A 57671-nucleotide genomic window follows, 5' to 3' on the forward strand; every position below is an offset into this window, starting at 1 on the left:
CGTCGTCGCAGTTCGTGACCCGCGGAATCCGGCACCCGGTGTGCCTCGGTGGCGAATGCAGGACCCTCGCCCTCGACATGGCGGACAGGTGCCCCGTGCGCCCGTTACGCCCTACAGTTGTGCGCGTGCGTTTTCTCAACACCCCCGTCACGGATCTGACCTACAACGACGTGTTCCTGGTGCCGTCGTCCTCGCGCATCACCTCGCGCTTCGACGTCGACCTGCGCACGGCCGACCCAACGGGTGCGACCACTCCGTTGGTGGCGGCGAACATGACCGCCGTGACAGGTAAGCGCATGGTCGAGACCATGGCTCGACGCGGAGCGTTGGGCGTTCTGCCGCAGGACATCCCGGCGGACGTGGTGGCGCGGGAAACGGCCTGGGTCAAGAGCCGGTCACCCCACTTCGAGTCCGTGCGCTCCATGCGGCCGCACGACACCGTTCACGATGCCCTGGCCAAGTTGCGTCGGCATGCTCACGCGTCGATCGTGGTCACCGACGACGACGGCCGGTTCCAGGGCCTGGTGCTGGAGGGCGACTGCCAGCAGGTCGACCGGTTCACGCAGCTGCACGTGGTCATGCGCACGGATGTCCCCGTGTTCACGGTTGACGAGTTGACCGCGGGGAAGACGAGCGACTCCGGTGCACCGTCCACCGGCGCCGCCGGGCTCTACGAGGCGATGGCCCAGGCCAGCACCCGCTTGGAACGCGCCCGCGTGCACGTGGCTCCGGTGGTCGACGGCGAGCGGGTGGTCGGGGTGATCAGCCGTCAGGGTGCGGTTCGCTCCACGATCTACACGCCCAACCTCGATGCCAACGGTGCGCTCAAGGTCGGCGCGGCCGTTGGCATCAACGGGGACGTCGCGGACAAGACCCGACAGTTGGTCGACGCCGGAGTGGACGTCCTGGTCGTGGACACCGCCCATGGACACCAGCGGAAGATGGTGGAAGCCCTCTCGATCGTGCGCGAAACCGCCCCGGACCACCCGATCGTCGCTGGCAACGTGGTGACCGCCGACGGCGTGCGGGACCTGGTGGACGCCGGTGCCGACATCGTGAAGGTCGGCGTGGGGCCGGGGGCGATGTGCACGACGCGCATGATGACCGCCGTCGGGCGCCCGCAGTTCTCGGCAGTGCTCGAATGCTCCGCGGCTGCGGCTGAACTCGGTGCCCACGTCTGGGCCGACGGTGGGGTCAAGTACCCGCGAGACGTGGCGCTGGCCTTGGCCGCGGGGGCCAGCCAGGTCATGATCGGGTCCTGGTTCGCCGGGACCTGGGAGGGGCCGGGGGAGCTCAACCAAGACGCTGACGGTCGCTACTACAAGGAGAGCTTCGGAATGGCCTCAACCCGTGCCGTTCTCAATCGGACGCAGGGCCAGGAGGCCTTCGAGCGTGCCCGGAAGGCCATCTTCGAAGAAGGCATCTCGAGCTCCAAGATGTACCTGGACCCGCGACGCCCTGGCGTGGAGGACCTGGTCGATCACATCACCGCCGGGATCCGCAGCTCGATGACCTACGCCGGTGCGACCAACCCGCGCCAGTTCGCCGACCGCGCCGTCGTGGGGGTGCAGAACCTCTCCGGTTACGAGGAGGGTCAGGCTCGCCGCGAGAGCTGGGGCTGACGCCGCCCCTCTGTTCGCAGGAGGGTCTGCTACGATCCCAGCGCACATGAAAATCATTATCAAGTAGACGCACCGACGCGCTGCTTGATGCACCGCGGCCCCGGGCCGCTTAGAAATGGACAGACTCTTGCGTCTCCGAAACAACACCCCACGTCAGTCCACGAAGCCCAGGCGCGGTTCACCCTCGGGTAGCAGCACCCGCCGCGGCGTGGCCGCCTTGGTGGGCATCGGGTCGCTGGCGCTCGCCGGTTGCTCGGGAGGGCAAGGGCAGTCCGATGACGACGTGATCACCGTGGTGACCACGACGGCGACCTACGCGGATGTGGTGGAGCAGGTGGCGGGTGACCGTATCGGCTCCGGCGTTGAGGTCATTCCGGTGATTGATTCACCCACCCAGGACCCCCATTCCTACGAGGCGACTCCGCAGGACAAACTCACGGTGCGTGACGCCGACCTGGTGGTGCTCAACGGTGGCGGGTACGACGCCTTCATGGAGGACCTGGCCGCGGAAACGGACGCACCGGTCGTCGACGCCGTCGAGGTGTCGGGACTGGAGGAGGCTACCGACTCCGCTGGCGGACACGGCGATGAGCACGACGACGAACACGCAGACGAACATTCCGAGGAGCATTCCGACGAGCATTCCGACGAGCACGGTGCGTCGAGCGGACACGACCACGGTTCGTTCAACGAACACGTCTGGTACGACTTGGACGCCATGGGGTCGCTGGCCGGGGCGGTGGCCGGGGAACTCGGCGCTCTGGACGCCGGGCACGCCGAGGACTACACGGGCAACGCGGAGGATTTCCGGGGTTCGGCCGAGGAACTGCACCACCGCGTGACCGAACTGGGGCTCTCCGGTGACTACCTGGCGACCGAACCCGTGGCCGACTACCTCCTGGAGGACGCGGGGCTGCACAACGTGACACCGACGGCCTTCGCCGTGGCTGTCGAGGACGGCACCGATGCCTCGCCGTTGGTCTACGAGGACGTTCGCACGATGATCACGGGAGACGGTGGGGGATCCGACCTGGCACTGCTGGCCTACAACGAACAAACGTCCACCGGGCAAAGTGACGATCTACGGGCCGAAGCGGAGGGCGCCGACCTGCCCGTGCTGGCGTACAGCGAGTCCGTTCCCGATGACCAGGACTACCTGAGCTGGATGAGCGAGAACGTGGATCACCTGGAGCGAACGTTGGGCAAGGGCACCGCCCCTACGGACCACCCCGCTTCGACGGAAGCGAGTGGATCCTGATGAGCGCACAGTCGCAGGCCGTGCAGCCGGTGGCCTCCTTCCACGACGCTGCCCTCTCCTTCGGTCACCGCTCGCTGTGGAAGGGCTTGAACCTGGACATCCAGCCTGGTGAGCACATCGCCGTGCTGGGCGGGAACGGGACCGGAAAGACCTCCCTGCTGCGCGTCCTGCTCGGCCTGCAGCGGCTCAGCCACGGCTCCGTGCAGGTGGCCGGACACCCCGCCCGGCGGGGTTGCACGGACATCGGGTACGTCCCCCAACAGCGGGCTTTCGACGACCGGACCCCGTTGCGGGGGCGCGACCTGGTGGGCATGGGACTGGACGGTCACCGGTGGGGTCTGAGGGTCCTGGGCCGACGGGCTCACCGTGCCAAGGTCGAGTCCCTCCTAGAGCGCGTGGGGGCGCTCGACTACGCGGACGCCCCGGTGGGCGAGCTCTCCGGGGGTGAACAACAGCGACTCCGGGTGGCGCAGGCACTGGCCACGGACCCGGGCCTGCTCCTCTTCGACGAGGCCCTGCTTTCCCTGGACCTTCGTCGGCAACAGCAACTTGCGAGTCTGGTGGCGGAACAGCGTGACCGTACGGGTGCCGCTGTGTTGTTCGTGACCCACGACGTCAACCCGATCATCGACGACGTCGACCGCGTGCTCTACCTGGCCAACGGGTCCTTCCGCATCGGCACGCCGTCGGAGGTGCTACGTTCCGAGGTCCTTTCCGACCTCTACGGAACGCGCGTCGAGGTCATGAACGTGGCGGGCCGTGTTCTGGTGGTCGGTACCGAGGTCCTGGACCACTGCCATGCACCCGAACGACCGGAAGGGGTGGTCCTGTGAACTGGGACGTCACCTGGGAGAACCTGGTGGGCTCCGTGTTCGTCTTCGAGCGCTACGGGGAACTGCTGGTTCTGCTGCAGAACTCGATCTGGGCCGGTGCACTCATCGGGTTGGTGGGGGGGATGATCGGCACGTTCGTGATGATGCGTGACATGGCATTCTCCGTCCACGGGATCGCCGAACTGTCCTTCGCGGGTGGGGCGATTGCACTGCTGGTGGGCGCGGACATCGTCACAGGGTCGCTCCTGGGCTCGATCCTTGCTGCCGTGATCATGGGGGTCGTGGGGGCGCAGTCCCGGGAATCCAACTCCGTGGTCGGCGTACTGATGCCGTTCGGACTGGGCGTGGGAATCCTGGCGCTGGCCCTCTACCAGGGGCGCAGTGCCAATCGGTTCGCGCTGCTCACGGGGCAGATCGTGTCCGTGGACGACGTCCAGTTGGTGTCCATGGCCGTTCTCTCCGCCGTGGTGATCGGCGGGCTGCTGTTGGTCTGGCGCCCCCTGACGTTTGCCAGCACGGACCCGTTCGTGGCGCAAGCACGGGGGCTGCCCATGCGTGGCCTGTCGATCCTCTTCATGCTGCTGCTCGGGGTTGCGGTCGCGCTGTCCGTGCAGATCGTCGGTGCCCTGTTGGTGCTGGCGCTGCTGATTTCGCCCGCGGCGGCGGCCATGAACCTGTCCGCCTCGCCCGTCAAGATCGTGATCCTGTCCGTGGTGTTCGCGGAGACGGCCATGGTGGGAGGCATCCTCCTGGCCCTGGGCGGCGCACTGCCGATCAGCCCCTACGTGACCACCATTTCATTCCTGATCTGGGTCGGCTCCTGGGCCCTCCGGAAGATCAGGACCTCCAGCGGTGGCCGCACGGGGACCGACGACGCCCACGGTCACGTCACCGGCGACGACGGCTACAGCAACACCGGGACGGCGCCGGGCACTCCGTCAACGGTCACGGGTAGCTCGCCCAGCGGCTCGCCGTCGGCATAAACCACGTGTTGGCCGGTGATGCGCACGTGACTCACCGGTGTGATCTCAACCTGGCGGACGCTGACGTGGTCACCCGTGTAGATCGACGGGAACAGCCGTAGGAACCGCAGCCTGGTCAGCGGGTCCACCACGAACAGATGGAGGCGCCCGTCGGTGGGGTCTGCCTCCGGGACAATGCGCAGACCGCCACCGATCGACGACGTGTTGGCCACGTTGACCATGAGCGCCTCCCTGCACTGCAGGGAGGACGACCCGGTGCGTTCCGGTGTCGGCGCGGACAGATCACGCGGAGACTCTGAGGGCTCCGGGGTCGGTGTGACGGCGAGGCCGTAGATGTGCGGCGGGTGTCGCACCACCTCCACGGCCAGGGCGAACAGGTACTTGAGGGAACCCGCCGGTCGCTTCCACCGATTGGCCCGCTGGTTGACGGCAGCGTCGATCCCTGCGCACAGTGCGGTGGCGAACCAGGCCGTCGACCCGTCGTCGAACCGGACCCGCCCCAGATCCATGGGCACGGGCCCGAGGTCCAGGCGCCTGAGGATGCGCCCGGCAGCGGCCTCTGGGTCGTCGTGAGGAGTACCCCAGTGCCGCGCAAGATCATTGCCGGAACCGCACGGAACCAGCCCGAAGGGGATTCTCGTACCCCGCTCGGCGGCGCGGTCGAGCAGCACGTTGAGCACCAGGTGGGCCATGCCGTCTCCACCCACGGCCACGACGGCGCACGGAGCCTCCGCCAGGTCGGTCAAGGCGTGCCGCAGGGAAGCGCTCCAGGTGGCCATGGTCCCGGGCTCACCCTCGGGTGGCTGCGTGCCGAGGATCTGGGTGCTGTACCCGTTGGCCCGGAACACGGCCGCCGCTGTACGGGCGGCGCGAGCAATCCGACCGTTCTTGGCCGTGAGATCTCCGACCAGCAGAATCAGCCGCGCGTCGACGGGTCCGGAGGCCTGCACAGTGTTCACGGGCCGCCTCACCCTCGGTCGTCCGAGTTGGCCGTGCGACCGGTGTCCGCGCGGCACTGCCGGCACAGACCGACGATCTCGAGCGTGTGGTCCAGGTCCGTGTAACCGTGCGCACTGGCCGTGCGTTCCGCCCAGGCCTCCACGGCCGGAGCTTCCAGCTCCACGGTCGCTCCGCACGCGCGGCAGACCAGATGGTGGTGGTGGTGTTCTGCTTCGCAGCGACGGTAGATCGCCTCGCCGTCGTCGTTGCGGAGGACGTCCACCTCCCCGGCTTCCGCAAGGGACTGGAGCACGCGGTAGGTGGTGGCCAGGGAGACGCGCTCGCCGCGGTCGCGGAGACGGCTGTGCAACTCCTGGGTCGAGATGAAATCCGTGCGGGAGTTCAGGGCGGCGCGCACGGCGCGGCGCTGCTTGGTGTTGCGGGCCTGACCGGTGGTGGGCTCTGCCTGCCCCGTGGGGGGTGGTGCGGAGTCTGCCGAACTCACGAATTCTCTCCTGAAGACGCTGGATCCTGCGGGCCGATACGGCGCTGGGGGTTCCTCCAGGGTATCCGGCGACGCGACGGTCGCGCTGGGGGGGCGCGTGCGACGCTCGCTAGGCTGGTGGCGGACCAACCGGAGCCCAGACCTGTGCAGGAGGTCGCCATGGAACTGACCAAGTTCACCCACTCGTGTGTGCGCATCCAGGAGGGCGACACCACGCTGGTGATCGACCCGGGGAACTTCTCCGAGGTCGAGGACGCCATGACCGGTGCCGACCACGTGCTCATCACCCACACGCACCCCGATCATCTGGATCCCGAGCGGGTTCCCGAGCGGCTCCGGCAGGACCGCGACGTCCACGTCTGGGCGCCGGGATCCGTTGCCGCGGACCTGCGGGAGACGTTGGGGGAGGCGGCTGCCGACCCCTCCGGCAACGAACGGATCCACGACGTCGACGCCGAGACCGAACTGCAGCTGGGCGGGGTCAAGGTCAACACCTTCGGCGGCCAGCACGCCCTGATCCACCCGTTGATCCGCACAGTGGACAACGTGGGTTACCTGCTCAACGACCGGCTCTACCACCCGGGCGACAGCCTGGTGGTCCCGCACGACATCGAACCCAGCACTGTCCTGGTGCCGCTGCACGCGCCGTGGTCCAAGATGTCAGAGGTGATCGACTTCCTCATCGCCGTGGGTGCGGAGCAGGCCTACCAGATCCACGACGCGCTGCTCTCCGACAACGGCTTCGGCATCGTGGAGAAGCAGGTCACCGCCTTCGCCGCCAAGTACGGCACGACCTACACCCACCTGGCGACCGGGACCACGGTCCAGGTCTGACCCAGGTCCGCAGTGCCCCGCAGCCCCGCCGCGCGTCAACCCGCCGAGCGTCAACCCGAGGAGAGACTCATGAGCACCATCTTCACCAAGATCATCGACGGCGAGATCCCGGGCCGGTTCGTCTGGCAGGACGAACGCTGCGTGGCGTTCCTGTCGATCGCACCGCTGGCCCAGGGACACACGTTGGTGGTCCCGCGCGAAGAGGTCGATCACTGGCTGGACCTGGAGCCCGAGCTGGCCGCGCATCTCATGAAGGTCTCCCAGGTCATCGGACAGGCGCAGGACCAGGTCTGGTCGCCCAAGCGGGTGGGGCAGATGATCCAGGGCTTCGAGGTCCCGCACTGCCACATCCACGTGTGGCCCACGAACTCCATCGAGGAGTTCGACTTCGCCAACGTCGATCAGAACCCTGATCCGGAACTCATGGAGCAGTCCGCGGAGCGCATCCGCCAGGCCCTTCGCAGCGCGGGACACGAACAGCAGGTCCCGCAGAGCTGACCGAAGCGCAGCGACCGTAGGACTTTGCGCACGGAATTCTGCCGATCACCCCCTCGGATTGGCAGAATTCCGTGCGCGAAGTTCCTCCGGGCCTCCGTGGGGCGTGGATCAGCTGCGGGTGGCGTCTCGCAAGGCCTTGCGGATGCGCTTGGCGGACACCGTGTGGGCCGTTCCCAGCTCCTGGGCGAAGAAGGACACCCGCAGTTCCTGCAGTTCCCACTCGACGGCGGCCAAGGCGGCCGGGACGGGAAGCCCGGCGGGTACAGCGTTGACGGCAGCGTCCAGCTCGTCCTCGAGCGACTGTACTTCAAGCATGTTGGTGGTGTCCCGTTGGATCGCGGAGGCCCCCACCAGCTTGTCCACCCGGACCTGCATGGCCTTGACGTAACGCGGGAGATGTTGCAGATTCGCCCACCCAGTGCGGGTCACGAACTCCGGATCGACCAACCGGTCCAACTGCTCGCGCAGATCGGCGAACGCGTTGACCGCGGCCATGGACGACGGCCGCTTGATGAGCTTGCGCACCGTGTTGGCGTCGGTCAGGACCTGAGCCACCAGGGCGGTGACCTGGAAGACCGTGTCGATCAGGTTGGCCCGCACGAGGTCGAAGAGTGCGTCGAACTCCGCACGTGTCCACGGCGGCTCGGCCGGAACCAGCTTGTCGACGGCGGCGCGGGTGCAGTCCGTGATGAGTGCCTCCACGGACCCGTGCGGGTTTTGGGTGAACACGAGCTTCTCGCGGTTGTTCAGGTGGTCGGAGACGTAGCGCTGGGTCGAGGGCAGACGCCGCAGCAGCAGGGCGATGGTGCCGCGGCGTTGGGCAGCGCGCTGGTCCTCCGCCGTGGTGAAGACCCGAACCTGTGCCGTGGGCCCGTCCGCCGACCCGTCCTTCGAGCGGGCGGGCTCCTTACCCGTGGAGCGGGTTGCACCGGGGGAGGGTGTGGCGTCCAGGGCCGGCCAGCCCGTGATGCGCTGCCCGGCAACGACGGTGTTGACCTTCCTGGGCAGGTCCTCGGACGGCCACTCGGTCACTCCGTCGCGTTCGAGCGCGTTCGGAGAACCTTGGTTCGCATCCGCGGACCCGCCGCCACGGGAGCCCTTCGAGCGCGAACCGGCCTCGGAGTCCTGGCCACGGCCGCCGTTGCGCGTGGAGGCTGCTTTCGCGCGGGCCGGGCTGGGCGCGTCCGGAAGAGCGTCCGCGGTGGTTCCCAGAGATTGTGCGAGGGCCTGACGCACCTGGTCCCTGAGTTGGATCTGCAGGGTGTCCAGGTCCTCGCCCTCACCCAGGACACGGTTGCGGGAATCGCGCACCTCGAAGTGCATCCGGAGGTGCTCGGGCACCCGCGACCAGTCCCAGGACCCGGGCTCGACGACCACACCGCGCAGACGGCGCAGCGCCAACTCCACAGCGGATTCCAGGTCGTCCGTGGCCGGATCCGCTTCCGCTGCCAGGAGCTCGACGACCTGCCGTGCGACGTCGGGAGCGGGAACCACGTTCTTCCGCACCGCCTTGGGCAGGGACTTGATGAGCGCGGTGACCAGTTCGGTCCGCAGCCCCGGGATCTGCCACTTGAAGGGTTCGGGGGACAACTGGTTGAGGAACAGCACGGGGACGCGGACCGTCACACCGTCCGCACGGCGTGACTGCGAACCGGCCGAGTTCGAGCCCGGGGCCGACGGCGCGAACGTGTAGTCCAGGTCCAGGGTCAGCTGACCGCCCTCCGTGGCCTGCACCCACTGGCGGGGGAAGGCGGCGTCGTCCCAGTCCGCGGCGTCGTCGTCGATCAACGCGTCGGGATCGAAGTCCAGGAGGTGCTCGTGGTCCTGGCGGGCCTTCTTCCACCACGTGTCGAAGTGGCGTTGGGACACGACCTCGGAGGGGACACGGGCGTCGAAGAACTCGAACAGTGCCTGGTCGTCGGCCTTCAGATCCTTCCGCCGCAGCCGGTTCTCGAGTTCCTCGACTTCCGCGAGCTTGGCGCGGTTGCGCGCCACGAAGCGGTGCCGGGTCTCCCAGTCACCTTCCACCAGCGCGTGCCGGATGAACAACTCGCGCGAAGTCTCCGGGTCCACCCGCCAGTACCCGACGGGGCGGTCCGTGACCAGGGGAACCCCGTAGAGCGTGACCCGTTCCTTGGCCATGACCGCTCCGCGGGAACGGGACCAGTGCGGTTCGGCGTAACTGCGTTTGACCAGGTCACCGGCCACTTCCTCGATCCAGGAGGGTTCGACGGCGGCGTTGGTCCTGGCCCAGAGCCGACTGGTTTCCACCAGCTCCGCGGAGACCACGAAGTCGGGTCGCTTCTTGAACAGGTCTGAGCCCGGGAAGATCGAGAACCTGGTTCCGCGGGCCCCCTGGTAGTCACGGGTGCGTTCGTCCCGCACCCCGACGTGGCTCAGGAGGCCGGCGAGCAGGGACTTGTGAACGCTCTCCGTGGCGCCGGCCGGGTCGATCTCCCGGGACCGGCCCACGTCGATGCCCACCGTCCTGCCCATCTGACGCAGCTGTGCGTAGAGGTCCTGCCACTCCCGGATGCGGAGGTAGTTCAGGAACTCCCGCCGGCACATGCGACGGAATGCGGAACTCGACAGCTCGTCCTGCTGCTCCTGCAGGTGCTGCCACAACAGCAGGTATCCAGAGAAGTCGGAGGTCTTGTCCCGGAACCGGGAGTGGAACTCGTCGGCCACCTGGCGCTTGTCCTGGGGACGCTCGCGGGGGTCCTGCACGGTCAGGGCCGCCGCAAGGATCATCACTTCACGGGCACAGCCACGGCTTTGGCCTTCCACGATCATCCTGCCTAGCCGTGGGTCCACGGGCAGCGCGGCCAAGGCCCGGCCGGTCGCGGTCAGGGGTGAGTTGGTCGCCGGTCGTCCGCGGCCCCCACGACGACGGCGTCCTCCCCGGCCCGCCGAGCCGTGCTCGCCGTCGTCGGGACGCCCGCGGCCGGAGCCCGCGGAGGTCCGCAGCGCACCGAGTTCCCGGAGCAACGCCACGCCGTCCTTGACCGCCCGCGACTCCGGCGGTTCCACGAACGGGAAGCGCGCGATGTCGTCGGGGCCGGCGACCACGCCCGCTGCCGTCATCTGGAGGATGACCGAGGCCAGGTTGGTGCGCAGGATCTCCGGGTCCGTGAACTCGGGGCGGGACTCGAAGTCTTCCTGCGAGTACAGGCGGATGCAGATTCCGTCCGACACGCGCCCCGACCGCCCGGCCCGCTGGTTGGCCGAGGCCTGCGAGATCCGTTCGATCGGCAACCGCTGCACCTTGGTGCGCGTCGAGTAGCGGGAGATGCGCGCGGTCCCGGGGTCGATCACGTACTTGATCCCTGGAACGGTCAAAGAGGTCTCGGCCACGTTGGTGGCCAGGACGATCCGGCGCGTCCCCACACCGCCCTGGGGGGAGGTGAACACCCTGTGCTGTTCGGCCATCGTCAAGCGGCCGAACAGCGGCAGGATCTCGGTTCCGCCCAACCTCGGGTGGCCCTTGACCAGGCCCTCGAGGGCCTCTTGGGCGTCGCGGATCTCACGCTCACCGGGGAAGAACACCAGGATGTCGCCCGGCTCCTCCCGCGCGAGTTCTTCGACGGCTTCCAGGACGGCGTCGATCGGGTCCCGGTCCTCCTCGTAGATCCGGGCGCTGCCCGCGCGCGGACCGCTGCGGTCGGTGGCGGGGGAACCGGCGTCGGCACCGGTCGGGGAGTCGCCCTCCGCGACGTCGTCGAAGGAGGAGGCCTCGGCGGTCAGCGGACGGTACCTGATCTCCACCGGGTAGGTGCGGCCCGAGACCTCGATCACGGGGGCCGGTTCAGGTTCTGTGCCCTCGGCGGCACCCGAAGGCAGCGGTTGGTGGAAGTGCTTGGCGAAGCGCTCCGGGTCGATCGTGGCCGAGGTGATGATGACCTTGAGGTCCGGGCGCTGCGGAAGGACGTTCTTCAGGTAGCCCAGCAGGAAATCGATGTTCAGGGACCGCTCGTGGGCTTCGTCCACGATGATCGTGGAGTACTTCTGCAGCAGGCGGTCGTGCTGGATCTCGGCCAGCAGGATGCCGTCCGTCATGAGCTTGATCTTGGAATCCTGGCCCACCTCGGAGGTGAACCGCACCTGGTACCCGACGGTTTGGCCGACCTTCTGTCCCAGTTCCTCCGCGATCCGGTCCGCGACCGAGCGCGCCGCGATCCGTCGTGGCTGGGTGTGCCCGATCAGGCCGCGTTCGGCCAGGCCCATCTCCAGGCACATCTTGGGGATCTGCGTGGTCTTGCCGGACCCCGTTTCACCGGCGATCACGACCACCTGGTGCTCACGGATGGCGGCCTGGATGTCCTCCCGACGCGCGGAGACGGGCAGGTTCTGGGGATAGACGATCGTGGGCGGAGCGGACGGGGCGGTGGGCTCCGGGGACGTGCCGGGGGAGGTGTTGGTCATTGCCGCACCATTTTACGGCGCGGCACGAGGGATCGGGATGGTTCAGCGGTCAGCGTGCGCCCTTAGGATGGTCGGGCCGGGACCCGGTGCGGTAGCCCCTCGCACCTCACCGCCTGACCGTACATCCCTGGAACACCATCTCTGGAGCCGATCCGCCATGACCCGAACGCCCGACCAACGCCGTCGGCGGCAGGCCGTCGGAGGCACGATGTTCGGCGTCGGCATCGTCCTGTTGTTCATGGCCACGTGGATGTTCCCGGAGGGACTGATCCACGTGGCACGGGCCACCGCGGAGATCGATCCGGTTCCGATGACGGGACGTGGGTGGTTCACCGCGATCTTCGGGTCCATCGCCCTGGTGGTCAGCGGCGTCCTGATCTTCTGGGGTTTCTGGCTTCGACAGGCCAACACCGATGCCGTGACAGACGAGGACCGTGCCCTGGACGAGGCCTGGGGCGAGGAGGCGTTCACGGACTACGACCTGGAAAGCTTCCACCCCACGCGGTTCAGTCCGGAGGACGACGGCGGAGCGGGCAGCCGCTTCCGCTGAGGGCAGGCGCCGAGTCGGGGGCAAGAGGGCATGAAAAGTGCCCGAGATAGGATTCGAACCTACGACTTCTTGCTCCGGAGGCAAGCGCTCTATCCACTGAGCTACTCGGGCATGACCGTCGCGGGATCACCGTGACGGACCCCAAGACTGTATCACCGGTCAGACGGTGTCACTGACCCAGCGGGGGCGCGACACCTTCCGGATACACTGTCCCGGTGACCCCCGAAGAACTGAGTGCCGCCGTATCCGCATGCCTGGGCGAGAGTGTTGCCCAGGGAGAACTTTCCCTGGCCGAGGGCCAGGAACTGCCTCCCGTGAAGGTCGAACGTCCCAAGAACCGGGACCACGGCGACTGGGCCACCAACATCGCCATGCAGCTGACCAAGAAGGTCGGTCGTCCGCCGCGTGAGGTGGCCGAGATCCTCAAGGGCCGTCTGGAGGCGCTCGACGGCGTCGCTTCCGTGGACATCGCCGGGCCCGGCTTCCTGAACATCACGTTGGACGCCGCCGCTGCCGGGGAGCTCGCCCGCACGGTCATGGACCAGGGCCACGCCTACGGTCGTTCGGACTCGATGGCCGGGCAGGCCATCAACCTCGAATTCGTCTCCGCCAACCCGACCGGCCCCATTCACCTGGGCGGCACGCGGTGGGCGGCAGTGGGGGACTCCCTGGCCCGGGTCTTCGAATCCCAGGGCGCGGCGGTCACCCGCGAGTACTACTTCAACGACCACGGTGCCCAGATCGACCGGTTCGCCGAGTCGCTGCTGGCCGCCGCCCGCAACGAACCCGCCCCCGAGGACGGTTACGGCGGTGCCTACATCGCCGAGATCGCGGACCGGATCCTGGCCCAGAACCCGGAGGCACTCGACTCCGAGGACCCGCAGGAGGCCTTCCGCGCCGCGGGCGTGGACTTCATGTTCGGCGACATCAAGGAGTCCCTGCGGGAGTTCGGCGTGGAGTTCGACGTCTGGTTCCACGAGAACTCGCTGTTCGAGGACGGCGCGGTGGACACGTTGCTCGAACAGCTCAAGGAGCAGGACTCCCTCTACTTCAAGGACGGCGCCTGGTGGCTGCGCTCCACCGACCACGGGGACGACAAGGACCGAGTGGTCATCAAGTCCGACGGTGCCGCGGCCTACATCGCCGGGGACATCGCGTACTTCAAGAACAAGCGTGACCGCGGGGCCGACCTGTGCATCTACATGCTCGGTGCGGACCACCACGGCTACGTCGCCCGCCTCAAGGCGGTGGCCGCGAGCCTGGGGGACGACCCCGCCAAGGTCGAGGTCATGATCGGCCAGATGGTCAACCTGGTGAAGGACGGCGTGGCCGTCCGGATGTCCAAGCGCGCGGGCACCGTGGTGACCATGGAGGACCTGGTCGGAGCCGTCGGAGTGGACGCCGCTCGCTACTCGCTGACCCGCTACTCGGTGGACTCCAACATCGACATCGACCTGGACCTGCTGGCCAAGCGCTCCAACGAGAACCCCGTGTTCTACGTCCAGTACGCGCACGCCCGGACCTGCGCCGTCGACCGCAATGCCGAAGCCGCCGGGGTGACCCGGGAGGCCTTCGACGCCGCGCTGCTCACCCACGAGACCGAAGGTGAACTGCTCGCCGCGCTGGGTGCCTACCCGTCGGTCGTGGCGGAGGCCGCAGCCCTGCGGGAACCGCACCGGGTGGCCCGCCACCTGGAGGCCCTCGCGGGCGCCTACCACCGCTGGTACGGTGCCTGCCGTGTGACCCCGCAGGCGGAGGAAACGGTCACGGACACCCACCGCACCCGCCTGTGGCTCAACGACGCCACCCGGCAGGTCCTGGCCAACGGCCTGGAACTGCTGGGTGTGTCGGCGCCCGAAAGGATGTGACGGTGAGCAATTTCGAGGAATTCGACCAGTACGACGACGAGAACGACGTCGTCACCACGGGCTTCCGGCTGCGTCCCGTTCCCGTGGTCGAACCCGTAGCGGAGGACACCTGGCAGACCGGGGCCAATCACCTGGCTCCCGAATGGCTCTCCGTCCCGGGTGCCTGGGACGACCTCGACCGCACCATCTGGCCGGAGGCCTTCGGGCGGGCCGACACGGGCGAACTGACCGTTTCGGGAATCAGTGCGACGTCCCTGGCCGAGACCTACGGAACCCCGCTCTACGTGGTCTCCGAGGACACCTTCCGCGAACGTGCCCGCGGCTTCCGCGAGGCCTTCGAGGAGGCCTTCGCCGGGATCGGTGCCGAGGTCTCCGTGTACTTCGCGGGCAAGTCCCTCCTGACCCCGGAGGTCGCCCGGTGGGTCCGCGAAGAGGGCTTGTGCCTGGACACGGCCTCCGGCGGGGAAATGGCCTGCGGCCTGCGCGGTGGCATGGACCCCGCGCGCATGGCGCTGCACGGCAACAACAAGTCGGCCGCGGAGATCACCCGCGCCCTGGATGCGGGCATCGGCCGGATCGTCGTCGACTCCCTCCCGGAGATCGAACTCGTGGGCCGACTGGCCCGCACACTGGGTGTCACGGCCTCCGTGATGCTCAGGGTCACCCCGGGAATCCACGCCGAGACCCACGAATTCATCGCGACCGCCCACGAGGACCAGAAGTTCGGACTGTCACTTGCCGCTGCCGAAACCCCGGAAGACGCCGGCGGACCGGAACGGGACGCGGCCGGGACCGAAGCGTCCCCAGCCATGCGCGCGGTGAGCGCCTGCGTTGCCCACCCGAACATCGACCTGCAGGGAATCCACTGCCACATCGGTTCCCAGATCTTCTCCGCGGAGGGGTTCGCGCAGGCCGCCGAGCGCGTGCTGAGCTTCATGGCGGAGGTCAAGGACAAGTTCGGTGTCAGCCTGCCCCAGGTGGATCTGGGCGGTGGGTACGGCATCGCGTACACGGAGGCGGACACGCCGCGTTCCGCCCGCGACGTCGCCCAGGCCCTGGCCGAGTCCGTGGGGGAGACCTGTCGGCGCCTGGACCTGCCCGTCCCGCATCTGTCGGTCGAACCCGGCCGTGCGATCGCCGGGCCCTCCGGGGTGACGCTCTACACGGTGGGAACGCTCAAGGGTGTGACCGTGGAACCCGGCCGTCAGCGCCGCTACGTCTCCGTGGACGGTGGCATGTCCGACAATCCCCGGCCCGTGCTCTACGGCGCCGACTACTCCGTCGTCGTCGCCGACGAACGGGCGGGGGAGAACCACTCGGAACCCGTGTTCTCCCGCGTGGTCGGCAAGCACTGCGAATCCGGAGACATCGTGGTCAACTCGACCTACCTTCCCGCCGATCTCGCCCCCGGCGACCTGTTGGCGGTGCCCGCAACCGGTGCGTACTGCTGGGCGTTGTCGAGCAACTACAACTGGTTGCCGCGCCCCACGGTGGTGGCCGTCCGAACCGTGGACGGCGTGCCGGAAGCCCGGGTCATCGTCCGCGGTGAAACGGAACAGGACCTGTTCGCCCGCATGAGCTAACCCGCTCGCCGCCGGAACCACCCGACGTCGATCCCTCGACCCACGCCCGCTGTGCCCCGCTAGACCTCTGGAGCCCCACGTGTCCCGACCGGATTCCGAAACCTCGCCCGCGCCCCACACTGCAGAATCGACATCTGCCGTCCGCGGGGCCGATCTACCCGTCGTCAGGGTCGCCCTGCTGGGGGCCGGGAACGTGGGGGCCGAGGTCGCCCGCATTCTGCTCGAGGACTCCGAGGAGCTCGGCGACCGGATCGGAGCCCGCCCGGAACTGATCGGAATCGCGGTTCGTGACGTGTCGGCACCGCGCACCGTGGACCTGCCCCAGGAACTCCTGACCACCGACGCGGAGGCCCTGATCGAGGCGGCGGACGTCGTCGTGGAACTGACCGGCGGAATCGAACCCGCCCGCACCCGCATCCTGTCTGCACTGCGTGCGGGCAAACCGGTGGTCTCCGGCAACAAGGCGCTGCTGGCCCAACACGGCACCGAACTGCATGCGGCCGCGGAGGCGGCGGGGACCAGCCTCTCCTACGAAGCCGCGGTCGCCGGGGCCATCCCGATCGTGCGCCCGATGCTCGATTCGTTGTCCGGGGACAAGGTCAACCGCGTTCTGGGCATCATGAACGGGACCACCAACTACATCCTGGACCAGATGGACTCCACGGGTGCCGACTTCAACGACGCCCTGGCCGAGGCCCAACGCCTGGGCTACGCGGAGGCCGACCCAACCGCCGACATCGAAGGCCACGACGCCGCATCCAAGGTCGCCATCCTGGGGTCCATCGCCTTCCACTCGTCCTACACGATCGATGACGTGTACTGCCGCGGGATCACCGGGGTCACGGCCGAGGACGTGGAGGCGGCACGGGACGCCGGTTACGTCATCAAGCTGCTCGGCGTGGCGGAGCGGGTCACCTCCGAGACCCCCGACGACGGCTCCGGCGTTTCGGGTGCGCCGTCCACCACCGGTGTGAATCTGCGCGTGGTCCCCACCATGATTCCCCGCCAGCATCCTCTGGCCGGTGTTCGCGGGGCGTTCAACGCCGTGTTCGTGGAGGCGGAGAACGCCGGAGAACTCATGTTCTACGGGCCCGGTGCCGGTGGGGCGCCCACCGCATCGGCGGTCATGGGCGACCTTGTGGCCGCCCTGCGTCGCTCTGTGGCCGGTGGCCCCGCCGTCGCCCCGAGTTTCCACGCGCTACTGCCCGCGACCAACGTCGACGACGTGCGGACCAGCTTCTCCCTGACCCTGCTGTGCCCGGATCGCGCGGGAGTGCTGGCGGCGATCTCCACGGTCTTCGCACAGCACGGCGTGTCCATTTCGACCATGCAGCAGCGTGACCTCCCCGATGCCCCCGAACGCCCGGGAGAGGGCCTGGCCGAACTGCGCATCGTGACCCACCGCGCGCGCAACGCGGACCTGGTGCGTACCGTGGAGACCATCCGTGAACTCGACGAGGTGTTGGACCTGCGCGGTCTGATCCGGGTCGAAAGCGCCGACTGACCGCACTCGTCACTGTTTCCAGTCCAGACCACTTTCACACCAAACTTCTTTCACTACCTCTTTCAGTCCAGCTCTTTCAGTCCAGGAGATGAACCCATGGCCCACCTGTGGCAAGGCGTGATCAACGAATACCGCGACCGCCTCCCGGTCACCGACTCGACCCCCGTCGTCACCATGGGGGAGGGCGGGACCCCGCTGATCCAGGCGCGGGCGCTGTCCGAACTGACCGGCAACCAGGTGTGGGTCAAGTTCGAAGGCATGAACCCCACCGGCTCCTTCAAGGACCGCGGGATGACCATGGCGATCACGCGGGCCAAGGAGGAAGGCGCCAAGGCGGTCGTGTGCGCGTCCACGGGCAACACGTCCGCCTCTGCCGCGGCCTACGCCAAGCAGGCCGGGATGCGCTGCGCCGTCCTGGTCCCCGAAGGCAAGATCTCCATGGGCAAGATGGCCCAGGCGGTGGCCCACGGTGCCGACATCATCCAGATCGACGGCAACTTCGACAACTGCCTGGAGGTCGCGCGCAAGCTCTCCGACTCCTACCCCGTGTTCCTGGTCAACTCCGTGAACCCCTACCGGATCGAAGGCCAGAAGACCGCGGCGTTCGAAGTCGTGGACGCGCTCGGGGACGCCCCGGACTACCACATCCTGCCCGTGGGCAACGCCGGGAACATCACCGGCTACTGGAAGGGCTACACGGAGTACTCCCGGCCCTACGTCAATGCCGTCGGCGAGGAACTGCCCGCCGTGGCCACCAAGACCCCCGTCATGTGGGGTTTCCAGGCGGCCGGAGCCGCACCGTTGGTCGCGGGGCACCCGATCGACCAGCCGGAGACGATCGCCACGGCCATCCGCATCGGCAACCCCGCCTCCTGGGACTCGGCCATCGGCGCCCGTGACGAATCCGGCGGCCTGATCGAATCCGTCACCGACGAACAGATCATCGAAGCACAGCGCTTCCTGTCCTCCCGCGACGGCGTGTTCGTGGAACCCGGGTCTGCCGCGGGCGTGGCCGGTCTGATCAAGAAGTATCGTGAGGGAGCCGCCCCCACCGGCGCCAAGATCGTGATCACCGTGACCGGTCACGGCCTCAAGGACCCGCAGTGGGCCGTCAAGGGTGCCGAACTCGAGGACCCCACCGCGGCCGAACCCAAGCGCGTGGACTTCGACGTCGTCTCCGTGGCCGCCGCTCTCGGACTGGACTGAGGCCCGGCCGTGGGTGCAGCGATGGGGAAACCGAAGGACTGGCGCGAGGTCCTGACCGTCGGTGAGGCGATCACGGTCGACGTGCCCGCGTCCTCGGGCAACGTGGGGCCAGGATTCGACAGCCTGGGCCTAGCCCTCGGGCACTACGACACGGTGGAAATCGCCGTGCAGGAGTCCGGGCTCGCGTTCGAACTGCACGGGGAGGGCTCGGAATCCGTCCCACGGACCGAGGAGCACCTGCTGGTCCGCTCCGTGCGAGCGGCGTGGACCGCTGCGGGCATGGTCGACCAGCCCGGGCTGGCCGTCGTGGCGCGCAACCGGATCCCGCACGGCCGGGGCATGGGGTCCTCCGCCTCCTGTGCCGTGGCGGGCGTTGTTGCGGCCAATGCCCTCCTGGCACGGTCCGCGCGACTCGACGACGCAGCGATCCTGCAAGTTTGCGCCGGGATGGAGGGGCATCCGGACAACGTGGCCCCGTCCCTCTACGGGGGCCTCACGATTTCCTGGGGGGAGCCCGGTTCCTGGCACAGTGCGCCCGTCGCCGTCCATGACGACGTCGTCCCCGTGGTGGCCATCCCGAACTACGAGGTTTCGACCGCCCTGGCCCGTTCCTTGCTGCCCGCCCAGGTGGATCACCGCAGCGCCGCAGCGAACGCCGGACGGGCTGCGCTGCTGGTCGAGGCGATGACCCGTCGACCGGACCTGCTGCTGCCCGCAACGGCCGATGCCCTGCACCAGCGGTTCCGTGCACCGGCCATGCCGCCCAGCGCAGCACTGGTCGCCACCCTGCGTGAGCAGGGCCATGCGGCCTTGATCTCCGGAGCCGGCCCCACGGTCCTGACCCTGGCGCCCTCCGCAGAGGACGCCGCCGAGGTCGAAGCGGCCATCGCCGAATTCGTCGCGCACCCCGACGCGGAGAGGGAACACGTCACGTGGCGTGTTCTCAGGCTGACCGTGCCCGCGCATGGTGCTAGGGTGGTCACGCACCCACAGTAGTAATTCTCCGGGTGCGTCCAATGTTCACCGGCCGACAGGGCTCGGGCTCGATGACTTCGAGTTGTCCACCGGAGAACATGTCTTGGATTCGATGGTGTTTTGACCACGGGCGCTTCGGCGGTTTCCCAGAAACGGCTGAGCCGAACGGTTCACCCACATCCGCTGGGTGAACACCCGGTCGAATCAGCTCCTCCGCCACGACCACCGCCCTGCGGTGGGATTCGGTGTGCCTGACCGGTGCATCGGATCTGGGTGGACCGAGCGCCGTCGATCCGGTCGCACCCGTCTGAGAGTGTGCGGCCCGGCCCGCTTGTCAGCGGCCCGAACCACCAGTAACGGCCACCGGCGTCTGAGTGCCGGGGCTCCCATCGAGGGAAAAGGAAACCTTCGTGACCGAAACCACCGACCTGAATGCAGGTACGGAACAGGCCAACTCTGAGGCCAAGAGCACCGGGCTGTCCGGGCTCAAGCTCGCCCAGTTGCAGGCCCTTGCAGGCCAGCTGGGCATCACGGGTGCGCGCCGCATGCGGAAGTCCCTGCTCGTGGACGCCATCGAGGCCCACCAGCGTGGCGGCAGCGTGGCCGACCGTGACCGCAAGGTCACCGAGCAGATCGAACAGACCGCGCAGCGGGCTTCCGCCAAGGCCGGCGTGACCCAGCCCCAGGACACCGCAGCAGGCTCCGAGGGCAACGACGACGCGTCGAGCTCCGAGGCCCCCGCAGTGGCCGCCCGGACCGGCCGCGGACGCAGCCGCCGTGCATCATCGTCGGCAGGCTCCAACGGGTCGCAGTCCAACGGCTCGCAGTCGAACACTTCCGACTCCGCTTCCACGGACTCCACCTCCAATGACTCCTCCGCGGCCGATTCCGCGGATGCCGCCGGCTCCGGCGAGTCCTCGCGTGAGGAATCCGGTGCCAAGGGCGGGGAGTCCGGCAACGGCCGTGAGCGCCCGTCGCGTTCGCAACGCCGCAACCGCCAGGGCCGCAACCAGGACGGACAGGGCGAGTCCAACGGCACCGCCGACGGCGCAGAGGGTTCGCAGCAGGACGACGGCGAGGGCCGCTCGGAGGATGCCAACCGCGGTGACTCCGGCAACCGCCGTAACCGCCAGGGTCGCAACCAAGACGGTCGCAACCAGGACGGCCAGAAGAACAACCGCAACAACGACCGGAACAACGATCGCAACGGCGACCGTGACGATTCGGACCGCAACGACCAGGGCGGCAAGAACGACCAGGGCGGCAAGAAAAAGGAAGGTCAGCAGGGCGGCAAGAACAAGCAGGGCCAGCAGGGCGGCAACAACAACGGTCCGGACGATGACGGCGGATCGCGCCGCAACCGTCGTAACCGGAATCGCAACGACCGCAATGACCGTCGCAACCGTCGCAACCGCAACCAGGGCCCCGAGGTGGACGACACCGAGCCCACCGAGGACGACGTCCTGCTGCCGGTCGCGGGCATCCTGGACGTGCTGGACAACTACGCGTTCGTCCGCACCTCCGGCTACCTCCCCGGGCCCAACGACGTCTACGTCTCCTTGGCCCAGGTCAAGAAGAACAACCTGCGCAAGGGCGACGCCGTCGTGGGTGCCATTCGTGCCCCGCGCGACGGTGAGGACAACAACCGCAACCAGCGGCAGAAGTTCAACGCCCTGGTGCAGCTGACCAGCGTCAACGGCAAGAAGCCGGAGGAACTCACCGACCGCGTGGACTTCTCCAAGCTGGTGCCGTTGTACCCGCAGGAGCGGCTGCGCCTGGAGAACGAGCCCAAGAAGATCGGCCCGCGCGTGGTCGACCTGGTGGCTCCGATCGGTAAGGGCCAGCGCGGTCTGATCGTCTCCCCGCCCAAGGCGGGCAAGACCCTCATGCTGCAGTCGATCGCCAACGCGATCACCACGAACAACCCCGAAGTCCACCTGATGATGGTCCTCGTCGACGAACGTCCCGAGGAAGTCACAGACATGCAGCGCACGGTCAAGGGTGAGGTCATCGCCTCGACCTTCGACCGTCCCGCCGACGACCACACCACGGTGGCCGAACTGGCCATCGAGCGCGCCAAGCGCCTGGTGGAGCTCGGCATGGACGTTGTGGTCCTGCTGGACTCGATGACCCGCCTGGGTCGCGCCTACAACCTGGCCGCCCCGGCCTCCGGGCGCATCCTCTCCGGTGGTGTGGACTCCGCCGCGCTGTACCCGCCCAAGCGGTTCTTCGGCGCAGCCCGCAACATCGAAGGCGGCGGTTCCCTGACCATCCTCGCCACCGCCCTGGTGGAGACCGGTTCCAAGATGGACGAGGTCATCTTCGAGGAGTTCAAGGGCACCGGCAACATGGAGCTGCGCCTGTCCCGCCAGCTGGCGGACAAGCGGATCTTCCCGGCCGTGGACGTCAACTCCTCGGGCACCCGCCGCGAGGAGAACCTCATGTCCGGCGACGAGCTCAAGATCATGTGGAAGCTGCGTCGTGTGCTCTCGAGCCTGGACCAGCAGCAGGCCCTGGAACTGCTCACCAACCGGCTGCGGGACACCCAGTCCAACGCCGAGTTCCTGATGCAGGTCCAGAAGACCACGCTCAACGTGAAGGCCGACGACGACCGCTAGCCGACGCATTCCGGCCCCGGGGCTGCCCGCCCGTCGTACCCAGCGCCCCCGGCGTACGGACGACGACGGCGCAACCCCGGGGCCGTCGTCGTCGGTGCGAGCACACCGCGACCCGACCCGGGTGACCGTCCCGTGTGACCAACCCATTTTTCCGACCCAGTTTCCGACCCGTTGAAAGGAAGCCGCCCGCGTGGCCGATCCCATCCAGGCGCTGCTCGACGAGCACGCCGAACTCCAGGTGCGCCTCGCCGACCCCGCGGTGCACGCCGATCCTCTCCTGGCCAAGCGGCTCAACCGCCGGTACTCGGAGCTGGACAAGGTGGTTTCCGCCCACGGTGACCTCACCCGGCTGCGTGAGGACCGGGACGCCGCGCAGGAACTGGCGGGGGAGGACCCCGAGTTCGCCCGTGAGGCCGAGGCTTTGGAACCCCGGATCGAACAGGCCCAGGAGAAGCTGCGACTGCTGCTGGTCCCCAGGGACCCCGACGACGCCCGGGACGCGATCCTGGAGATCAAGGCGGGCGAAGGCGGAGCCGAATCGGCCCTGTTCGCCGGTGACCTGCTGCGCATGTACCTGCGCTACGCCGAGTCCAAGGGCTGGCGGACCGAGATGCTGGGGGACACCCCGGCCGAACTCGGGGGGTACAAGGATGTCCAGTTCGCGGTCAAGGGCCGTTCGGACGACCCTGCCGAAGGCGTGTGGGCGCACCTGAAGTACGAAGGCGGCGTGCACCGGGTGCAGCGGGTTCCCGCGACCGAGTCCCAGGGCAGGATCCACACCTCTGCTGCGGGCGTGCTGGCCTTCGCGGAGGTCGAGGCCCCGGAGGAGATCGAGATCCAGCAGAACGATCTCAAGATTGACGTTTACCGGTCCTCCGGGCCCGGCGGGCAGTCCGTGAACACCACCGACTCCGCGGTGCGCATCACCCACCTTCCGACGGGCATCGTGGTGGCCATGCAGAACGAGAAGTCTCAGCTGCAGAACAAGGAAGCCGCCATGCGTGTGCTCCGTGCGCGGTTGCTGGCGCACCAACAGGAGCAGCAGCAGGCGGAGGCCTCCGCGGCCCGGCGTTCGCAGGTCAGGACAGTCGACCGTTCCGAGCGCATCCGCACCTACAACTTCCCGGAGAACCGCATCGCGGACCATCGCACGGGTTACAAGGCATACAACCTGGACCAGGTCCTGGACGGGGACCTGGGCCCGGTGATCGCGTCCGCGATCGAGATGGACGAACAGGACCGTCTGGCCGCCATCGGTCAGCAGGACTGAGGAGCGGACGCCATGACTACCTCCCTGGCGCAGGCGTTGCGGTGGGCGACCACCGAACTCGATGCCGCGGGCCTGGCCTCCGCGGAAGCTGACGCCGTGCTGATCGCCGCCCACCTGCTCGGCCTGGACCGGGGGGAGGTGCAGGCCAAGGCCATCATCGGGGCACCTGTGCCGCAGGGCTTCGAGGACCTGGTCCGACAGCGCGCCCGACGGATCCCGCTGCAGCATCTCACGGGCACGGCCCCGTTCCGGCGGATCGAGCTGGCTGTCGGGCCCGGAGTTTTCGTGCCGCGTCCGGAGACGGAACTGCTCGTGGAACTGGCGGTCCAACGGCTGCGCACCGATCAGGGCGAAGGCGTGACCCGCCCCGTCGTCGTCGACCTGTGCACCGGATCCGGGGCCATTGCGGCGGCCCTGGCTGACGAGGTCCCGCACGCCAAGGTGCACGCGATCGAACTCTCCGAGCAGGCCCACGCCTGGGCGCTCCGCAACCTGGAAGGCCGCCGCGTGGACCTCCGCCTGGGGGATGCCACGGTGGTTCCCGAGGACCTCCGAGGCCGGGTCCACGTGGTGGTCTCCAATCCGCCCTACGTCCCGGACCGCGAGCCGCCGACGGACCCGGAGGTGGCCGAACACGATCCCGCCCTGGCCCTGTGGGGTGGCGGCGAGGACGGGATGCGGGTCCCGGACGCGGTGATCGCCGCCGCGGCCGGGCTGTTGGTGCCCGGTGGGTGGTGCGTCGTCGAACATGCCGAATCCCAGCGCCAGGCGATCGCGGCCGCCTTCCACCGGCACGGCTTCGTGGACGTCGAATGCCACAACGACCTCACCGGACGCCCCCGTGCCACGAGCGCGCTCCTCCCCGCCCTGAATCATCCGCAACAGCAGGAAGTGCAACAATGACCGGCGTGAATGAGACAGCCCAGGAGAGCTCACCGCACGGAGCGACCGACTCGGAGCAAGCGCCAGAGACCGCGACGACGTACGACGTCCGCGATGCCAAACAGCGCCGGGTCGCGATCAAACACGCCCAGCAGGCCCTGGCGGCCGACGAGTGCGTGGTCATGCCCACGGACACGGTGTACGGGATCGCGGCCAACGCGTTCTCCGCCACCGGGGTGCAACGGCTCCTGGAGACCAAGGGCCGCAACCGCACCATGCCCCCGCCGGTGCTCATCGCCCACGCGGGTGTTCTGGACGGGCTGGCCGACCAGGTGTCGGAGGAGGCCCGGGCCCTGGCCGAGGCCTTCTGGCCCGGCGGCCTGACCTTGATCTGCCACGCCCAGCCCTCCCTGCAGTGGGACCTGGGTGAGACCAGCGGCACCGTGGCCCTGCGCGTCCCGGACGACGAGGTCGCCACCGAACTGCTCGGTCAAACCGGCCCCCTGGCCGTCTCCTCGGCCAATCGCACGGGGCTCCCCGCGGCGGGTTCCGCCGAGGAGGCCCGCGGAATGCTGGGCGACAAGGTTCAGGTCTACCTGGACGCCGGACACCGCGGGACCGTGGCCGAGGGCCTGCATCCGGTGGCCTCGACCATCGTCGACTGCACGGGGTCCACCCCGGTGGTCGTGCGAGACGGGGCGGTCTCACTGACGCAGCTGCGCTCGGTCGTCCCCTCGGTCATCGGCGTCGACGGGCAGGCCCCGGCGGATTCCGCCCCGGAGGATTCAGGCGACCGGGACACCGACGACGCCGCGGGCACGGGTGCGAGTGAAGCCGGCGAAACCTCGGCCGAGGACGTGCCGGAGGGGGACACTCTCGTCCATCCCCGGCCGGAGCCGGTCGAAGCCGAGGAGGACAAGACCTCCGCGAACGCGCTCCCCGAAGACACGACGCCGGAGGACGCGCCGTCGGGACACGAGACTCCGGCTGAACCCACGGAAAGGCAAGAGGCGCACTCGACGCGCCCCGCCCCGTCCTCGCCGGCTCGCGACGCCGCAGCGGCGCTCGTCGCCGGTGCGGGGCAGGCCGTGGGCGCTCGGAGCGGGGAGGGATTGCCGGATCAGGACCGGACGCGCCCCCGCCCGGCACAGGCCAAGGACGGCGTGGTGCAGCCCCTGGACCGGGCCACCGCGGCCGCGATCGTCGCCAGCGGGGTCACGGACGAACACCCCGGTCCGGAAGGCACCGACCAGGCCCGCTCCTGAGCCATGAGCCCTGAGCCCTGGGTCGTGGATCCAGGGCTCAGGCCCGGTCCAGGTGCACGGAGCGCAGGAGCTCGGAGATCCTGGGGGTCGGGAGCAGACCCTGTTCCTGGCCCCACCCGGGGACCTGGTTCTGCCCGAACCAGGTGACCTCGATCCGTCGAACGGCCCCGTGCCACCGGTTCTGGGCCAGCCCCGAGAGGGCGTAACCGGTGGCCACCGCCGCGCAACACACGACCGTGGGCAGCTTGATCGGGTTGCGACGTCCGGCGTCACGCAGGATGGACGACGTCGTCGCCCCCTCCCACGGGAGCAGCACGATCTGCGGGACCTCGCCGCGGTGCGAACCGACGGTGACCGTGAACTCGGCCAACGCGTCGACCGAGGTCACCGGGGTGTGCGCGGTGCCGTCACCGGCCACCGAACACAGGGGGGAGGACGCGAACGCCGCGAGCCGCTTGGTCGTGGCGCGGCCGCGACCCTGGACCGAGGTCGCCCGCAGGATCACGAGTTCCGGGTGCGTCGGGCGGTCCTCGCGGGCGGCCAGGCGCTGCAGCGCTGACTCACCCAAGGCCTTGGAATAGGAGTACGGGGAGAACGGCGTGGTGCGGGAGGTCTCGTCCAGGAAGTGCGTCTTGCCCTGCACGGCCGCGGAGCTGATGTGCACCACGCGCTTGACACCGGTGCGTTCCGCCGCGGCCAGAATCAGGACGGGCAGCATCGCGTTGGCGCCCACCAGAGCATCCTGGTCCTTGCCGTCCGGTGCCGCGATACCCGCGGCGTTGACCACGATGTCCGCCCCGGCAAAGGAATCCGCCAGGTAGTCGATGACGGACTCCAGGTCACGGGCGCGGCCCAGCAGATGGTGGACCGTGCGGGCTCCGCTCGAGAGCCGGGGGGCCGAAACGGCCTGAACGGTGTGGCCGTCCGCACGCAGTCGTTGCGTCACCGCGGAGCCGACGAACCCCGTTGCTCCCACCACGCGCCATGCTGACGTCACAGACGTTCTCCTCTCGATCGAGTCGGGCTCTTGGCTGTACCCGTCGCCATATCGTACAGAGAACAACCTGGCACGAGCCTCAGGAAGCGGCTCATGACCGGGTGCTAATCTCGGCTGGTCCGGTCCTCCGGGGCGCTCCGGCCTCGGCGGCTCCCCGCTCGAACCGGAGGGGACAACGGATGCGGAGACCGACGAAGAGAGCTAGGTGGTTGGGGCGTGGTCGTGAGGCCGGCACCGCGTGTGGTCGCGGTCGTGGTGAGTTTCAACAGGCGCGAGCTGTTGGAGTCCACGCTGCGGGGAATCATGGGGGCCAACCTGGTTCCGGACGTGACCGTGGTGGTGGACAACGCGTCCACGGACGATTCCGTGGAGTTCATCCGGAGTTTCAGCGCCGATCATCAGGCCTCGGGCGCGCCGGGTGAGATCGAACTCATCACGCTGACCGAGAACCTGGGAGGTGCCGGTGGTTTCACGGTCGGCATCGACCGGGCAGCCAACGGCTTGCAGGCCGACCTGGTCTGGGTCATGGACGACGACACGGAACCCCTGCGCGAAAGCCTCGAAGAAGCCGTCCGCGCCTGGCGGAACTACGACGCCGACGGCGCACGGCGCCCCGTGTTCGTGGCCAGCCAGGTGCTGTGGACCGACGGCAGCGAGCACCCGATGAACTCGATGATCGAGCGGATCGGCGCGGGCCGCGACCGAAAGGCACGCGCGGCAGCCGTGGGCGGTCGCAGCATCCGTTCGGGCTCCTTCGTCTCCCTGCTCATGGACGGCGACGCCGTACGCGCCGCCGGTCTGCCCGTGGCCGACTACTTCATCTGGAACGACGACTTCGAGTTCTCCACCCGGCTGGCCCGGTGGGAGGACGCCATCCAGGTCCCGGCCTCCAAGGTCATGCACCACACCAAGCAGCCGGGCAACACGGACGCCGACCCCGGCCCGCGTTTTTACAACGACGTGCGCAACAAGCTGTGGGTCTTCACGCGCTCGCGGTCGCTGGCGCCGTGGGAGAAGGTGCTCTACGGCGGGGCCACGGCGCGGTTGTGGGTGCGCACGCTGCGTGGCTCGGCGGACCGCCGCGCCGTTGTCGAGCGGTTCGGGCGCGGTGTGCGTGACGCCCTGAAGGCACCGCGGAGCAACCAGGACGTCCTGCGGGGCGTCTGGGAACTGCACGAACAGGGCGCGGGTGCCACGGCGCAGGACCCCTCGACCGACGCGCAGGGCCGCCCCGAGTTCTCCCTGTTGATGCCCGTCTACGGGGGAGACACCCCCGAATGCTTCCACCGCGCACTGGTCTCGTCGACGCTCGAACAGGCCGTGGCGCCGTCGGAGGTCGTGATCGTGCGAGACGGCCCCGTCGCACCCGAACTGCAGCGGGAGATCGACGCCCTCACGGAGCGTCTGCGCGCGGCCACACCGCCGATCGCCGTCGTCCGGGAGGACCTGGAGGTCAACGCGGGGCTGACCAACGCCCTGCGACGGGGCCTGGAGCTGTGCTCCCATGACGTCGTGGCCCGGGCGGACGCCGACGACGTCTCCTACCCCGACCGCTTCGCCCGTCAGCTGCCCCTGATTCAGGACGGAGCCGACGTCGTGGGTGCCGGGATGGACGAGATCGGCGACGACGAGACGCAGCCGCTGGCCCACCGGGAGGCGCCCGTGGGTGCAGCGAACATCCGGCGGGTGTCCAAGCTCCGCAACCCCGTCTCCCACCCGACGGTCGTGTTCCGGCGGCCCGCCGTGGAGGCCGTGGGCGGGTACGAGTACGTTCCCCTAGCCGAGGACTACTGGCTGTGGGTCCGCATGCTGCGCGCGGGAGCCGACATCCGCAACATCGCCGACCCGTTGGTCGGCTACCGGGTGTCGGGTGGGGCCTATCAGCGCCGCGGTGGACTACGCGTTTTCCGTGCGGAGATCGAGTTGCAGAGCCGCCTTCACGGAATCGGGCACCTGAGTTTCCTAGAATGGGGCAGAAACGTCGCCGTGCGGGGCGGGTACCGATTCGTGCCCCGTGTTCTTCGGGAACGTGCCTACCGGAACATGGTGGGCGGTTACCCCAACACTCGGTAGGTCCACCTCGATCGTGGACGTGACCGACGCCGACCCACGTGGCCGGTCGCCGAGTGCCCACGACGCGCGGCTGACAACGAACGCACAGGGCGACGGTCGACCCCTCGGACCGGCCCCGCCCACGGAAGGACCCCCACATGCAGAGCCCGGACGACAGCGGGACCCCAGGTCCTGGAACGGACGGGCCGACGAATGCGTCGGCGTCCGGTGTTCGGCAGAACACCCGACCGACGGCGCGCCGGGCGCAGGGAGGGTCCGAGGCGGAACGCCCCACCGCCTGGCTGTGGATCCAGATGATCCTGGACTCCATGGCCTGGGTGGCGGCCATGGGCGTCGCGCTGGTCCTGCGCTACGAGCTCAGCGTCCAGTTCATCAACGTTCCGAGCCTGTTGATCGTGTGCCTCGTGGCCGTCGGTGCGCAGTTGGCGATCGGGTACTCCTTCGCGCTGTACCGCGGGCGCTATTCCTACGGCAGCTTCGACGAGGGCAAGCTGCTCATCGTCGTCACCCTGATCGTGACCGGGCTGCTGCAGATCGTCCTCCTGGTGGCGGGCAACGCGATCGGGATTCCACGGTCCGTGGCCATGATCGCCTTCCCCTTCGCGGCCTTGTTCATGGCGGCCTTCCGCTACCTCAAGCGCATGTACCAGGAATCGACGTCGAAACCCCAGGGCAACGCGCAGCACGTGGTGGTCTACGGTGCCGGGCAGTCCGGGACGTTCATCGTCCAGCGCATGATGCAGGACCCGGATTCGGAGTACCTGCCGGTGGCCCTCCTGGACGACGACCCGGCCAAGAAACACCTCCGTGTCTCCTCCGTGCCTGTTCTGGGCACCATCGCCGATGCCCCCGACGTCTTGGCGCAGACCCGTTCCAGCATTCTCCTGGTGGCGCAGTCCAACGCCTCCTCCAAGCTCATGCAGCGGGTGTCCGACATCGTGGCCGGGACCAACACGCGCGTGATGACGGTTCCGCCGGTCCGGGACATGCTCACCGGCTCGGGGACCAGCGTGGACATCCGCGACATCAGCCTCGAGGACCTGATCGGGCGCACCCCCGTGGACATCGACGTCGCGGGGATCGCCGACTACATCTCGGGCAAGCGCGTCCTGGTGACGGGTGCCGGTGGATCCATCGGGTCCGAACTGTGCCGCCAGTTGCTGGCCTTCGATCCCGGTGAACTCATGATGCTGGACCGGGACGAGACGAACCTGCAGGCCACGCAGATCTCCATCACCGGCCGCGGTCTGTTGGACGGGCAGGACACGGTGCTCGCCGACATCCGCGACGGGGAGAACCTTGCCCGGATCTTCGAACGCCGCCGCCCCGAGGTCGTTTTCCACGCCGCCGCCCTGAAGCACGTGTCACTGCTCGAGACCTACCCGGACGAGGCCTGGAAGACCAATGTCCTGGGCACGCTCAACGTCCTCGAGGCCGCCCGAGCGGCCGACGTCGAGGTCTTCGTGAACGTGTCCACGGACAAAGCCGCGAACCCGACCACCACGCTGGGCCACTCCAAGCGAGTGGCAGAGAAACTGACCGCGTGGATGGCCCAGCAGACGGGGAAGCGCTACACCTCCGTGCGCTTCGGCAACGTGTTCGGCTCCCGTGGTTCGATGCTGCCCCTGTTCACCGAGCAGATCCGCCAGGGCGGGCCGATCACCGTCACGGACGAGAACGCCACGCGCTACTTCATGACCATCCCGGAGGCCTGCCAGCTGGTGGTCCAGGCCGGGGCGATCGGAAGCGGCGGAGAGGTGCTGATCCTGGACATGGGGGAGCCCGTGCGGATTCTCGACGTCGCCAAACGTCTCCGTTCGCTCTCCGGCCAGGAGGGGATCGAGATCGTGATCACCGGCCTGCGCCCGGGGGAGAAGCTGCATGAGGAACTCATCGGCCTGGGGGAAACCGACCGCCGGCCCTTCCACCCCAAGATTTCCCACGCCCAGGCCGACGCCCTGGCCCCGATCAATCTGGACCGACACATCTGGAAGGTCCGCGGTGGTATGGCCACCACGGGCACCATCCCGGTGGTCCGGACCTCCACGCAGCCCGCGCTGACCAAGTTCCACGGTGCGCGCAAGTCCGGCGTTCAGGCTGAAAGCGTGCAAGCCGAAGAGGACGGGACCGAGCCGTCGCCGTCGGGGAGGGCGTCATGATCGGCATGCCGAGCGTTCTCTCCGTCAACCCGGGTGCCACGCCCACTCCGGAGGAGCTGCGTCATCTCCTGGTGCTGTTGGCGACCTTCGGAGTGGCGGCCTTCGTCCTCAGCGTGCTCCTTCCGTTCGTCGTCAAACCGCTGCTGACGCGGTGGGGCGTGGTGGACATCCCCAATGAACGCTCCTCCCACACGCGCACGGTCATCCGTGGCATGGGCCTGGCGGTCGCGATCGCCGTCGTGGTCGTGCAGCTGGCCGGGGTTCTCACCGGAACCGTGGCCACGGACCGCTCCATCGCGTTGACCGTGCTGGCGGGAACCGTGGCTTGTGCGGCACTTGGCTGGACGGAGGACTTCAAAGGGGTCTCGGTCCGGGTCCGCCTCCTGGCCCAGACCATGATCGGCGGCGCTTGTGCGGCTTTGCTGGTGTGGGCGCTGGAGACCACACCGCTGTGGTGGGTCGTGTGCACCGTGGCCGTGGTGGTCTACGTCAACGTCGCGAACTTCATGGACGGGATCAACGGGATCTCCGGTCTGCACGGTGTCGTCGTCGGCCTTCTGTACGCGTGGGCCGGTGCCTGCAATGACCTCCCCTGGATGATGGTCGGTTCCCTTGTGGTCGCAGGGGCCTTCGCCGGCTTCCTGCCCTGGAACCTCTCCCGCGGGTCGGTGTTCCTGGGGGACGTGGGGTCGTACCTGTTGGGCGGCGCGGTCATCCTGATCGCCGTGGCGGCGTTCCTGTCCGGCGTCTACGTCGAATACCTCCTGCCCCCTCTGTCCGTGTACCTGGCCGACACCTCCTGGACCCTGCTGCGCCGCATCCGCGCGGGGGAGCCCTGGTGGCGTCCTCACCGCCAGCACACCTACCAGAGGCTGACCGACGTCGGGTTCTCACACATCGGATCGTCCCTGGTCGTGGCGGGCACGACCGTGCTGGTCTCCCTCATCACGCTCGTGGGGCTCCGGCTCAGCGGAGGCGGGCTCGTGGCCGCGGGGACCGTCGTGGTCCTCCTGCTCGTGCTCTACCTCGCCCTGCCGTCGTTGATCGGTCGCCGGTCCCGGAACCACGGGGAAGCTCTTTCCGCCGAGGAAGCGGCGCGTTCGTGAAGGCTCGCTCCGCCACACCGAGCAGAACCCGCGGCGGTACCACGGTCACCGGCAACGTCTGGGCGCGCATGTTGCGGATTTCCCTGCTCTGTGGAGCGATCATTGCGGTGTGTTGCGTGGCCCTGGCAGCCGTTGTCGACGGCGCGGCCGGAGCCGGCAGCGCCGGCCTGGGCACGGTGATCGTCGCGGCGGTGTTCGGGATCTCTCTGGGCGGACTCTGGTGGTCCTCGAAGTACCCGGCACCCGTGGCAGCGCTGGTCATGCTCGTGATGTACGCGGCACTGGTGGCCGCCGGGACCATGATCCTGTTCGGCGCGCCCAAGCCCGAGTGGGTTCTCCCACCCTGGATGGGCACGGCGGTCATCGGGCAGGTCGTGGCGTGGCTCGGCGGGTCCGCGGTTGCCTTGCGCCGTAGCAGACTGCCCGTCTTCGACGTCGACACCCGAACTCAACCCCGCGAGGAGACGGTATGACGTCCGCGAACGACCCCGCAGAGCGCCCCGCTGAGGAAGTCTCCGACGGCGTTCCCCGTGACCGGTCACGGACGCCGGCTGAACCCGCCGATAGCGCCGCGCAGGACACGCCGACCGGGGTCTCCGAGCAACCCGATCAGGGTGCACGACCCGCCTCCCGACTGAGCACGGTCGGGGAACTCGTGGAAGCCGGTGGAAACCGCGGCGCGCTGGGCATCTTGGTCTACCTGGTGATTGGGACCGCGTTTTGGAGTCTGGTAGGGTTCCTGCTGGATTACCTGGTGGGGACGCAGTGGCTTGTCCTGCTCGGGGCAGGTCTCGGTCTAGCTGCCGGGGTCATACTTGCCTACCTCCACCTGCAAGCCGGACTCAAGGACCAATGACGGTCCCGCAGCCGGTGATGACGCCCGGAACCGCACCGCAGAGACACACCACCGTGACCACGGCCAGGGCTCTGCGGGTGGAAGCAGAAAGGACCGCCATTGATCGTCGCCCCAGTTCTTGAGGGACAAGGCTTCCAGGCTCCCAGCGTTTCGGACATGTACCTGCCTCCGTTCTTCGAGGTTGGTTCGTTCGAATTCGGCAAGCACACCCTCCTGATCCTGCTGTCGGTCGTGTTCATCGCGGGCTTCTTCCTCTGGGCGATCCGCAAGCAGGCGCTGGTGCCCTCCAAGGGCCAGTACCTGGGGGAGATGGGCTACGGCTTCGTCCGCAACTCCCTGGGCCGCGACATCATCGGTGAGAAGGAATTCCGCCCCTGGATCCCGCTGCTGTTCACCTTCTTCTTCTTCATCCTGGTGAACAACCTGTTCGGCTCCATCCCGGTCCTGCAGCTCCCGACGTTCTCCCACCCCGGTTCGGCCTATGTCCTGGCCGGCATCGCGTACATCAGCTGGGTCTTCATCGGCATCAAGCGACACGGGTTCGCGCACTTCATGGGCAAGATGACCATGCCGCCGGACGTGCCCAAGCTGCTCTACATCTTCTTGATCCCCATCGAGTTCATCTCGAACCTGATCATCCGCCCCGTCACCCACGCACTGCGTGTGTTCGCGACGATGTTCGCGGGCCACATGGCCATCATGGTGGCGGCCTCGCTGCTCGGCTTCCTGGTCAGTGAAGTCGGCGGTCTGGGCATCCTCGGCGGTGCGGGTGCACTGTTCCTGGGCATCTTCATCTTCTTCCTGGAGATTCTGATCCAGGTCCTGCAGGCCTACATCTTCACGCTGTTGTTCGCGGTGTACGTGGACGGCGCGTTGCAGGAAGGTCACTGACCCCAAGATTTGGCCTGGCTGTCGGCCGGGTCGACCAGCGGAGCACTCTCCGACAAGTCAACCGCCATTCGTGGCACACGGCCCGCACCCGGGCAGTACGAAAGGAAACACCAAGAATGGACATCAACGGTTCCCTCTCCGTCATCGGTTACGGTCTCGCAGCCATCGGCGGTGGCATCGGCGTCGGTCTGATCTTCGCCGCCTACATGCAGGCCGTGTCCCGCCAGCCGGAGACCCAGCGCATCATTCAGCCGATGCTCTTCATGGGCTTCGCCGTGGTCGAGGCCCTGGCCATCCTGGGCTTCGTTCTGGCACTGCTCTGATCCTTCCCACGGGAAGGTTCAGGAAGTTCAGCCCAAGAGAACAGGAAATTCGTCCATGACCACACACATCATGGCGGCCAGCGAGAATCCGCTGCTTCCGAACGGCTGGGAGATGCTGATCACCGCGATCGGCTTCTTCATCCTGCTGTTCGTCGCTATCAAGTGGATCGTGCCGATGTTCGAGCGCACCTACGCCGAACGCACGGACGCGATCGAGGGTGGCCTGGCCAAGGCCGAGGCAGCTCAGGCCGAGGCCGACAAGGCCCGCGACGAGTACAACCAGCAGCTGGAGTCCGCTCGTCTCGAGGCGCAGAAGATCCGCGAGGAAGCTCGCGCCGAGGGTGAAAAGATCCTGGCCGACTTCAAGGACCGCGCCAACGTGGAATCCGCACGGATCACCGAGAACGCTCACACGGCCATCGCGGCCGAGCGTTCCGCCGCCGTCGCGTCCCTGCGCAACGAGGTCGGATCCCTGGCGATCCAGCTGTCCTCCAAGGTCGTGGGGGAGTCGCTGTCCGACGACGAGCGTTCGCGCCGTGTCGTCGACCGCTTCCTCTCCGATCTTGAGCAGAACCCGACCGATGCGGGTGCTCAGCGGTGACGGGCGCGGGATCCGACGGAAACCGTCTCGACCTGACACGCGTGCTCGAGCGCTGGGCCGGTGCGGCTCAGCCCCGGCTGGCCCGTGACGTCTTCGGGATCACTGCCGTGCTCGATGAGCAGGGCAGCCTCCGCCGGGCCCTGACCGATCCCGCGCACTCCGATGACCAGCGCGTGGCTCTTGCCTGGCGGGTCTTCGAAGGGCGTACCTCCCGGGAAGCCTGCGAGGTGCTCGACGCACTGGTCCGCCAGCGCTGGAGCGGTGATCGAGGTCTGGCCGACGGACTCGAGGCCGCGGGCGTCACGCTCGCCGGACACGCTGCGGAGAACCGCGCGGGTGCCGAGGGCCTGGACAACGTCGTCGACGATCTGCTGTCCGTGCAGGGCCTGTTGGACTCGGACGCCGAACTGCAGCGAGCCTTCACCGACGCCCGGGCGACGGACGACGCGAAGCTCACTCTGTTGGGACGCGTCGCACCGAACCTCAGCGAGGAAGCCCGCGTGCTCGTGGAGCAGGCCGTGACCAACCCCCGCGGTGCACTGCCGCAGCGGTTGCTCGGCACGTTCGCGGACCGGTTGGCCGAACTGCGAGATCGGTGGATCGCACGGGTCTCCACGCCCGTCGCGCTGGACGACTCCCAGGTCGAGCGTCTGCGCTCCGCACTGGGCCGGATCTACGGTCGCGATCTCAAGGTCGTCGTGGACACGGACCGATCGCTGGTCGGTGGCCTGCGCGTCACGGTGGGGGACGAAGTCTTCGACGGCTCGGTCGCCACCCGACTCAACGAGTTGCAGCTCAAGCTCGGAGCCTGATCCGTCGCGCGTCGTGCGCGACGGGCCACGGACCAACCGCAGCCGAACAACTGAAGCCACAGCCACTAGGGCACCGCACGGACCCCGCTGGGACACCAAGGGACCGTCAGACGAAACAGCTGGTCATCGGCACGATGATCACGAACCAGGAAGCAGGGACACGAGATGGCCGAAGTGACCATCAACGCCGATGAGGTCCGCAGCGCGCTACAAGAGTTCGCAGCGTCCTACGACCCCGGCAACACCGAACGTAAGGAAGTTGGCCGCGTCATCTCCGCAGCCGACGGCATTGCCCGAGTCGAGGGTCTTCCCTCCGTCATGGCCAACGAGCTGCTGCGCTTCGAGAACGGCGTGCTCGGCCTGGCACAGGACCTGGACACCCGTGACCTCGGCGTCGTCGTTCTGGGTGACTTCCAGGAGATCGAGGAAGGCCAGACCGTCGAGCGGACCGGTGAGATCCTCTCCGTGCCGGTCGGCGACGGCTTCCTGGGTCGCGTGGTCGACACCCTCGGCCAGCCCATCGACGACCTGGGCCCGATCGAGGCCGAGGGCCGCCGCGCACTGGAGCTCCAGGCACCCGGCGTGACCATGCGTAAGTCGGTCCACGAACCGCTGCAGACCGGCCTCAAGGCGATCGACGCGATGATCCCGATCGGTCGCGGTCAGCGTCAGCTGATCATCGGTGACCGTCAGACCGGTAAGACCGCCATCGCGATCGACGCGATCCTCAACCAGCGCGCGAACTGGGAGACCGGGGACGCGAACAAGCAGGTGCGCTGCATCTACGTCGCGATCGGTCAGAAGGCTTCGACCATCGCCTCGGTCCGCAAGACCCTCGAGGACAACGGTGCCCTGGAATACACCACCATCGTTGCCGCTTCCGCCTCCGACTCCGCCGGTGTGAAGTACCTGGCCCCCTACGCGGGTTCGGCCATCGGCCAGCACTGGATGTACGGCGGCAAGCACGTCCTGATCATCTTCGACGACCTGTCCAAGCAGGCCGAGGCCTACCGTGCGACGTCGCTGCTGCTGCGCCGCCCGCCGGGACGTGAGGCCTACCCGGGTGACGTCTTCTACCTGCACTCCCGCCTGCTCGAGCGTTGCGCCAAGCTCTCGGACGACCTGGGCGCGGGTTCCATGACGGGCCTGCCGATCGTGGAGACCAAGGCCAACGACGTCTCCGCGTTCATTCCGACCAACGTCATCTCGATCACCGACGGGCAGATCTTCCTGCAGTCGGACCTGTTCAACGCCGACCAGCGTCCCGCCGTCGACGTGGGCATCTCGGTGTCCCGCGTGGGCGGTGCGGCGCAGGTCAAGGCCATGAAGAAGGTTTCCGGCACGCTCAAGCTCGAGCTGGCCTCCTACCGCTCCATGCAGGCCTTCGCGATGTTCGCCTCCGACCTGGACGCCGCCTCCCGTCAGCAGCTGACCCGTGGTGCGCGTCTGACCGAGCTCCTGCGCCAGAAGCAGTACAACCCGTACTCCGTCGAGGAGCAGGTCGTCTCCATCTGGGCCGGCACCAACGGTCACCTGGACGAGATCGAGGTCGCCGACGTCCTGGACTTCGAGTCCGCTCTGCTGGACCAGGTCCGGCGGACGACCAACGTCATGGACTCGATCGCCTCGACCGGCAAGCTCGAGGACGACACCGTGTCAGCACTGGAGACGGCCGTGGCCGAGGTCAAGCGCGACTTCAAGGGTCACAACCGCGACATCCACGCCCCGGGCCGCGAGGAGCACCAGGCCATGGATTCCGAGGACGTCGCCCAGGAACAGCTGTCCGCCGGCGGCTCGACGGCCAGCCGCTGATCAGCCTCGAACTGCAGTCTCCGCCCGGGTGCCGCGTCATGCGGCGCCCCGGGCGGTAACGAAAGGAAGCTACATGGGAGCGCAGATCCGGGTCTACCGGAACAAGATCTCCTCCACGCAGTCGATGAAGAAGATCTTCAAGGCGATGGAGATGATCGCGACCTCGCGTATCAACAAGGCTCGCCAGCGGATCAGCTCTGCCTCGCCGTACGCCAACGCACTGACGCGACTGCTGTCGCAGGTGGTCACCCAGACCTCGGGTGATCACCCGTTCCTGCGCGGCACCGACGACGTCCGGCGCTCCGCCGTCGTCGTCTTCAGCTCCGACCGCGGTCTGGCCGGGTCCTACTCGGCCAACGTGCTCAAGCAGGCCGAGGGACTCCTGGAGATGCTGCACAACGACGGCCGTGAGGTGAAGATCTACCTGGTCGGACGAAAGGCCAAGCAGTACTTCGACTTCCGCGGACGCGATTACGAGAAGTTCTGGGAGGGTGAGACGGACAACGCCAGCACGGAGCGTGCGCACGAAGTCGCCGACGTGCTGCTGGACGCCTTCACTGCGGACTACGAGGCCGGTGGGATCGACGAGATTCACCTGGTCTACACGCGGTTCCACTCGATGGTCACCCAGGAGCCGAAGGTTCTCCGCCTGCTTCCGCTGGAAGTCGTGGACGCCAACGCGCTCAACGACGACATCACCAAGTCGTTGCCGGAGCTGGAGAGCAACTCCCAGGAGTTCGAGTTCGAGCCCAACGCCGAGGAGTTCCTTGACAAGGCGCTGCCGCGGTACTTCCGGGCCCGGATCTACTCGTGCCTGTGCCAGGCCGCTGCCTCCGAGCTCGCCTCGCGTCAGCGGGCCATGAAGTCGGCCGGTGACAACGCGGATGAACTCATTCGCAAGTACACGCGTCTGATGAACAACGCCCGCCAGGCCGAAGTGACCACCGAATTGACCGAGATCGTTTCCGCCTCCGAAGCACTCTGACCGTCGTCGGGCCCTCGGGCCCGCCAACGACGGCGACGCGCGTCACGCGCCCACCCCACACCCGCCACACACGACAAGTGAAGTGAGAGACATGACTGCCACCATCAACGAGCAGCAGGACACCCAGCCTGCCGCTGGCGCCATCGGCCGCGTCGCGCGCGTCAAGGGCTCGGTCGTGGACATCGAGTTCCCCGAGAACCAGATGCCCGACATCTACAACGCTCTGACCACCGAGCTGACCTTCGAGGGCGAGTCCAAGACCATCTACCTGGAGACCGCTCAGCACCTGGGTGACAACCTGGTGCGTGCGATCTCCCTGCAGCTGACCGACGGCCTGGTTCGCGGCACCGAGGTGCAGGACACCGGCGCCCCGATCTCGGTCCCCGTGGGCGACGTCGTCAAGGGCCACATCTTCAACGTCGTCGGCAACGCCCTGGACGTGGACAACAGCGAACTTGAGATCAAGGACCGCTGGCCGATTCACCGCCCTGCACCGGGTTTCGCCGATCTCGAGGGTTCGACCGAGATGCTGGAGACCGGCATCAAGTCCATCGACCTGTTGACCCCCTACATCAAGGGCGGAAAGATCGGTCTGTTCGGTGGCGCCGGTGTGGGCAAGACCGTGCTGATCCAGGAAATGATCACCCGTGTGGCCCGCAACTTCGGCGGTACCTCCGTGTTCGCCGGTGTGGGCGAGCGCACCCGTGAGGGCAACGACCTCTGGGTCGAGATGGAAGAGGCCGGGGTGCTCAAGGACACCGCCCTGGTGTTCGGCCAGATGGACGAGCCCCCTGGAACGCGTCTGCGCATCGCCCTGACCGGCCTGACCATGGCGGAGTACTTCCGCGACGTTCAGAACCAGGACGTGCTGCTGTTCATCGACAACATCTTCCGGTTCACCCAGGCCGGTTCCGAGGTCTCGACCCTGCTGGGCCGCATCCCCTCGGCCGTGGGCTACCAGCCCACCCTGGCGGACGAGATGGGTGTGCTCCAGGAGCGCATCACCTCGACCCGTGGCCACTCGATCACCTCCATGCAGGCGATCTACGTCCCGGCCGATGACTACACGGACCCGGCACCGGCCACCACGTTCGCCCACCTGGACGCGACCACCAACCTCTCGCGTGACATTGCCTCCCGTGGCCTGTATCCCGCGATCGACCCGCTGGCCTCGACCTCGCGCATTCTCGACCCGCAGTACGTGGGCCAGGAGCACTACGACGTCGCCACCCGTGTGAAGTCGATCCTGCAGGAGAACAAGGAACTGCAGGACATCATCGCGATCCTGGGTGTGGAGGAGCTCTCCGAGGAGCAGAAGGTCGTCGTGTCCCGTGCCCGGCGCATCGAGCAGTTCCTGTCGCAGAACACCTACACCGCCCTGCAGTTCACGGGTGTCGAGGGCTCGACCGTTCCCGTGGCCGAGACCATCGACTCCTTCAAGAAGATCTGCGACGGCGAGCTGGACCACGTTCCCGAGCAGGCGTTCTACAACGTCGGTGGCCTGGACGACGTCATGGCCAAGTGGGACGAGATCAAGCGCTCCACCGGAGAGAAGTGACCATGGCTGCTCCGCTGATCGTCGAGATCGTCGAGCTCTCCGAGCCCGTGTGGCACGGCGAGGCCCGCCAGGTCATCGTGCGCACCACCGATGGTGACCTCGGCATCCTCTCGGGTCACGTGGCCACCGCCGGTGTGCTGGTTCCCGGGCGGGTCGTGATCGACCCCGTGGACGGGCAGCGCATCGAAGGCCAGATCGACGGCGGTTTCGTCTCCGTCGACGGCAATCGTGTGACGATCGTCGCCGACCACTACGAAGGCCCCGGCGAAAGCCGCTGACCGGTATCCGTGCGAAGCCCCCGTACAGTTTGTGCGGGGGCCTCGCTCTGTGCGGGCCCCGGACAGCACCCGAGAAGACTCGAGCCGGCAAGTGCAGGAGAAGTGATGGAAGAGAAGATCGTCGTCCACGGACCGACCGCTGTGAACGGCACGCTTCCCGTGTACGGAGCCAAGAACAGTGTTCTGAAGCTCATGGCCGCAACTCTGTTGGCCGTGGGGCGCTCCCGCATCACCAACGTCCCGGAGATCCAGGACGTGACCATCATGGCGGAACTGCTCCGTCGGCTGGGTTGCCAGGTCACGTACAACCGCGGTGAGCGGTGGGTTGACATCGACGTTCCGGAGTCGCTGCACCACCAGGCCGACTACGACCTGGTCCGGGCCATGCGCGCGTCGGTCTCCGTCCTGGGGCCGCTGATCGCGCGGTGCAACGCCGCGGAGGTCGCGTTGCCCGGAGGCGATGCCATCGGTACCCGTGGCCTGGACATGCACCGGGCCGGACTCGAGGCGATGGGTGCCCGGTTCCGCACGGAAGCCGGGTACCTCAAGGCCTCCGTGTCGGACCACCTGCGCGGAGCCGAGTACCACCTGTCGTACCCGTCCGTGGGCGCCACGGAGAATCTCATGACTGCTGCCTCCCTGGCGGACGGGGTCACCGTTCTGGAGAACGTGGCCCGGGAGCCGGAGATCGTGGACATCTGCCAGATGTTGGTGGAGATGGGTGCACAGATCGAGGGCATCGGCACCTCACGCCTGACCATCACGGGTGTGGAGTCCCTGCGTCCGGTCGAACACCGAACGGTTCCGGACCGGATCGTGGCGGGAACCTGGGCGTTCGCGGCGGCAATCACCGGTGGGCGTGTGTTCGTCCAGGGTGCCGAGGCCGAGCACCTGAGCATCGTGCTGGACAAGCTGCGGGGTGCCGGATGCGAGATCACGCTGCGTCAGGACGGGTTCGAGGTCCAGGGACCGGAGTGGCCCAAGGCGGTCAACATCTCGACCTTCCCGTATCCGGGGTTTCCCACGGATCTCCAGCCGTTCGCCGTCGCCATGAACGCAGTGGCCGAAGGCTCCGGAATGATCACGGAGAACGTGTTCGAGGCCAGGTGGGGATTCACCGCCGAACTCGAGCGGCTCGGGGCCTACGTGCGACTCGACGGTCACCACGCCTGGCTGGACGGCATGGAGCAGCTCTCCGGGGCTCCGGTCGAGGCCAAGGACATTCGGGCCGGTGCGGCTCTGGTCATTGCGGGCATGCGCGCCGAAGGCGCCACCGAGGTGATCGGCATCGGGCACATCGACCGCGGGTACGAACACTTCGTGGAGAACCTCACCAACGCGGGTGCCACCGTGGAACGGCACCTGGCGGCGCCGCTGTTCTGAGCCCTGAGTGGGCCAGTCCGCAACGGACAGCCGGACTCAGAACAGCCGGGCGTCCTTGTCGTCGACGTCGCGCATGGCGTCGTAGTCCAGGGTCATGCAGTCGATCCCGCGGTCGGTAGCCAGCACCTTGGCCTGCGGTTTGATCTGCTGGGCCGCGAAGATGCCGCGCACCGGGGCCAGACGCGGATCGCGGTTGAGCAGCTCCAGGTACCTGGTCAACTGCTCGACGCCGTCGATGTCCCCGCGACGCTTGAGTTCGATCGCAACCGTGGCACCGTCGGCGTCGCGGGCCAGGATGTCCACGGGACCGATGGCGGTCGGGTACTCCCGGCGGATGAGGGTGGATCCCGTGCCGACCAACTCGATCTGTTCAGCCAACAGACGCTGGAGGTCCGCCTCCACGCCATCCTTGGTCAGTCCGGGGTCCACACCGAGTTCGTGGGAGATTTCCTCGTGCACTTCATGCACTAGGATGCGCAGTTTGTCGTCCGACTTGGTGGCCGAAACGGTCCAGACGTCGGTCACCCCCACGGCGGCCTGGTCCGGGGTCGGGGCCGCCGTGGTCAACCGGGCCGGGGGTGACATCCAGTTCAGGGGCTTGTAGCTGCCGCCGTCGGAGTGCACCAGCACGGAACCGTCAGCCTTGAGAATGAGCAGGCGGCGGGCCAGCGGCAGGTGGGCCGTCAGACGGCCTTCGTAGTCCACGGAGCAGTCAGCGATCACAACACGCACGGCGGACAGTCTCCCACAGGGGACGGGGGTGGTCGTCCCGCGCAACGGGGGAGTCCGACGGCGGTTCTGCCCGCCTCCGGGGACACCATTAGACTCGAGCCCATGAGCATGAACCCGCAGAATCCCGCAGCCCGTGCCCAGCCCGACGACGCCGTTCCCGCCTCGGTCCGAGGGGCCGTGGACCTGGGTGCCGCAGCCACGGTGGGTGGCCACGCCGGGACGAACTCGGCAGCCCCCCAGGCGGGACCGGACGGCTCGACGCCGGGGGACGCGGGGGCGTCGTACCGACGGGACGTGGGGGACATCCAGCAGTTCCAGGAGGTCGCAGAACTTTCCGCCCAGGTGCCCGTGGTTCTGGTTCTGACCGCGAGCTATTCACCCGAATCCACCCAGTTCGCCGATCAGGTCTCGGCGGAGATCGACCGGTTCGACGGGCGGCTTCTGCTGGCGGTGGCGGACATCGAGCGACTGCCCGAAATGGCTCAGGCTCTCCAGGTGCAGTCGGTGCCCACGGTCGTCGCGATGATCGGTGGGCGACCCGTCCCGATCGCCCAGTCCACGGTCCCCGTCGAACAACTGGCGCCCGTGTTCACGGAACTGCTGACGCTGGCCGAACAGAACGGCGTCAACGGTCGCGTCGAACCCACCACGTCCGCCGAGCCGGAACCCCTGCCGCCGCTGCACCAGGAGGCGGTTGACAAGCTGGAAGCGGGGGATCTCGACGGCGCCCAGGCGGCCTACGAACAGGCCATTCGGGAGAACCCGGGGGACAACCAGGCCAAGCTCGCCCTGGCTCAGGTGCAGTTGCTCAAGCGCGTGACCACCATGGACGCCAACGCCGTCCGGAAGGCCGCCGCTGATGACCCGGCAGACGTCACGGCCCAGCTCGACGTGGCGGACCTGGATGTCTCCGGCGGCCACGTGGAGGACGCCTTCCGTCGCCTGCTCGACGTGGTCCGTCGTACCGCGGGTGAGGAACGCGAAACCGTGCGGCAGCGCCTGGTCGAACTCTTCGGCGTGGTGGGGGCGGAGGACCCCCGCGTGGTGTCCGCCCGTTCACAGCTGATGCGCGCCCTGTTCTGAGGCCTTGTCCCGGGGTCCCCCGGGAGGAGGCGCAGGTGACCTCGCGGGGGAGACGGTGCTCCGGTGACGTAGGAGCTCATCCTTTCGACGGGTGGGGTGGTGTGAGCCCGGTCGCTAGCCTGGACGTATGAGCCAAGAGTCGCCTCCTGTCCAGCCCAGCGAACAAGAGTCGCCATCCGGTGCGGCCGCGCCTTACCCCGGATCGGGCGAGGTCCGCACGGGTTTCCTGCCACCGGCCCCCGGTCCTGAGCCCGACCCGCACTCGGCGGTGAGCCTGCGCGGTCTGACCAAGGTCTTCGGCATCGGGACCGCCCAGTCCAAGATCGCGGTGAACCGCCTCAGCCTGGACGTTCCGCACGGGGCCTTCTACGGGCTGGTCGGGCGTAACGGCGCGGGCAAGACCACGGCGCTGTCCATGCTCACCGGACTGCTGCGGCCGACCGAAGGACGCGCCACGGTGTCCGGCATCGACGTCTGGGGTGATCCGCGGGCGGCAAAGATGGCGATGGGCGTGTTGCCGGACGGCATGAATCTCTTCGAGCGCCTCTCCGGCCGCCAGCTGGTCACCTACGCCGGGCTGTTGCGCGGAATGGACCGTGACACGGTGCGGGAACGGACCGAGGACCTGCTGCGCGCCATGGACCTCACCGACGACGGCGGAACGGCCGTCCAGGACTACTCGGCCGGTATGCGGAAGAAGATCATGCTGGCCGCCGCCATGGTGCACGCACCGGGACTGTTGGTGCTCGACGAACCGTTCGAGGCCGTCGACCCCGTCTCCGCGACCAACATCCGCGAACTGCTCCAGGACTATGCGGCCTCCGGCGGCACCGTGATCGTCTCCAGCCACGTCATGGACCTGGTGCAGCGCATGTGCGACCACGTGGCCGTCGTGGACAACGGGCGGTTGCTGGCGGCGGGCACGGTCGAACAGGTCCGGGGTGATTCGTCCCTGGAGGAGACCTTCGTCGACCTGGTCGGTGGACGGACGCACGTGGGAGAGGGGCTGACATGGCTTCGTCCTCGGTGACCAGTCTCGGCCCCGGCACGGCGCCGTCGCCGGGCCGCGCCGCCACACCGTCGCCTGGCCGTGAATCCGCAAACGGACGCGGGCCCGGGACGTTGCGGACGGCACGATTGCTGTTCGGCCTCAAGGCGCGCCTCACCTGGGCCGTACTCACCCGCAGCATCGCCGTGATCGTCGGCGTCGCCCTGGGTGGGCTGTGGGGCCTGTTCATGATGTCACTCGCGGGCATCGCGCTGGTGAGCGTACCGGGCATCCTTCCACCCGAAGGGGTCCGTGCGACGGCGATCCTGGTCGCCGCGGGCGGGACGGTCCTGTGGTGGGTGTTCGCCATCGTGTCCGGCCGGGCGGATGCCACTCTGCACGCGAGCCAGTTCGCGGTGTTTCCGTTGCCGCGGAGGGGAATCGCCACGGGCCAGATCCTGGGTGCCCTGGTCGGAATCGCGGGGCCCCTGACGCTGGTCGCGTTGATTGTCCACGCGTTCGTCTGGCGTCAGGATGCAGCTGCGTTGGTGACGGCCCTCCTCCTGGGCCCCGTCGGTTGGTTCTTCATGGTCCTGGGCAATCGTTGTCTCACGGCACTGGCCGAGAGGATCTCCGCCAAACGGCGGGTGGGGGATGCGATCACCCTGATCTTCCTGGTGTTGCTCATGCTGACCGGGCCGATCCTCACGGGGCTGTTCGCCGGTGTGGACTCCCTGGGCGAACGGTTGTACTCGATCGCCGACGTCGTGGGCTGGACACCGGTGGGTGCCCTGTGGGCAGTTCCCGCGGACGTGGCCGCCGGGAACTGGTTGGCCGCGGCCGCGCGGTTGGCCGTCGTCGTGCTGACGGTGGGCTTGCTGCTGTGGGCGTGGGACGCTGCGCTGCGCAGGTCCCTGGAGCAGGCAACGGGTGCGGTCAATTCCGGTGGGGGACGCAACCGGATCAAGGGAGCGGGACTCTTCGACCGGCTTCCGGCCAAACCGTGGGCGGCCGTGACGGCCCGTACGCTGACCTACTGGCTCAAGGATCCCCGGTACTCGGGTTCGCTCGTGATCATCCCGGTGATGTTCGTGCTGTTCTGGTTCTCCTCCATGAACGGGGCCAACCTCCTGATCTTCGCGGGGCCCTTCGTTGGGTTCCTGATGGCCTATGCCATCTCCGCGGACGTGGCCTACGACCACAAGGCCTTCGCCCTGCACCTGTTGACCGGTGTTCCCGGGTGGGCGGATCGACTGGGGCGGGTGATCGGCATGCTGCTGCCGGGTGTCCCGCTCACCGCGCTCGGTGTGGCTCTGTCGGCAATCTTCACGGATCGGCTGGACCTGCTGCCCGCCCTGGTGGGTGTGGCGACCATGTCTCTGCTGGGCGGTGCCGGGCTGAGTTCCGTGGTCTCGGCCCGGTACACGTACCCGGTGCCGCTGCCGGGCCAGTCGCCGTTCAAGACACCGCAGGGTTTCACCGTGCTGAACGTCCTGGTCCAGTTCGTGGTCTTCGCGGTCATGGTCGTGATGGCGTTGCCCGTGGTCGTACTGCTCATCGTGCAAATGGTCACAGGGGCACCCGGATGGGGATTCGCCGCGCTGGCGGTCGGCGTCGTTCTGGGGCCCCTGCTGTGCGCCGGTGGCGTGTGGTTTGGCGGCAAATGGCTCGACGCGCGGGGCCCCGAGCTGCTGGCCACGGTCTCCACGTATCGGTGAACCGGCATGGCCCGGGTCGCGGCGTCGTCGGGCCCGGCGAGTACACTGGCGCGCATGACTTCCCACGATTCGCACCTGACCGTGGCCGGCCCCTGGCCGTTCTCCCGCAGCACCTCCACGGAGCCCGTGGGCGGCACCTCCACGATCGAACGCGAGGAGACGCGGGAACTGCAGGAGCCGGGCGACCACGAGCGGTTTGCCCACTACGTGCGCAAAGAGAAGATCATGGAGTCGGCGTTGTCCGGGGAGCCCGTGATCGCGTTGTGCGGCAAGGTGTGGGTCCCCGGGCGTGACCCCCAGAAGTTCCCGGTCTGCCCCACCTGCAAGGAAATCTACGACGGGTTGAAGGCACCCAAGGACGGCGGGGACACCCCCTCCAACTGACCGGCCCACCCCGCCCCGTCCCACCCCTGCCGAGTGTCCGAGTTCGGACATTTCCGCCCCCGTTGGGCGACCGTAAACGGACACTCGGCGGGATTGTCATGTGTGAAAGGTTCTGCTTCGCCCGTGTCCGATGAGATGCAACCCACGCTCTTCGGCGGTTCAGCCGCCGAAATGCCTCCGGCATACCCCGAACGAGCGGCGTGGGGCACTGCGGGCAAGTTGCGCGCCTGGCAGGCAGAGGCACTGGAGCGCTACTTCGCCACCCAGCCCCGCGACTACATGGCCGTGGCCACCCCCGGTGCGGGGAAGACCACCTTCGCCCTGCGCCTCGCCCGGGAACTCGTGGACCGCGGTGCGATCAACCGGATCACCGTCGTATGCCCCACCGAGCATCTCAAACGCCAGTGGGCGGATGCCGCCGCGCGGGTGGGCTTGGCCATCGACCCCAATTTCAAGAACGCCGACGGCCAGCACGCCCGGGGCTACATCGGCGTGGCCCTGACCTACGCGCAGGTCGGCATGAAGCCGCTGCTGCACCGGGCCCGGACCGAGCAGGGCCGCACCCTGGTCATCATGGACGAGATCCATCACGCCGGTGACTCCCTGTCCTGGGGCGACGGGCTCCGCGAGGCCTTCGAACCGGCCGCTCGTCGTCTGTCCCTGACGGGTACGCCGTTCCGCTCGGACACGGCACCCATCCCGTTCGTGACCTACCAGGAGGACGCGGACGGCATCCGGCGCTCCAAGGCCGACTACACCTACGGGTACGGGGACGCGCTCAAGGACCACGTGGTCCGCCCCGTGATCTTCATGGCCTACTCCGGGCAGATGCGGTGGCGCACCTCGGCCGGCGAGGAGATGGCCGCGGAACTGGGAGAGGGCTTCACCAAGTCCATCACCGGCCATGCCTGGCGTACCGCGCTGGCCCCGGACGGGCAGTGGATCCCGGCGGTTCTGCAGGGGGCCGACCGTCGACTCTCCGAGGTACGACGCACGGTCCCGGACGCCGGCGCCCTGGTGATCGCCACGGACCACCAGGACGCCAAGGCCTATGCACAACTGCTGGAGAAGCTCACTGGCGAGAAGCCCACGGTGGTGCTTTCCGACGATAAGGAGGCCTCGCGTCGGATCGAGGAGTTCTCCGAAGGCGAGCAGCGCTGGATGGTCGCGGTCCGCATGGTCTCCGAGGGCGTGGACGTTCCGCGTCTGGCGGTCGGGGTCTACGCGACGTCGACCTCCACGCCGCTGTTCTTCGCCCAGGCCGTGGGGCGCTTCGTCCGCGCCCGCAAACGCGGGGAGATCGCCTCCGTATTCCTGCCGTCCGTCCCGGTCCTGATGGGCCATGCCAACTCGATGGAACAGGAGCGCGATCACGCGCTGGACCGCCCCGCACAGGACAGCGGGGAGATCATCGACCTGGCGGAAACCGGATGGGACGACGACGCCCTGGAGGCCGCCAACCGATCCGAACGGGCCTCCTCCGAACTGGCGGACGGCAAGTTCAAGGCCCTGGAGTCCGATGCCTCCTTCCACGGGGTGCTCTTCGACGGCGGTGAGTTCGGTGGTGGTGTGGCGGCCGGTTCGGAGGAGGAGGCGGACTACCTGGGGATCCCTGGCCTGCTGGACGCCGAGCAGGTCACGACCTTGCTGCGGGAGCGGCAGTCCGAGCACGCGCGCAAGCGGTCCAACGGCCAGTCACGTCCGCAGGAGAAGTCGTCCGTCCCCGACCACCGACGGATGAAGGAACTCCGGCAGCAACTGGCCAAGAACGTTTCGGCCTGGTCGGCGCGCACCGGCAAACCGCACGGTGTGATCCACAACGAGCTGCGGAAGGCCTGCGGCGGTCCGGCCGTCGCGCAGGCCACCCAGGAGCAGCTGGAAGCGCGACTGGCCAAGATGCAGAACTGGTTCATCGGCCGCAAGTGAGTCCGGCCGGGTGAGTCGGACCAGCAGATCCGGACCCGCTGACCCGGCCCCCGCCGATCAGTCCCGAACCACCTCGACGCCCGCGTCGGCCATGTCGGTCAGGGCGCGCTCCACCGACTCCGGCGTGATCCCGGCGGTCAACGCGACCAGCACGCGGGTGTCGTACCCGGCGTCGACGGCGTCCAGCGCCGTTGCCTTCACGCAGTGGTCGGTGGCAAGCCCCACGACGTCCACGGAGTCGATCCCCCGTTCCCGCAACCAGTCGTCCAGGCTCTGCGACGGGCCGTCGGTTGCTGCGGATCCCTCCGCCTCGTCCTCGGCGGACTCACCCGTGTTGGCGAATCCTTCGTCGTCGGCGGTCTCCTCCTCGAACACGCCCATGGGCGTGGAGGTGTCCGGGGCGAGGACGCCTTCGAAGCCCGAGTAGGCGGCCTCGTACTCGCCCTTGCGGAACCACGCCTCGACCCGGTCGGTCTCGAAGTCTTCGTGCGGTTCGGCGCCTTCGGTGTCGGCCACGCAGTGCACGGGCCAGGAGTCCACATAGTCCGGAGTCTCGGAGAAATGCGCCCCCGGGTCCACGTGCCAGTCCTGGGTGGCCACCACGGCGGCGTAGTCCCCGTGCCGGTCCTCGATGTGCTCCGAGACGGCAGCGGCCACGGCCGCGCCTCCCTCAACGGCCAGGGAGCCGTTCTCACAGAAGTCGTTCTGGACGTCCACCACGATCAATGCTCTGGACATGTCGGCAATCCTCTCGTCTCCGGGTCGGTTCCGTTGGGTGTTGGCTCGCGTGAGGTCAGGATTCCAGGACCGTCGGGATGACGGGTTCGCCCTCGGACAGCCGCGCGGCCGCCCGGGGGAGTTCGGCCATGGTCTCCGCGTGCCGTCGTTGCGCTCGCAGGACGGCATCCGGCCCGGTCCATCCGTCCAACAGTTCCCCGTCGCGGACGAACGGCTGCATGAGGGGGCGGTCGTCGCCGTCGTCGACGGGGACCGTGTCGATGCCCACGATCTCGTGGGTGGCCACGCCTTGGGCGTTGCGACGACGCAGGGCGGTCTTGCGGCCGCCGATCGACCCCTTGCCCGTGGCCTTCTTCGCCACGGGCTCCAGGTCGCCCGCGGCGTTCTCGCGGGCCACCAGCTTGTAAACCATGGAGGACGTGGGAACCCCGGAGCCGGTGACCAGGCGAGTGCCCACCCCGTAGGAGTCGACCGGTGCCGCAGCCAGGCCCGCGATGGCGTATTCGTCCAGGTCGGAGGTCACGGTGATCTTGGTGTCCGGATTGCCCAGTTCGTCCAACAGTTCCCGGACCCGCACCGCCTGGACGGCCAGGTCACCGGAGTCCAGGCGCACCGCACCGAGTTCCGGCCCGGCCAGCTCCACGGCCTTGCGGACGGCTGCTTCGACGTCGTAGGTGTCCACGAGCAGGGTGGTGCCCAGGCCCTGGGCCTGCAGCTGGGAACGGAAGGCCGACTCTTCGTCGTCGTGGAGCAGGGTGAAGGAGTGTGCCGCCGTCCCGATGGTGGTCACCCCGTACCGGTACCCGGCCTCCAGGTTGGAGGTCCCCGTGAATCCTGCGATCACGGCGGCGCGGGCCGCGGCGACGGCGGCCTGGTCGTGTGCTCGCCGGGAACCCATCTCCAGGCAGGGGCGGCTGCCCGCGGCCGAAGTCATACGCGAGGCCGCGGAGGCGACGGCGGAGTCGTAGTTGAGCACGGAGAGGATGTAGGTCTCCAGCACGCAGGCCTCGGCGAAACTGCCTTCGACGCGCAGCACGGGGGAGTTGGGGAACCAGGCCTCGCCCTCCGCGTATCCGTCGATCTGGCCCGTGAACTCGAACTCGGCCAGCCAATTGGCCGTCGCGGAGTCGATCACTCCCGTGCGTTGCAGGAAGTCCAGGCGAGGTCCTTCGAAACGGAACTCCCGCAGGCCTTCGAGGAACCGTCCCGTTCCGGCGACGATGCCGTAGCGTCGCCCGGCGGAGAGGCGGCGGGAGAAGACCTCGAAGACGCTTCGGCGTTCGGCCGTGCCGTCCCGCAACGCGGCCTGCAGCATGGTCAGTTCGTAGTGGTCCGTGAGCAACGACGTCGGTGCCGGGGTCCAGGTGGAAGTCTGTGCGTTCACACGCGCCACTCTAGTCGGAGGGCCCGTACCATGGAGCAATCATGATCTTCACGAAGCACCCTCCGCACGGTGGCCGATCCGCTCGCGCGGCCCTGCCCCTGTCGGTGTGTTCTACCGCAACCCTGGGGCCCGCCGTGGACGAGCGGACGGAGACCAGCGCATCGGAACAGGTCTCCACGGACACACCGTGGCAGGTCGTGGTGTGGGACGACCCCGTGAATCTGATGAGCTGGGTGACGTGGGTTTTCCGCACCTATTTCGGCTTCCCGCAGTCCAAGGCACACACGCTCATGATGGCCGTCCACACCGACGGGCGAGCCGTCGTGACCTCCGGGACCCTGGAGGAGGCGGAGAAGCACGTGGCTGCTCTGCACGGTTACGGGCTCTGGGCCACGTACGAACGCGCCGGGGGACAGAACGACGGAAACGCCGGTGGAAACCAGGAGGGTCGGCACTGATGGCGCAGCCGTTTCGTTCCACGCCGCCCGGATTGATCGCTCGGTTGGACCCCCAGGAGAGGGGCCTGCTGCGGCGGCTCTTCGAAGACGTCGTCACGATGCTCGAAGGCGATCACACGACCTCGGAGGATCCGCTGGAGCAACTGGTCGGGCTCTCCGGAGACGTCGAGGCTCCCCAGGATCCAGCCCTTCGGAGACTGTTGCCCGAAGGTTCCACCGATCCAGAGCGCGCCGAGGAGTTCCGGCGCTACACCGACCGCAGCCTGCGGGAGGAGAAGGTGGGTGCCCTGCGTCGTGCCGCGATGGCCGTGGAACACGATCCGGTGCAGCTGGAGGGCGACGGGGCCGTGGACTTCTCCCGCGCACTCAATGACGTCCGGTTGGTCCTGGCCACGCGACTGCACGTCGAATCCTCGGACGACGCCCGCAGGATCGAGGAACTCGCCGCGTCCGTGGACGTCAACGACGTCGACGACCCCGAGACCTACATGTCGGTGGTCTACGGATTCGTTTCCTGGCTACTGAATTCATTGGTCGAGGCGATGTTGCTGGACCTGCCGGGGGATCACATCAAGCGGTGATCTGCGTCTCATTCATGAAGTGAGGTGCGTCTCTCGGTTCGAGGGGTCGGTGGAAAGCCGACTACTCTTTGGGGTCTATGCACCCCGATTTGAGCGTTCCGGTCGACGACGACCGCCCCACAGTGCGTCCCGTGGCGGATGCACCCATCGGAGTGTTCGATTCCGGTGTGGGCGGTCTCACCGTGGCGCGAGCGATCATCGATCAGTTGCCCAATGAACGCATCGTCTACGTGGGGGACACCCTCAACGGCCCCTACGGTCCGCTGCCGATCGCGGAGGTCAGGGCCCACGCGTTGCGCATCATGGACGAACTCGTGGACACGGGAGTCAAGCTCCTGGTGATCGCGTGCAACACAGCCTCGGCGGCCGTGCTGCGTGACGCCCGCGAGCGCTACACCCGGACCTACGGGATCCCCGTCGTCGAGGTCATCCAGCCGGCCGTCCGTCGCGCCGTGGCCTCCACCCGCAACGGGCGGGTCGGTGTGATCGCCACACAGGCCACCGTCGGGTCGCGGGCCTACGAGGACACGTTCGCCGCCGCCCCGCAGCTGGAGATCCATTCCGTCGCCTGCCCGCGGTTCGTCCCGTTCGTGGAATCGGGCGTCACCACGGGCCCCGAGGTCCTGGCCACCGCTGAGGAGTACTTGGCTCCGCTGCAGGAGCGCAGCATCGACACCCTGGTCCTGGGCTGTACCCATTACCCGCTCCTGACCGGCGTGATCTCCTACGTCATGGGCGAGGGGGTCACCCTGGTCTCGAGTGCGGAGGAGACCGCCAAGGACGTGTTCCGCGCCCTCATGGGTCACGACCTGGCCCGTTCTGTCCCCGCTGACGAGCCGCACGAATTCCTGGCCACAGGGGACCCCGAACCCTTCGAGGAACTCGCGCGGCGATTCCTGGGCCCGGAGGTGCTGCGGGTGCGGCATGTCGGCTCCGTGGCCGAGCAGTTCCCCACCGGATCGCTGTCCAAGGTCACCCCGGAAATGTTGATGGAGGCCCGCAACGGAGCGCGGCCCGTCCCTTCGACCTCGAAAGGTAACAAGGCATGAACCTCACCGTCATCGGCTGCACCGGCTCGTTCGCGGGCCCCGATTCGCCGGCCTCGAGTTACCTGTTGACGGGCACCGACCACGACGGGCGGGTCTGGCACGTGCTCATGGACATGGGCAACGGTTCCCTCGGTTCCCTGCAGCGCCACATCGACCTGCACGAACTCGACGCCGTGATCATCAGTCACCTCCATCCGGACCACTGCGTGGACCTGGCCGGGCTGCACGTCGCCGTGAAGTGGGACCCCCGCGGGTGGCCCGGTGACCGCATCCCGGTCTGGGCGCCCAAGGGGACTCACGAATACCTCGCGGCGGCCCAGGCCATGGAGGCCGCCCCGGGGATGTCCACGGAGTTCATCTTCAACGCATGGCAGGACGAGGTGCAGGTCCAGATCGGACCGTTCCGCGTGACCCCCTACCGGGTGAACCACCCGGTCGAGGACCCTTATGCCTTGCGGGTCGAATACGACGGCGGCCAGGGCCGCAGCGTGCTGACCTATTCCGGAGACACGGACTCGTGCGAGGGCCTGGTACGGGCGGCCCGCGACGCCGACCTGTTCCTGTGCGAGGCCGCCTACCAGGAAGGCCGCGACGAATACCGCGACGTCCACCTGACCGGTCTGCGCGCGGGTCAGGCAGCCCAGGAAGCTGAAGTGGACGAGTTGATGCTCACCCACATCCCGGTCTGGAACTCCCCGACCAAGGCCGTCATCGAGGCCGCCTCCGCGTACGACGGCCCGATCGCTTTGGCACAGCCCGCCACGACTTTCCGCATCGTCGCCGACTCCGAACGCCTGGCCGGCCGCGCGGTCAACGGCCGCGTGGGTGCTCGCGAGGGCTGATCACCGGCCCGTCCGCGTTGGTGTGAGTCCTGCGCGGGACTATCCTGAGTCGCATGAGCTCCGACGCCTCCGCAGCGAACGCCGCAGTGACCACCGAAACCACGACCCCGTCGGACGTCGTTGGTTCGGCAGCCGGTGATTCCACAGTCGGTGATTCCACGCAGGTCACCGCCGGCACCGGCTTCCGCCGAGCGGACGGCCGCACCGTGGACCAACTGCGTCCCATCACCATCACCCGCGGGTGGTCCCAGCAGGCCGAAGGATCCGCTCTCATCGAGTTCGGCGGAACCCGGGTCCTGTGCACCGCGTCCGTGACCGAAGGGGTCCCGCGCTGGATGCGTGGGGAGGGCCGAGGCTGGGTGACCGCCGAGTACGCCATGTTGCCGCGGGCCACCTCCACCCGCTCGCAGCGCGAATCGGTCAAGGGCAAGATCGGTGGGCGGACCCACGAGATCTCACGGCTGATCGGTCGGTCCCTACGCGCGATCATCGACCTCCAGGCACTCGGGGAGAACACCGTGGTCCTGGACTGCGACGTCCTGCAGGCCGACGGTGGAACCCGTACGGCTGCCATCACGGGCGCCTACGTGGCCCTGGCCGAAGCAATGGTCTGGGCACGCAAGGAGGGACTGGTCAAGGGCCAGCCCCTGGTCGATTCCGTCTCCGCGGTCTCTGTCGGCATCATCGACGGCGTCGCGATGCTGGACCTGCCGTATCCGGAGGACGTACGGGCCGAGACCGACATGAACGTGGTGGTCACCGGGTCCGGGGCCTTCGTCGAGGTCCAGGGCACGGCGGAGGGTGCGCCCTTCGACCGTCAGGAACTGGACAGCCTGCTCGACCTGGCCGTGGCCGGTTGCGCGGAACTGGCGCAGATCCAGCAACAGACACTGGGGGAAACACGAGATGCCTGACCCGGAACCCGACTCACCCGCGAGTCCTCGTCACGATCGGTCCGAGCATGCCGTCGCGGGGGACGGAGACGACCCGTCCCCGGCTCCTGACGGTGCGCGTCTGGTCCTCGCGACGCACAACGTGGGCAAGTTGTCGGAACTTCGGGACATGGTTGCCGCGGCCGCCCCGGAGCTGGACGCCCAGGCAGCCGTCGTCGACGCCGGATCACTCGGCCTGGTGGAGGCCGTCGAGGACGGAACCACGTTCGAGGCCAACGCCCTGATCAAGGCGCGTGCCGCGGCCGCCGCTTCCGGACTTCCGGCCGTGGCAGATGACTCCGGGCTGGCGGTGGACGTGCTCGGCGGCGCTCCCGGGATCTTCTCGGCTCGGTGGTCGGGCACCCATGGGGCGGACAGGGCGAACCTGGAACTGCTGCTGGCTCAGCTGGGGGACATCGCCCCCGAGCACCGCGGTGCCCAGTTCGTGTGCGCGGCAGCACTGGTGACTCCCGACGGGTACGAGCACGTGGAACACGGGATCCTGCGTGGGACGCTACGGACGGAGCCCGCCGGTCAGGGCGGTTTCGGCTACGACCCCGTTCTTCAACCCGACGGGCTCGATCTGAGCTGCGCGGAACTCACGGCGGAGCAGAAGAACGCGATCAGCCATCGTGGCCAGGCCGTTCGTGCCTTGATGCCCCACGTCCTCCACGTGCTTCGAGCGGCGAAACCCGCCGAAGGCTCCGCACCCGCCGGACCGGAGAACCAGCCGTGGTAGCCCAGATGCTCCGCAGGATGATGCCGTTCGCGGACGTCGTGGACGCCGTGCTGGCAGAACTCGGGGAGAAGAGCGACTGCACACGGTGGTCCGTGGTTCCCACCGGTTCCTCCCACCTGGTGGTGGAGATCGACAAACGCATCACCGTGCGGATCGCCAAGAACCCGTCGGCCCGCAAGAACCTGGCGCGCCGAACGGAAGTGCTGCGCCGCTTGCCGGAGTACGACTTCGCCGTTCCCCGCCCGCTGACCAGCACCATTTCGGCCAAGGGCCACACCGCGGTGGGACTGACCTGGGTCCCCGGCTTCCACCGGGGCGCGGGGGTTCCGGCAGCCGGCCTGGGGCGCCTGCTCGAACAGATCTGGGCCACCGACACCTCGGACTTCGACGGCTTCCTGGACCGTCCGGGACAGCACTGGGGAGGCCACAAGCGTCGGCACGTCATGCTGGAGGAGGTCGTCCCCATGCTGCTGCCGCGTAACCGTGAACTGGCACGGGAGGCGATCAACGACCTGGCGCACCTCGAGGTGGTCACACCTCGGTTGGTCCATTCGGACCTGATGAACCACAACATGCTCTGGCAGGGCGACGATCTGTCCGGGGTCATCGACTGGGACCACGCCTGCCTGGGGGATCCGGCGCAGGACGTGGCCACGTTGGCCCTGTGTTTCGGGTGGGACACCCTCGAAAGGGTGGTTCCCCCGGAGATCCTGCAGCGCGCCCGGTTGCACGCCCGGATCATCCCCATGCAGTCCGTGGCCTACACCCTGGTCCAGGAGATGGACACGGCCCAGGTCAATCAGGCGGTTACGCGAGCCGACGAGTGGATCGACACCCGGCTGCGCCAGCTGCTCAAGAACTGACGTTCCATCCCAGTTCGTCGCACCACCGGCGCCCGGCCGCCTGCACGGCCGAACCACCGTGCAGTGCTCGCGCCCACCGTGTCGACACGCCCGGGTCCGGCAGCCCTGCACCGGTGAGGGCACCGGCCACCGACCCGACCGCGTGCGGATTCTCGACGGCGACCTTCGCGCCCGAGTGCAGCGCGTGATCCATGCGGTCAGCTTCCCCACCGTTGCGTTCGGCGACCAGGGCTGCCCAGACCCCGGCGGCCAGGGCCTCGGGAGCCTCATGCTGATCAGTACCCAGCCGTTCGAGCAGCTGCTCGGGGCTCACCGCGCCGTCGGAGGTGTCCAGGGCCGTGCGCAACGCCGCGATCGTGTGTTCCCCGGGACGGGTGACGGTCGGCAGCACCTCCAGCGCGGCTTGCACTCCCGCTCGCACCGGTTCGGTGATGGCGCGCTGTGCAGCGTTGACCGTCGCCTGGATGCTCAACGCATACGCGACGGCGGCCACTTGCGCCTCGGGGTGGCCGTGGGTGATGGCTGCTCCGTTGACGGTCAGCGTGGTCAGGGACTTCCACCCCACGGGGAGCAGACCGAAGGCCACCGACCGGGACATGGCACCCGGCCCCATCGCCCCGGGGACCACCGGACGCTCGACCTCTCCCATGGCTCCCGTGGACAACGCCGCCAGCGTCTGCGCATCGGGCCGCCGCGTCACGGCCAGTGCTGCCTCGGCGTCGATCCAGCGTGGGAGGGGTGACGGGGCGTTGTCGGGCCACGGGTGGTCCTGTGTGCGCAACCAGCGCAGGTACGCCAACCACAGGCAGGCGGTCTCGTCGGCCGGCTGGCCCACATTGGTCCATTCGACGGCTTCCAGCAGGCCGTCCAGCGTGTAGAGGACCAACTGCGTGGTCCCGGACAGGGCCAGCGGTGGGCCGGCCGAAGTATCCGTGGCACCGCTCCCGTCCAAGGCGTCAGCTCCGGCCTCGGCAACGGCGTCGCCCAGGGCGCTACCCAGTAGCACGGCCTGAACACGTTCAGGCAGCGAGTGCGCTGCGGCGGGGTGAGGTGGCAGCCCGACCTCCGGATCCAACAGAGGTTCCGAGGGGTGGCCGGAGGCGTATGGTGCAGGAGTGCCGGTGGACATGCGCACCAGTCTAGGAACTGGACCGACCGGTAGCCCCGCGGCCCCGCTGCGCGTCCCTCCCGGTAGTCTGGGCCCGGTGCCACGCGCCTAGCACGACCGTCGACCGGAAGGAGGGCGATGAGCACGGGAAGCCAGCCCGAAAACACCACGCCCTCCGCGGGTCCCTCCGTGGGTCCCTCGAGCCCTGACCCGGAGCCCAGCGACGCGGTCCCGGCCGAGTCGCCGTCGGCCCCCGTGCGCTCCAGGATTCAGCTCACCGGATCACCCGGTCTGGCCGCGGAGCCGCGGCCCTCGTGGAGCGAGATCCTGTTCGGCGACTTCCGTCGCCTCCAGTCGGTGGTCGGCCGCTGGTACCTGGTGCTCACGCTGCTGGTCCGCCTCCCGAGCGTGGTCATGCCGTTGAGCGTCATGGTGTACGTCGCGGTGGCCTCCGGCTCGGGTTCGTGGGGGGCCTTGTGTGCCGCCGCCATCTATCTCGGACACGCCGTGTCGACCGGAATCACGGGTCTGTACGCACCCTGGAAGTACTACCAGTGGGGGATCCTGGTTCAGACCGTGCTCCAGGTCCTGACGGTGCTCTGGCTGGTGCAGACCCTGGTGGCTCGCGCCCATGACCCCTTCGGTCCCTGGCCCTGGTACCTGTGTCTGTTGGTGGGTGCCGCCTCACCTCAGCTGG

At 68.2% G+C, this 57671-nt stretch carries 51 protein-coding genes and 1 tRNA gene (1 of these 52 only partly in view); 43 read left to right on the forward strand and 9 right to left on the reverse strand.

The window, feature by feature from the left end; translation table 11 throughout:
- Positions 1 to 125 precede the first annotated feature (125 nt).
- The 4 genes from GWK18_RS02770 to GWK18_RS02785 all read left to right on the forward strand — a co-directional run bounded on the left by GWK18_RS02770 (position 126) and on the right by GWK18_RS02785 (position 4696).
- Positions 126 to 1622, forward strand: a complete 1497-nt coding sequence (locus tag GWK18_RS02770) for a GuaB1 family IMP dehydrogenase-related protein (protein ID WP_166833045.1) — start codon at positions 126 to 128, stop codon at positions 1620 to 1622.
- 127 nt (positions 1623 to 1749) lie between these two features.
- Positions 1750 to 2880, forward strand: coding sequence for a zinc ABC transporter substrate-binding protein (locus GWK18_RS02775; protein ID WP_245192744.1), 1131 nt, complete (start codon positions 1750 to 1752; stop codon positions 2878 to 2880).
- A complete protein-coding gene (locus tag GWK18_RS02780) occupies positions 2880 to 3713 on the forward strand; it encodes an ATP-binding cassette domain-containing protein (RefSeq protein ID WP_166833057.1) in 834 nt (277 codons plus the stop codon). Before GWK18_RS02775 ends, GWK18_RS02780 begins: the two co-directional genes overlap by 1 nt.
- The gene (locus tag GWK18_RS02785) at positions 3710 to 4696 is read left to right on the forward strand and encodes a metal ABC transporter permease (RefSeq protein WP_166833059.1); all 987 of its coding nucleotides are present in this window, start codon (positions 3710 to 3712) and stop codon (positions 4694 to 4696) included. Before GWK18_RS02780 ends, GWK18_RS02785 begins: the two co-directional genes overlap by 4 nt.
- Here GWK18_RS02785 and GWK18_RS02790 read toward each other — a convergent pair.
- Together GWK18_RS02790 and GWK18_RS02795 are read right to left on the reverse strand one after the other, a co-directional pair.
- Positions 4618 to 5655, reverse strand: coding sequence for a diacylglycerol kinase family protein (locus GWK18_RS02790; protein ID WP_166833061.1), 1038 nt, complete (start codon positions 5653 to 5655; stop codon positions 4618 to 4620). The two genes, GWK18_RS02785 and GWK18_RS02790, sit on opposite strands and share 79 nt — an antisense overlap.
- Before the next feature lie 8 nt (positions 5656 to 5663).
- Positions 5664 to 6140, reverse strand: a complete 477-nt coding sequence (locus tag GWK18_RS02795; protein ID WP_166833063.1) for a transcriptional repressor — start codon at positions 6138 to 6140, stop codon at positions 5664 to 5666.
- Positions 6141 to 6299: 159 nt separating this feature from the next.
- On the opposite strand from GWK18_RS02795, the gene GWK18_RS02800 reads away from it, so the two are divergent.
- Both GWK18_RS02800 and GWK18_RS02805 read left to right on the forward strand, forming a co-directional pair.
- Positions 6300 to 6974 (forward strand): MBL fold metallo-hydrolase, encoded by a 675-nt coding sequence (locus GWK18_RS02800; protein ID WP_166833065.1) that lies wholly within the window; start codon positions 6300 to 6302, stop codon positions 6972 to 6974.
- Between the two features lie 69 nt (positions 6975 to 7043).
- A complete protein-coding gene (locus tag GWK18_RS02805; RefSeq protein ID WP_123825267.1) occupies positions 7044 to 7472 on the forward strand; it encodes an HIT family protein in 429 nt (142 codons plus the stop codon).
- 108 nt (positions 7473 to 7580) lie between these two features.
- On the opposite strand, the gene GWK18_RS02810 is transcribed toward GWK18_RS02805, so the two are convergent.
- Positions 7581 to 11894, reverse strand: a complete 4314-nt coding sequence (locus tag GWK18_RS02810; protein WP_166833067.1) for a DUF3418 domain-containing protein — start codon at positions 11892 to 11894, stop codon at positions 7581 to 7583.
- Between the two features lie 157 nt (positions 11895 to 12051).
- On the opposite strand from GWK18_RS02810, the gene GWK18_RS02815 reads away from it, so the two are divergent.
- Positions 12052 to 12444 carry a hypothetical protein gene (locus tag GWK18_RS02815; RefSeq protein WP_123825243.1) on the forward strand — a complete coding sequence of 131 codons (393 nt, stop codon included), beginning with the start codon at positions 12052 to 12054 and terminating at the stop codon, positions 12442 to 12444.
- A 38-nt stretch (positions 12445 to 12482) separates the two neighbouring features.
- On the opposite strand, the gene GWK18_RS02820 is transcribed toward GWK18_RS02815, so the two are convergent.
- Positions 12483 to 12555: transfer RNA gene (locus GWK18_RS02820), tRNA-Arg, on the reverse strand.
- Between the two features lie 104 nt (positions 12556 to 12659).
- Here GWK18_RS02820 and argS point away from each other — a divergent pair.
- The 9 genes from argS to GWK18_RS13385 all read left to right on the forward strand — a co-directional run bounded on the left by argS (position 12660) and on the right by GWK18_RS13385 (position 25615).
- Positions 12660 to 14312 (forward strand): arginine--tRNA ligase, encoded by a 1653-nt coding sequence (gene argS / locus GWK18_RS02825; protein WP_166833069.1) that lies wholly within the window; start codon positions 12660 to 12662, stop codon positions 14310 to 14312.
- 83 nt (positions 14313 to 14395) lie between these two features.
- Positions 14396 to 15895, forward strand: a complete 1500-nt coding sequence (gene lysA, locus GWK18_RS02830) for a diaminopimelate decarboxylase (protein ID WP_166833190.1) — start codon at positions 14396 to 14398, stop codon at positions 15893 to 15895.
- Between the two features lie 175 nt (positions 15896 to 16070).
- Positions 16071 to 17399, forward strand: coding sequence for a homoserine dehydrogenase (locus tag GWK18_RS02835; RefSeq protein WP_167739237.1), 1329 nt, complete (start codon positions 16071 to 16073; stop codon positions 17397 to 17399).
- A gap of 96 nt (positions 17400 to 17495) precedes the next feature.
- Entirely contained in the window at positions 17496 to 18605 is a 1110-nt protein-coding gene (gene thrC, locus GWK18_RS02840; protein WP_166833073.1) for a threonine synthase, read from the forward strand.
- Between the two features lie 21 nt (positions 18606 to 18626).
- Complete coding sequence (gene thrB / locus GWK18_RS02845) at positions 18627 to 19601, forward strand: homoserine kinase (RefSeq protein WP_166833076.1); 975 nt, start codon at positions 18627 to 18629, stop codon at positions 19599 to 19601.
- Positions 19602 to 19990: 389 nt separating this feature from the next.
- On the forward strand, positions 19991 to 22198 hold the full coding sequence (gene rho / locus GWK18_RS02850; protein ID WP_166833078.1) for a transcription termination factor Rho: 2208 nt from the start codon (positions 19991 to 19993) through the stop codon (positions 22196 to 22198).
- 190 nt (positions 22199 to 22388) lie between these two features.
- Positions 22389 to 23468, forward strand: coding sequence for a peptide chain release factor 1 (prfA, locus tag GWK18_RS02855; RefSeq protein WP_166833080.1), 1080 nt, complete (start codon positions 22389 to 22391; stop codon positions 23466 to 23468).
- A gap of 12 nt (positions 23469 to 23480) precedes the next feature.
- A complete protein-coding gene (gene prmC, locus GWK18_RS02860) occupies positions 23481 to 24371 on the forward strand; it encodes a peptide chain release factor N(5)-glutamine methyltransferase (protein WP_123825237.1) in 891 nt (296 codons plus the stop codon).
- A 5-nt stretch (positions 24372 to 24376) separates the two neighbouring features.
- Positions 24377 to 25615 carry an L-threonylcarbamoyladenylate synthase gene (locus GWK18_RS13385; RefSeq protein ID WP_348535812.1) on the forward strand — a complete coding sequence of 413 codons (1239 nt, stop codon included), beginning with the start codon at positions 24377 to 24379 and terminating at the stop codon, positions 25613 to 25615.
- Between the two features lie 37 nt (positions 25616 to 25652).
- On the opposite strand, the gene GWK18_RS02870 is transcribed toward GWK18_RS13385, so the two are convergent.
- The gene (locus tag GWK18_RS02870) at positions 25653 to 26612 is read right to left on the reverse strand and encodes an NAD-dependent epimerase/dehydratase family protein (protein ID WP_166833082.1); all 960 of its coding nucleotides are present in this window, start codon (positions 26610 to 26612) and stop codon (positions 25653 to 25655) included.
- Between the two features lie 240 nt (positions 26613 to 26852).
- Here GWK18_RS02870 and GWK18_RS02875 point away from each other — a divergent pair, with 240 nt between their 5' ends.
- The 14 genes from GWK18_RS02875 (at position 26853) to murA (ending at position 41449) form a co-directional block, all read left to right on the forward strand.
- On the forward strand, positions 26853 to 28685 hold the full coding sequence (locus GWK18_RS02875; RefSeq protein ID WP_348535822.1) for a glycosyltransferase: 1833 nt from the start codon (positions 26853 to 26855) through the stop codon (positions 28683 to 28685).
- 293 nt (positions 28686 to 28978) lie between these two features.
- Complete coding sequence (locus tag GWK18_RS02880) at positions 28979 to 30844, forward strand: nucleoside-diphosphate sugar epimerase/dehydratase (protein ID WP_233568782.1); 1866 nt, start codon at positions 28979 to 28981, stop codon at positions 30842 to 30844.
- Positions 30841 to 31950 (forward strand): glycosyltransferase family 4 protein, encoded by a 1110-nt coding sequence (locus GWK18_RS02885; protein ID WP_166833084.1) that lies wholly within the window; start codon positions 30841 to 30843, stop codon positions 31948 to 31950. Before GWK18_RS02880 ends, GWK18_RS02885 begins: the two co-directional genes overlap by 4 nt.
- On the forward strand, positions 31947 to 32423 hold the full coding sequence (locus tag GWK18_RS02890; protein WP_166833086.1) for a hypothetical protein: 477 nt from the start codon (positions 31947 to 31949) through the stop codon (positions 32421 to 32423). Before GWK18_RS02885 ends, GWK18_RS02890 begins: the two co-directional genes overlap by 4 nt.
- The gene (locus GWK18_RS02895) at positions 32420 to 32806 is read left to right on the forward strand and encodes a hypothetical protein (protein ID WP_166833088.1); all 387 of its coding nucleotides are present in this window, start codon (positions 32420 to 32422) and stop codon (positions 32804 to 32806) included. Before GWK18_RS02890 ends, GWK18_RS02895 begins: the two co-directional genes overlap by 4 nt.
- A gap of 156 nt (positions 32807 to 32962) precedes the next feature.
- Positions 32963 to 33697, forward strand: coding sequence for a F0F1 ATP synthase subunit A (gene atpB / locus GWK18_RS02900; RefSeq protein WP_166833192.1), 735 nt, complete (start codon positions 32963 to 32965; stop codon positions 33695 to 33697).
- Positions 33698 to 33813: 116 nt separating this feature from the next.
- A complete protein-coding gene (locus GWK18_RS02905; RefSeq protein ID WP_166833090.1) occupies positions 33814 to 34020 on the forward strand; it encodes a F0F1 ATP synthase subunit C in 207 nt (68 codons plus the stop codon).
- A gap of 55 nt (positions 34021 to 34075) precedes the next feature.
- Positions 34076 to 34621 (forward strand): F0F1 ATP synthase subunit B, encoded by a 546-nt coding sequence (locus GWK18_RS02910; protein WP_166833092.1) that lies wholly within the window; start codon positions 34076 to 34078, stop codon positions 34619 to 34621.
- A gap of 41 nt (positions 34622 to 34662) precedes the next feature.
- On the forward strand, positions 34663 to 35433 hold the full coding sequence (locus GWK18_RS02915) for a F0F1 ATP synthase subunit delta (RefSeq protein WP_348535813.1): 771 nt from the start codon (positions 34663 to 34665) through the stop codon (positions 35431 to 35433).
- 165 nt (positions 35434 to 35598) lie between these two features.
- Positions 35599 to 37245, forward strand: a complete 1647-nt coding sequence (atpA, locus tag GWK18_RS02920) for a F0F1 ATP synthase subunit alpha (RefSeq protein ID WP_166833094.1) — start codon at positions 35599 to 35601, stop codon at positions 37243 to 37245.
- Positions 37246 to 37318: 73 nt separating this feature from the next.
- On the forward strand, positions 37319 to 38230 hold the full coding sequence (locus GWK18_RS02925; protein ID WP_123825227.1) for a F0F1 ATP synthase subunit gamma: 912 nt from the start codon (positions 37319 to 37321) through the stop codon (positions 38228 to 38230).
- A 91-nt stretch (positions 38231 to 38321) separates the two neighbouring features.
- On the forward strand, positions 38322 to 39788 hold the full coding sequence (gene atpD / locus GWK18_RS02930; RefSeq protein ID WP_123825226.1) for a F0F1 ATP synthase subunit beta: 1467 nt from the start codon (positions 38322 to 38324) through the stop codon (positions 39786 to 39788).
- A gap of 2 nt (positions 39789 to 39790) precedes the next feature.
- Positions 39791 to 40066 carry a F0F1 ATP synthase subunit epsilon gene (locus tag GWK18_RS02935; protein WP_166833096.1) on the forward strand — a complete coding sequence of 92 codons (276 nt, stop codon included), beginning with the start codon at positions 39791 to 39793 and terminating at the stop codon, positions 40064 to 40066.
- A gap of 105 nt (positions 40067 to 40171) precedes the next feature.
- Positions 40172 to 41449 (forward strand): UDP-N-acetylglucosamine 1-carboxyvinyltransferase, encoded by a 1278-nt coding sequence (gene murA, locus GWK18_RS02940; RefSeq protein ID WP_166833098.1) that lies wholly within the window; start codon positions 40172 to 40174, stop codon positions 41447 to 41449.
- Positions 41450 to 41485: 36 nt separating this feature from the next.
- Here the strand turns inward: murA and nucS are convergent, their stop codons facing one another.
- Positions 41486 to 42181, reverse strand: coding sequence for an endonuclease NucS (gene nucS / locus GWK18_RS02945; RefSeq protein ID WP_123825223.1), 696 nt, complete (start codon positions 42179 to 42181; stop codon positions 41486 to 41488).
- Between the two features lie 102 nt (positions 42182 to 42283).
- On the opposite strand from nucS, the gene GWK18_RS02950 reads away from it, so the two are divergent.
- The 5 genes from GWK18_RS02950 to GWK18_RS02970 all read left to right on the forward strand — a co-directional run bounded on the left by GWK18_RS02950 (position 42284) and on the right by GWK18_RS02970 (position 48280).
- Complete coding sequence (locus GWK18_RS02950; protein WP_123825222.1) at positions 42284 to 43264, forward strand: tetratricopeptide repeat protein; 981 nt, start codon at positions 42284 to 42286, stop codon at positions 43262 to 43264.
- 127 nt (positions 43265 to 43391) lie between these two features.
- Positions 43392 to 44294 (forward strand): ABC transporter ATP-binding protein, encoded by a 903-nt coding sequence (locus GWK18_RS02955; RefSeq protein ID WP_166833100.1) that lies wholly within the window; start codon positions 43392 to 43394, stop codon positions 44292 to 44294.
- Complete coding sequence (locus GWK18_RS02960) at positions 44276 to 45970, forward strand: hypothetical protein (protein ID WP_166833103.1); 1695 nt, start codon at positions 44276 to 44278, stop codon at positions 45968 to 45970. Before GWK18_RS02955 ends, GWK18_RS02960 begins: the two co-directional genes overlap by 19 nt.
- Positions 45971 to 46024: 54 nt before the next feature.
- On the forward strand, positions 46025 to 46354 hold the full coding sequence (locus GWK18_RS02965) for a DUF3039 domain-containing protein (RefSeq protein ID WP_233568768.1): 330 nt from the start codon (positions 46025 to 46027) through the stop codon (positions 46352 to 46354).
- A gap of 135 nt (positions 46355 to 46489) precedes the next feature.
- The gene (locus GWK18_RS02970) at positions 46490 to 48280 is read left to right on the forward strand and encodes a DEAD/DEAH box helicase (protein ID WP_166833196.1); all 1791 of its coding nucleotides are present in this window, start codon (positions 46490 to 46492) and stop codon (positions 48278 to 48280) included.
- Between the two features lie 57 nt (positions 48281 to 48337).
- Here GWK18_RS02970 and GWK18_RS02975 read toward each other — a convergent pair whose 3' ends face one another.
- A complete protein-coding gene (locus GWK18_RS02975; protein WP_166833105.1) occupies positions 48338 to 49018 on the reverse strand; it encodes an isochorismatase family protein in 681 nt (226 codons plus the stop codon).
- A gap of 55 nt (positions 49019 to 49073) precedes the next feature.
- Positions 49074 to 50402 (reverse strand): nicotinate phosphoribosyltransferase, encoded by a 1329-nt coding sequence (locus tag GWK18_RS02980; RefSeq protein WP_166833107.1) that lies wholly within the window; start codon positions 50400 to 50402, stop codon positions 49074 to 49076.
- 41 nt (positions 50403 to 50443) lie between these two features.
- On the opposite strand from GWK18_RS02980, the gene clpS reads away from it, so the two are divergent.
- The 7 genes from clpS (at position 50444) to GWK18_RS03015 (ending at position 55866) form a co-directional block, all read left to right on the forward strand.
- Positions 50444 to 50860, forward strand: a complete 417-nt coding sequence (gene clpS, locus GWK18_RS02985; protein WP_166833109.1) for an ATP-dependent Clp protease adapter ClpS — start codon at positions 50444 to 50446, stop codon at positions 50858 to 50860.
- On the forward strand, positions 50860 to 51441 hold the full coding sequence (locus GWK18_RS02990) for a DUF2017 domain-containing protein (RefSeq protein WP_166833111.1): 582 nt from the start codon (positions 50860 to 50862) through the stop codon (positions 51439 to 51441). The genes clpS and GWK18_RS02990 overlap by 1 nt, the downstream gene beginning before the upstream one ends.
- A 77-nt stretch (positions 51442 to 51518) precedes the next feature.
- On the forward strand, positions 51519 to 52490 hold the full coding sequence (gene murI / locus GWK18_RS02995; RefSeq protein WP_166833113.1) for a glutamate racemase: 972 nt from the start codon (positions 51519 to 51521) through the stop codon (positions 52488 to 52490).
- Entirely contained in the window at positions 52487 to 53332 is an 846-nt protein-coding gene (locus tag GWK18_RS03000) for an MBL fold metallo-hydrolase (protein WP_166833115.1), read from the forward strand. The genes murI and GWK18_RS03000 overlap by 4 nt, the downstream gene beginning before the upstream one ends.
- Positions 53333 to 53385: 53 nt before the next feature.
- Positions 53386 to 54246: a ribonuclease PH gene (rph, locus tag GWK18_RS03005; protein ID WP_123825213.1), complete on the forward strand. Its 861-nt coding sequence runs from the start codon at positions 53386 to 53388 to the stop codon at positions 54244 to 54246.
- Positions 54239 to 55003, forward strand: a complete 765-nt coding sequence (gene rdgB, locus GWK18_RS03010) for an RdgB/HAM1 family non-canonical purine NTP pyrophosphatase (protein WP_166833117.1) — start codon at positions 54239 to 54241, stop codon at positions 55001 to 55003. The genes rph and rdgB overlap by 8 nt, the downstream gene beginning before the upstream one ends.
- Positions 54997 to 55866: a phosphotransferase gene (locus tag GWK18_RS03015; protein ID WP_348535814.1), complete on the forward strand. Its 870-nt coding sequence runs from the start codon at positions 54997 to 54999 to the stop codon at positions 55864 to 55866. The genes rdgB and GWK18_RS03015 overlap by 7 nt, the downstream gene beginning before the upstream one ends.
- Here GWK18_RS03015 and GWK18_RS03020 read toward each other — a convergent pair.
- Positions 55856 to 56995: an ADP-ribosylglycohydrolase family protein gene (locus tag GWK18_RS03020; protein WP_166833119.1), complete on the reverse strand. Its 1140-nt coding sequence runs from the start codon at positions 56993 to 56995 to the stop codon at positions 55856 to 55858. The genes GWK18_RS03015 and GWK18_RS03020 overlap by 11 nt on opposite strands.
- Before the next feature lie 117 nt (positions 56996 to 57112).
- On the opposite strand from GWK18_RS03020, the gene GWK18_RS03025 reads away from it, so the two are divergent.
- A protein-coding gene (locus GWK18_RS03025) for an MFS transporter (RefSeq protein ID WP_166833120.1) crosses the window boundary here: on the forward strand, positions 57113 to 57671 show its 5' end (the start). It continues 923 nt past the right edge of the window; the window shows 559 of its 1482 coding nt (coding positions 1–559); it begins with the start codon at positions 57113 to 57115; its stop codon lies beyond the right edge, outside the window.

This window comes from Kocuria sp. JC486, assembly GCF_011602805.1.
In the GTDB taxonomy this organism is placed as follows: domain Bacteria; phylum Actinomycetota; class Actinomycetes; order Actinomycetales; family Micrococcaceae; genus Kocuria; species Kocuria soli.

Excerpts from the sequence above, each read along its gene's own strand:
- GWK18_RS02925 (WP_123825227.1), top strand. The coding sequence starts at position 37,319 with ATGGGAGCGCAGATCCGGGTCTACCGGAACAAGATCTCCTCCACGCAG.
- GWK18_RS03000 (WP_166833115.1), top strand. The coding sequence starts at position 52,487 with ATGAACCTCACCGTCATCGGCTGCACCGGCTCGTTCGCGGGCCCCGAT.
- GWK18_RS02815 (WP_123825243.1), top strand. The coding sequence starts at position 12,052 with ATGACCCGAACGCCCGACCAACGCCGTCGGCGGCAGGCCGTCGGAGGC.
- GWK18_RS02800 (WP_166833065.1), top strand. The coding sequence starts at position 6,300 with ATGGAACTGACCAAGTTCACCCACTCGTGTGTGCGCATCCAGGAGGGC.
- clpS (WP_166833109.1), top strand. The coding sequence starts at position 50,444 with ATGATCTTCACGAAGCACCCTCCGCACGGTGGCCGATCCGCTCGCGCG.
- GWK18_RS02805 (WP_123825267.1), top strand. The coding sequence starts at position 7,044 with ATGAGCACCATCTTCACCAAGATCATCGACGGCGAGATCCCGGGCCGG.
- GWK18_RS02935 (WP_166833096.1), top strand. The coding sequence starts at position 39,791 with ATGGCTGCTCCGCTGATCGTCGAGATCGTCGAGCTCTCCGAGCCCGTG.
- GWK18_RS03020 (WP_166833119.1), bottom strand. The coding sequence starts at position 56,995 with ATGTCCACCGGCACTCCTGCACCATACGCCTCCGGCCACCCCTCGGAA.
- rdgB (WP_166833117.1), top strand. The coding sequence starts at position 54,239 with ATGCCTGACCCGGAACCCGACTCACCCGCGAGTCCTCGTCACGATCGG.
- GWK18_RS02880 (WP_233568782.1), top strand. The coding sequence starts at position 28,979 with ATGATCCTGGACTCCATGGCCTGGGTGGCGGCCATGGGCGTCGCGCTG.
- GWK18_RS02780 (WP_166833057.1), top strand. The coding sequence starts at position 2,880 with ATGAGCGCACAGTCGCAGGCCGTGCAGCCGGTGGCCTCCTTCCACGAC.
- murI (WP_166833113.1), top strand. The coding sequence starts at position 51,519 with ATGCACCCCGATTTGAGCGTTCCGGTCGACGACGACCGCCCCACAGTG.
- GWK18_RS02950 (WP_123825222.1), top strand. The coding sequence starts at position 42,284 with ATGAGCATGAACCCGCAGAATCCCGCAGCCCGTGCCCAGCCCGACGAC.
- thrC (WP_166833073.1), top strand. The coding sequence starts at position 17,496 with ATGGCCCACCTGTGGCAAGGCGTGATCAACGAATACCGCGACCGCCTC.
- GWK18_RS02910 (WP_166833092.1), top strand. The coding sequence starts at position 34,076 with ATGACCACACACATCATGGCGGCCAGCGAGAATCCGCTGCTTCCGAAC.
- GWK18_RS02810 (WP_166833067.1), bottom strand. The coding sequence starts at position 11,894 with ATGACCAACACCTCCCCCGGCACGTCCCCGGAGCCCACCGCCCCGTCC.
- GWK18_RS02955 (WP_166833100.1), top strand. The coding sequence starts at position 43,392 with ATGAGCCAAGAGTCGCCTCCTGTCCAGCCCAGCGAACAAGAGTCGCCA.
- GWK18_RS02970 (WP_166833196.1), top strand. The coding sequence starts at position 46,490 with ATGCAACCCACGCTCTTCGGCGGTTCAGCCGCCGAAATGCCTCCGGCA.
- rph (WP_123825213.1), top strand. The coding sequence starts at position 53,386 with ATGAGCTCCGACGCCTCCGCAGCGAACGCCGCAGTGACCACCGAAACC.
- GWK18_RS02885 (WP_166833084.1), top strand. The coding sequence starts at position 30,841 with ATGATCGGCATGCCGAGCGTTCTCTCCGTCAACCCGGGTGCCACGCCC.
- GWK18_RS02895 (WP_166833088.1), top strand. The coding sequence starts at position 32,420 with ATGACGTCCGCGAACGACCCCGCAGAGCGCCCCGCTGAGGAAGTCTCC.
- GWK18_RS02975 (WP_166833105.1), bottom strand. The coding sequence starts at position 49,018 with ATGTCCAGAGCATTGATCGTGGTGGACGTCCAGAACGACTTCTGTGAG.
- GWK18_RS02965 (WP_233568768.1), top strand. The coding sequence starts at position 46,025 with ATGACTTCCCACGATTCGCACCTGACCGTGGCCGGCCCCTGGCCGTTC.
- GWK18_RS02960 (WP_166833103.1), top strand. The coding sequence starts at position 44,276 with ATGGCTTCGTCCTCGGTGACCAGTCTCGGCCCCGGCACGGCGCCGTCG.
- prmC (WP_123825237.1), top strand. The coding sequence starts at position 23,481 with ATGACTACCTCCCTGGCGCAGGCGTTGCGGTGGGCGACCACCGAACTC.
- atpD (WP_123825226.1), top strand. The coding sequence starts at position 38,322 with ATGACTGCCACCATCAACGAGCAGCAGGACACCCAGCCTGCCGCTGGC.
- murA (WP_166833098.1), top strand. The coding sequence starts at position 40,172 with ATGGAAGAGAAGATCGTCGTCCACGGACCGACCGCTGTGAACGGCACG.
- atpA (WP_166833094.1), top strand. The coding sequence starts at position 35,599 with ATGGCCGAAGTGACCATCAACGCCGATGAGGTCCGCAGCGCGCTACAA.
- thrB (WP_166833076.1), top strand. The coding sequence starts at position 18,627 with ATGGGGAAACCGAAGGACTGGCGCGAGGTCCTGACCGTCGGTGAGGCG.
- GWK18_RS02990 (WP_166833111.1), top strand. The coding sequence starts at position 50,860 with ATGGCGCAGCCGTTTCGTTCCACGCCGCCCGGATTGATCGCTCGGTTG.
- GWK18_RS02905 (WP_166833090.1), top strand. The coding sequence starts at position 33,814 with ATGGACATCAACGGTTCCCTCTCCGTCATCGGTTACGGTCTCGCAGCC.
- atpB (WP_166833192.1), top strand. The coding sequence starts at position 32,963 with ATGTACCTGCCTCCGTTCTTCGAGGTTGGTTCGTTCGAATTCGGCAAG.